Origin of the sequence: Streptomyces sp. NPDC087787, assembly GCF_044743035.1 — a bacterium.
Classification (GTDB): Bacteria; Actinomycetota; Actinomycetes; order Streptomycetales; family Streptomycetaceae; genus Streptomyces.
In genome coordinates, this window is record NZ_JBIUVQ010000006.1 from 57406 (window position 1) to 109070 (window position 51665).

Sequence of the window (51665 nt, forward strand, 5' to 3'; positions counted from 1 at the left end):
GGTGGTGTCGCTGCGGGCGGTGAACACGCGCTGCCAGATGTCCTGGCCGATCAGCATGCCGAAGGTGTAGATCAGGACGTACGTGAAGATCGTCTCGCCGCCGATGCCCAGCGGGTCGAAGTAGGAGGTCGGCAGCTTGGCCTTCATCTCGCTGAAGCCGCCCGCCTTGACGACGGCGATGGGCAGCAGCAGGAGCAGCACGCCGATCGTCTTCACCACGAACTGCACCATGTCGGTCAGCGTGATGGACCACATGCCGCCGAGGGTGGAGTAGGCCACGACGATCGTGCCGCCGAGGATGATCGCGACGGTGCGGTTCAGGTCGAACAGCACGTCGAAGATCGTGGCGTACGCGATGGTGGAGGTCACCGCCAGCATCAGGGTGTACGCCCACATCACGACGCCCGAGATGATGCCGGCCCGGCCGCCGTAGCGCAGGTCGAGCATCTCGGAGACGGTGTAGACCTTCAGCCGGGCGATGCGGGCGGAGAAGAAGACCGAGAGGGCGAGGATTCCGAGGCCGATGGTGAAGACCATCCAGGCACCGGAAAGGCCGTACTTGTAGCCGAGGCCCACGCCGCCGATGGTGGACGCGCCGCCGAGGACGATCGCCGCCATGGTGCCGGAGTACATCGCGGGGCCCAGGCGGCGGCCCGCGACCAGGAACTCGCTCTTGGACTTGGCGCGGCGCATGCCCCACCAGCCCATGGCCAGCATGCCGGCGAGATAGACGACGATCACTGTGTAGTCGACGGCCATGTGGGGCCCTCCTTCGCGCACATCCGGGCGGCGGTGTCGTGCAGATGTATGGGTTCGTGCAGATATGTGGGGTGAGACTCGGCAAGGGCTCGCGGGGACATCGCCCGTACCCGTGGCTGCCGGCCCCCTAGACACTAGGTGGCCGAAAAGCGACTGCGAAGTGTACTTTTCATCCATTCGAGTCGCGACGGTATGGAGGGAATGCACATCGTGCCGGATGCACCTGTCCCCCTGGCCCCAGCCGTCCCACCGACCCCGCCGATCCCGCTGTCCGCCCTGCTGGCCCGGGAGGACCTCGCGCTGCGCCGGATCGCCGGCCCGGCCGGCCCGGACATCGCGATCCACTGGGCGCACACCTCGGAGATGGCCGACCCCTACCCGTACCTGCTGGGCGGCGAGCTGCTGCTGACGGCCGGTGTCCATGTCACCCCGGCGGACGCCACCGGGGCGTACTTCGACACCTACGTCTCCCGGGTGGCGGCGGCGGGCGGCGCGGCCATCGGCTTCGGCCTGGCGCCGGTGCACGACACGGTGCCGCCCACCCTGGTGGCGGCCTGCGAGGCCCACGGCCTGCCGCTGCTCGAGGTCCCGCCGCAGACCACCTTCTCCGGCGTCGCGCGCGCGGTCTGGCAGCTGATGGCGCAGGCCCGGCTGGCCGAACTGCGCCGCGTCACAGAGGCGCAGCAGCGGCTCGCGGCCGCCGCGTCCCGCCCCGACCCCGTCCCCTCCGTGCTGCGCCAGCTGGCCCAGCGCCTGACCGGCTGGGGGGTCCTGTACGGCCCGGACGGCACGGAGATCGCCTCGGCTGGCCGGGCCCCGCACGAGACGGCCCGCCAGGCGCTCGCCCACCTGACGGACGTGGTCCGCCCGGCCCCGACGACCATGGCATCACCGGGGACGACCGTCCGCACGCCTCCGCCGTGTCCTACGACCCCAGCGGGGGCGGCCGTCCGGACGCCCCCTCCGTCTGCCACGACCTCGCCCGGCACGACCGGCCGGACAGCCTCGCCGACTCCTACGACCCCGCCGGGCACGACCGGCCGGACACCCCCGCCGTCTGCCACGACCCCGCCCGGCACGACCGGCCGGACAGCCTCGCCGTCTCCTACGACCCCACCGGGCACAGCCGTCCGTACGCCCCCGCCGTCTCCCCCGGCCCCGGTCGGCCGGCCCGTCGCGGCAGCCGTTCCGGTTGCCGCCCGGCCCGTTCCCTCCTCCGCCACCGACACCGTCGCCGGCAGCCATCTCGCCGCCTACGCCCTCGCCGGGCAGGGCTTCGTGCTCGGAGTCGCCTCACCCCACCGCGAACCCGGGGACCACACCATCGCGTCCGTGGCCGCCGTGCTGCTCTCGCTGCTCACCGGCGAGCACCGCAGCGGTACGGGGGCGGCCCGGTCCTCGGCGCTGGTGCGGGTGCTGCTGGGCGCGCCGCCCGAGGAGGTGGCGCCGCTGCTCGGGACCGGACGGTGGGTCGTCGTGCACGCGCGGCCGGACACCCAGGCGGCCGACGCCGTGGCCGCCTCCGCGCTCGGCGCCGCCCTGGGCTCGGCCCTGGTCGACCTCGCCGACGGGGTCGTACGGGTCCTGCTGCCCGCCGAGCGGGAGCCGGGACCACAGCCCGGCTGGACCCTCGGGGTGAGCACCGCCGTCGGCCCCGGCGACTGGACGACGGCCGACGCCCAGGCGGCCCGCGCCCTGGCCCGCGCCCGCGCCACCCGCACCGCGCTGGTCGGCCACGGCACCCGCCCCGGCCTGGCCGACCTGCTCCCGCGGGACGAGGCCGACGCCCACGCCCAGGCGCTGCTCGCCCCGCTCGACGCGGCCCCCGCGCTCACCGAGACACTGCGCACCTGGCTCTCCCTGCACGGCAGTTGGGACCGCACCGCCGTCGCCCTGTCCGTGCACCGCAACACCGTCCGCCAGCGCATCGCCCGCTGCGCCGCCCTCCTCGGCACCGACCTGGACGACCCCGACGTGCGCATGGAGCTGTGGTTCGCCCTGCGGCGGGCGTGACCCGCGTCCCAGCGGCCGGGACATCGGCGACGCGGACAGAGAGCTGCATCACAATGGGAGCCATGCCGATATCCGGGACACCCAGCCGCGCCGAGCTCGTCGACCACCTCGTGAGGACCCGTATCGCCGGGGACGTCGCCACCCCTCGCGAGAACAACCTCTCCCACTACCGCAAGCTCGCGAACGGGGACCGCCACTTCTGGCTCGGTCTGGAGCTGGGTGACCGCTGGAGCGACGAGCAGGACGTGCTGGCGGTGATGGCGGAGCGCGTCGGCGTCAACGACGACCCGGAGCACCGCTACGGCCAGGACACGATCGACCCCGAACTGACCGTCGACGCTCTGGAGCGGATGGCCGGCCGGCTGCGCAAGGCCGCCGACAGCAGTCAGCGGGTGCTGTTCGCGACCGGTCACCCCGGCGGCCTGCTCGACGTGCACCGCGCCACCGCCGCCGCCCTGCGCGCCGCCGGCTGCGAGATCGTGGTGATCCCGGACGGGCTCCAGACGGACGAGGGATACGTCATGCAGTTCGCGGACGTGGCCGTCCTGGAGCACGGCGCCACCCTGTGGCACACGCACTCCGGCGAGCCGATGCGGGCCATCCTCACCGGCCTGGAGCGCGAGGGCCGGCGGCTGCCCGACCTGGTCGTCGCCGACCACGGCTGGGCGGGATACGCCGGTCAGCACGGCGTGGACTCGGTCGGCTACGCCGACTGCAACGACCCGGCCCTCTTCGTCGCCGAGGCCGAGGGCACCGTCCAGGTGACCGTGCCGCTCGACGACCATGTGGTCAGCCCCCGGTACTACGACCCGATGACGGCGTACCTGCTGGACCAGGCGGGTCTGGGCTAGTCGTTCCGGATCAGGCCGGCGGGGCGTTCTCGGACCGGGGCACGCGGACCACGCCCTCCTGGATCACCGAGATCGCCAGCCGGCCGTCCTGGGTGTAGATGCGGGCCTGGCCGAGGCCGCGCCCGCCGTGCGCGGACGGGGACTCCTGGTCGTAGAGCAGCCACTCGTCGGCCCGGAACGGCCGGTGGAACCACATCGCGTGGTCCAGCGAGGCCCCGACCACGTCGCCGACCGCCCAGCCGCCGCGGCCGTGCGCGAGCAGCACCGAGTCCAGCAGCGTCATGTCGGAGACGTAGGTGGCGAGGACGACGTGCAGGAGGGGCCGGTCGATGTCGCCGTCGAGCTTGCCGTCGGCGCGGAACCACACCTGGGAGTGCGGCTCGCGCGGCTCGCCGAACCTGCCGTACGGCGGCTCGTCGGCATAGCGCAGGTCGACGGCCTCGCGGGCCTCCAGGAAACGCTCCACGACCTCGCGCGGAAGGTGGCCGTAGCCGCGCATCCGCTCCCGCGAGGTGGGCAGGGTCTCCGGGTCCGGGGCGGGCGGCATGGGCGCCTGGTGGTCCAGGCCCTCCTCGTACGTCTGGAAGGACGCCGAGAGGTGGAAGACCGGCTGCCCGTGCTGGACCGCGACGACCCGGCGGGTGGTGAAGGAGCGGCCGTCGCGGATGCGGTCCACGGTGTAGACGATGGGCGCGCCCGGGTCGCCGGGGCGCAGGAAATAGGCGTGCAGCGAGTGCGCGTGCCGGTCCGCGGGGACCGTGCGCCCCGCGGCGACCAGTGCCTGTGCCGCGACCTGCCCGCCGAAGACGCGCGGGACGACCGCGTGGCGGGACCGGCCGCGGAAGATGTCCCGCTCGATCCGCTCCAGGTCGAGCAGATCGAGCAGGGACCGAAGTGCCGGGTTCATGCGTCGGCCGTCCCCTACAGGCCCATGTCCTTGGCGATGATCGACTTCATGATCTCGCTGGTGCCGCCGTAGATGCGGTTGACGCGGTTGTCCGCGTACAGGCGGGCGATGGGGTACTCGTTCATGTAGCCGTAGCCGCCGTGCAGTTGGAGGCAGCGGTCGATGACGCGGTGGGCGACCTCGGTGCAGAACAGCTTGGCGGAGGCGGCCTCGGCGGGGGTCAGCTCACCGGCGTCGAGGGCCTCGAGCGCGCGGTCGGCGACGGCCTGCGCCGCGTCCACCTCGGCCTGGCAGGCGGCCAGCTCGAACTTGGTGTTCTGGAAGTGGGCGACCGGCTTGCCGAAGACCGTGCGCTCCAGCACGTACTGCCTGGCGAACCGGACGGCGGCCCTGGCCTGCGCGTACGCGCCGAAGGCGATGCCCCACCGCTCGGAGGGCAGGTTGGCGCCGAGGTAGGAGAAGCCCTTGTTCTCCTCGCCGAGCAGGTCCTCGACCGGGACCTCGACATCGGTGAACGCCAGCTCGGCGGTGTCGGATGCCTTCAGGCCCAGCTTGTCGAGCTTGCGGCCCACCGAGTAGCCCTCGGACCGGGCGTCCACGGCGAACAGGGAGATGCCGTGGCGGCGGTCCTCGGCCGTCGGGGCGGCGGTGCGGGCACAGACGATGACCCGGTCGGCGTGGACGCCGCCGGTGATGAAGGTCTTGGCGCCGTTGAGGACGTAGTGCGTGCCGTCCTCGCTGAGCCGGGCGGTGGTCTTCATGCCGGCGAGGTCGGAGCCGGTGCCGGGCTCCGTCATCGCGATGGCCCACATCTCCTCGCCGGAGACGAAGCTGGGCAGGTAGCGCTTCTTCTGCTCGTCGGTGGCGAGCATCTTGAGGTAGGGCAGCGCGAGCAGGACGTGCACGCCGGACCCGCCGAAGGTCACGCCCGCGCGGGCGGTCTCCTCGTACTGGACGGCCTCGAACCGGTGGGTCTGGAGTCCGGCGCCGCCGTACTCCTCGGGAACGTTGATCCCGAACAGACCGAGCTCGGCGAGCCGGTGGTAGAACTCGCGCGGGACCTGCCCTGCGGCGCACCACTCGTCGTAGACCGGCACGACCTCCGCCTCGATGAAGGCACGAAGGGTCTCCCGGAACGCCTCGTGATCCTCTCCGAACACCACACGCCGCACGCCGCCACCTCCACAGAGCAACTGTCCAAGCGCTTGCTCAGCCAAGATACCGACGAGTACACAACCTCGTAAAGAGGCCGGACGCACCCGCGAACCGTTCAGCCCCCCGCGGGCGACCCCGCGGAGGCGAAGGCCCCCCGAGCCATCCGGTGCAGCAGCTCCGCCGTGTCCCCGCGCCCCGGCAGGACACCCGCCCGCCCCAGGTGCGGCGTGGAGTTCAGCAGCCCGAACACCGAGTGCACGGCCGACCGCGCGGCCGGCTCACCGAGGTCCGGATGGACCCGCCGGACCACGTCCACCCACAGCTCGACGTACTGCCGCTGAAGCTGGCGCACCAGCTTGCGGTCACTGTCCCGCAGGCGGTCAAGCTCCCGGTCGTGCAAGGTGATGAGCGGACGGTCGTCGAGCGCGAAGTCGATGTGCCCCTCGATGAGGGAGTCGAGCACCGCCTCGGGGCCGGCCACCCCGTCGGCCTCGGCCAGACGCCGCTTCGCCCCCGTCAGGAGCTGGCCGCTGATGCCGACCAGCAGCTCCGCGAGCATCGCGTCCTTGCCGGCGAAGTGCCGGTACAGACCCGGCCCGCTGATACCCACGGCGGCGCCTATCTCGTCGACGCCGACACCGTGGAACCCGCGTTCGGCGAAGAGCCGCGCCGCTTCCTTGAGGATCTGCTCGCGACGGGTGGGGGCATCGGTTCGAGTGGCCATGAAAGCAATTCTAGACAGGACGGTTAGCGCTCGTTAACCTGGAGGGGAATCGCGTTAACGCTCATTAACAGTCGGGGGCACCGGCCACCGGGTGAGGGGACCGCAAGGATGCACGAGGCACCGGAGCTGACGAGCGCGGCCGATCCCGCGTCGGAGGCCTGGCGAGCCAACGAACAGGCACACCGCGCGCTCGCCGAGGAGCTGCGCGGCAAGCTCGCCGCCGCACGGCTCGGCGGCGGCGAGAAGGCGCGCGCCCGGCACACCGCGCGCGGGAAGCTGCTGCCGCGCGACCGCGTGGACACCCTCCTCGACGCCGGGTCGCCGTTCCTCGAGCTGGCCCCGCTGGCCGCCGACGGGATGTACGACGGCCAGGCACCGGCCGCCGGGGTGGTCGCCGGCGTCGGACGGGTCGGCGGACGCGAGTGCGTGATCGTCGCCAACGACGCCACCGTCAAGGGCGGCACCTACTACCCGATGACGGTGAAGAAGCACCTGCGGGCCCAGGAGGTGGCGCTGGAGAACCGCCTGCCCTGCCTGTACCTGGTCGACTCCGGCGGCGCCTTCCTGCCCATGCAGGACGAGGTCTTCCCCGACCGGGAGCACTTCGGGCGGATCTTCTACAACCAGGCCCGGATGTCGGGCGCCGGGATCCCGCAGATCGCCGCGGTCCTCGGCTCCTGCACGGCCGGCGGCGCCTACGTCCCGGCGATGAGCGACGAGGCCGTGATCGTCCGCAACCAGGGCACGATCTTCCTGGGCGGGCCGCCGCTGGTGAAGGCGGCCACCGGCGAGGTCGTGACCGCCGAGGAGCTCGGCGGCGGCGAGGTGCACTCCCGGATCTCCGGCGTCACCGACCACCTCGCCGAGGACGACGCCCACGCCCTGCGCATCGTGCGGAACATCGTCTCCACCCTGCCCGCGCGCGGCGCCCTGCCGTGGACGGTCACCGAGGCGGTCGAGCCCAAGGTCGACCCCATGGGGCTGTACGGAGCGGTGCCCGCCGACCCCCGCACCCCCTACGACGTCCGCGAGATCATCGCGCGCGTGGTCGACGGCTCCCGCTTCGCCGAGTTCAAGTCCGAGTTCGGGCAGACCCTCGTCACCGGCTTCGCCCGGATCCACGGCCACCCGGTCGGGATCGTCGCCAACAACGGCATCCTGTTCGCCGAGTCCGCCCAGAAGGGCGCCCACTTCATCGAGCTGTGCGACCAGCGCGGGATCCCGCTGCTGTTCCTGCAGAACATCTCGGGCTTCATGGTGGGCAAGGACTACGAGGCGGGCGGCATCGCCAAGCACGGCGCCAAGATGGTCACCGCGGTCGCCTGCACCCGCGTGCCCAAGCTGACCGTCGTGGTCGGCGGCTCGTACGGCGCGGGCAACTACTCCATGTGCGGCCGGGCGTACTCCCCCCGCTTCCTGTGGATGTGGCCGAACGCCAAGATCTCCGTCATGGGCGGCGAGCAGGCCGCCTCCGTGCTCGCCACCGTCAAGCGGGACCAGCTCGAAGGCCGGGGCGAGGAGTGGCCGGCGCAGGCCGAGGAGTCCTTCAAGGCCCCCATCCGCGCCCAGTACGAGCACCAGGGCAACGCCTACTACGCCACCGCCCGCCTGTGGGACGACGGCGTGATCGACCCGCTGGAGACCCGCCAGGTGCTGGGCCTGGCCCTGACCGCGTGCGCCAACGCGCCACTGGGCGACCCCCAGTTCGGCGTCTTCCGGATGTGAGGGGGGACCTCGTGACGATGTTCGAAACGGTTCTGGTGGCCAATCGGGGCGAGATCGCCGTCCGGGTCATCCGTACGCTGCGGGCGCTCGGCGTGCGCTCGGTGGCCGTGTTCTCCGACGCCGACGCCGACGCCCGGCACGTCCGGGAGGCCGACACGGCGGTCCGGATCGGACCGGCGCCCGCGGCGGAGAGCTATCTGTCCGTCGAGCGGATCCTGGAGGCCGCCGCCCGCACCGGCGCGCAGGCCGTCCACCCCGGGTACGGCTTCCTGGCGGAGAACGCCGGGTTCGCGCGGGCCTGCGAGGAGGCCGGGCTGGTCTTCATCGGCCCTCCGGCGGACGCGATCTCCCTCATGGGCGACAAGATCCGCGCCAAGGAGACGGTGAAGGCGGCCGGGGTGCCGGTGGTACCCGGCTCCAGTGGCTCCGGGCTCACCGACGCTCAACTCGCCGACGCGGCCCGCGAGATCGGCATGCCGGTGCTGCTGAAGCCGTCCGCCGGCGGCGGCGGCAAGGGCATGCGGCTGGTGCGGGACGCCGGCCTGCTCGACGAGGAGATCGCCGCCGCCCGTCGTGAGGCCCGCGCCTCCTTCGGCGACGACACGCTGCTGGTCGAGCGCTGGGTCGACCGCCCCCGGCACATCGAGATCCAGGTCCTGGCCGACGGGCACGGCAACGTGGTGCACCTCGGCGAGCGCGAGTGCTCCCTCCAGCGGCGCCACCAGAAGATCGTCGAGGAGGCGCCGAGCGTGCTCCTCGACGAGGAGACCCGGGCCGCGATGGGCGAGGCCGCGGTCCAGGCGGCCCGCTCCTGCGGGTACCGGGGCGCGGGCACGGTGGAGTTCATCGTCCCCGGCGGCGACCCGGCGGCGTACTTCTTCATGGAGATGAACACGCGCCTCCAGGTGGAGCACCCGGTCACCGAGCTGATCACGGGGCTCGACCTGGTGGAGTGGCAGCTGCGGGTGGCGGCGGGCGAGCCGCTGGCGTTCGCCCAGGAGGACGTCCGGCTGACCGGTCACGCGATCGAGGCCCGTCTGTGCGCGGAGGACCCGGCACGCGGGTTCCTACCCTCGGGCGGCACGGTGCTCGCACTGCGCGAGCCGCAGGGCGAGGGCGTACGCACCGACTCCGGGCTGAGCGAGGGCACGGAGGTCGGCAGCCTGTACGACCCGATGCTGTCCAAGGTGATCGCCCACGGCCCGGACCGTGCCACCGCGCTCAGGAAGCTGCGGGCGGCCCTCGCCGGGACGGTCACGCTGGGCGTGCAGACCAACGCCGGATTCCTGCGCCGGCTGCTGGCCCACCCGGCCGTCGTGGCGGGCGAACTGGACACGGGCCTGGTCGAGCGGGTGGTCGACGAGCTGGTCCCCACGGAGGTGCCGACGGAGGTGTACGAGGCCGCGGCGCTGCTGCGTCAGGCGGCGCTCGGCCCGGCCCGCGCGACCGGTTGGGTGGACCCGTTCTCCGCCGCGGACGGCTGGCGTCTGGGCGGCGAGCCGGCCTGGACGGTCCATCATCTGCGCGTGCCGGGACACGAGCCGGTCGCCGTGCGCGTGCGCCGCACGCCCGACGGCGGAGCCGACGTGCTGACGGACGGGTCCGGTACACCTCGCCGGGCGTCCGGGTGCCTGCCCCCGCGAGCCGGCACCGACGACCGGGTCACCTTCCAACTGGACGGCGTCGTGCACACCTTCGCCGCCACGCCGGACGGCACCTGGCTCGGCCGCGACGGCGACGTGTGGCACGTGCGCGACCACGACCCGGTGGCCGCATCGCTCAGCCGCGCGGCCCACTCCGGCGCCGACTCGCTCACCGCCCCCATGCCGGGCACGGTCACGGTGGTGAAGGTCGCGGTCGGCGACGAGGTGGTGGCGGGCCAGAGCCTGCTGGTGGTCGAGGCGATGAAGATGGAGCACGTCATCTCCGCGCCGCACGCCGGCACCGTCACCGAACTGGACGTCGCACCGGGCGCGACGGTCGCCATGGACCAGGTCCTGGCGGTCATCGCCCCTGCGGAGGAGGAGACGGCATGACCGCCCCGGACGGCATGAGCACCTCGGACACCGGCCTCCCGATGGTGGTCACGGCGCCCGACCTGCCGGCGCGGGTCAGGATCCACGAGGTCGGGCCGCGCGACGGACTGCAGAACGAGAAGGCGACCGTACCGACCGAGGTCAAGGCGGAGTTCATCCGCCGCCTCGCCGACGCGGGCCTGACGACCGTGGAGGCCACCAGCTTCGTCCACCCGAAGTGGGTTCCCCAACTGGCGGACGCGGAGGCGCTGTTCCCGCAGGTCAAGGATCTGAAGGGGGTGCGTCTTCCGGTCCTCGTGCCCAATGCGCGCGGACTGGATCGCGCGCTCGCGCTGGGGGCGGACCGCATCGCCGTCTTCGCCAGCGCCACCGAGTCCTTCGCCAAGGCCAACCTCAACCGCACGGTGGAGGAGTCGCTCGCGGTCTTCGAACCCGTGGTGGCCCGCGCGAAGGAGGAGGGTGCCCACGTCCGCGGCTATGTCTCCATGTGCTTCGGCGATCCCTGGGAGGGCGCCGTCCCGATCCACCAGGTCGTCCATGTGTGCAGGGCACTCCTGGACATGGGCTGCGACGAGCTGAGCCTCGGGGACACGATCGGTGTCGCCACGCCGGGGCACGTCCTGGAGCTGCTGGCCGCGCTCAACGAGCGGCACGTGCCGACCTCCGCGCTCGGTGTGCACTTCCACGACACCTACGGCCAGGCACTCGCCAACACCCTGGCCGCCCTGCAGCACGGCGTCAGTACCGTCGACGCCTCCGCGGGCGGTCTCGGCGGGTGTCCGTACGCCAAGTCCGCCACCGGCAACCTCGCCACCGAGGACCTCGTGTGGATGCTCCGGGGTCTCGGCATCGAGACCGGAGTCGACCTCGGCCGCCTCACCGCCACCAGCGCGTGGATGGCCGAACGGCTGGGCCGCCCCAGCCCCTCCCGCACCCTCCGTGCCCTCTCCCACAAGGAGCAGTGATCGACCATGAACCACCGTCTCTCCCCCGAGCTGGAGGAACTCCGCCGTACGGTGGAGCAGTTCGCCCACGACGTCGTCGCCCCGAAGATCGGCGACTTCTACGAGCGGCACGAGTTCCCGTACGAGATCGTGCGGGAGATGGGCCGGATGGGCCTGTTCGGGCTGCCGTTCCCGGAGGAGTACGGCGGCATGGGCGGTGACTACCTGGCGCTGGGCATCGCCCTCGAGGAACTGGCCCGGGTGGACTCCTCGGTCGCCATCACGCTGGAGGCCGGCGTCTCGCTCGGCGCCATGCCGATCCACCTCTTCGGCACCGAGGAGCAGAAGCGCGAGTGGCTGCCGCGGCTGTGCTCCGGCGAGATACTCGGCGCCTTCGGCCTCACCGAGCCCGACGGCGGCTCGGACGCGGGCGCGACCCGCACGACGGCCCGGCTCGACCCGGAGACCGACGAGTGGGTGATCAACGGCACCAAGTGCTTCATCACCAACTCGGGCACGGACATCACCGGGCTGGTGACGGTGACGGCGGTGACCGGCCGCAAGCCCGACGGGCGCCCGCAGATCTCCGCCATCATCGTGCCCTCCGGCACGCCCGGCTTCACGGTGGCGCCCGCCTACTCGAAGGTCGGCTGGAACGCCTCCGACACCCGTGAGCTGTCCTTCGCCGACGTCCGGGTGCCGGCGGCGAACCTGCTGGGCGAGGAGGGCCGCGGCTACGCGCAGTTCCTGCGCATCCTCGACGAGGGCCGGATCGCCATCGCGGCGCTTGGGACCGGGCTGGCGCAGGGCTGTGTGGACGAGTCGGTGAAGTACGCCAAGGAGCGCCACGCCTTCGGCAAGCCGATCGGCTCCAACCAGGCGATCCAGTTCAAGATCGCCGACATGGAGATGAAGGCGCACACCTCGCGTCTCGCCTGGCGCGACGCGGCCTACCGGCTGGTGGCCGGTGAGCCCTTCAAGAAGGAGGCCGCCCTGGCCAAGCTGTACTCCTCGACGATCGCCGTCGACAACGCCCGCGACGCCACCCAGGTCCACGGCGGCTACGGCTTCATGAACGAGTACCCGGTGGCCCGCATGTGGCGCGACTCCAAGATCCTCGAGATCGGCGAGGGCACGAGCGAGGTGCAGCGGATGCTGATCGCACGGGAGTTGGGGCTGACCGGCTGATCTCCGCGGCTGCCGGACGGATGGGGGCCCCGCCGGCCCCGGTCCGCCCGGCAGCCGGCAGACGGCAGCCGGACGCACGGCACCAGCCTCAGAACGGCTGGTACAACCTCCTGGAGAACTACAGCAAGCTCAGCCGCGCCGGCTGAGACCGGAGGGCCCGTGAAGAACGCGCAGCCGTGGAAGTCCTTCGTTCCCGTGGCGGTCAATCTGCTGCTCGGGATTCCGGCGATCGTGCCGGTCTTCCTGGTCTGGTACCTCTTGTCCAACGGCCCGCTGGCCGAGCTGGGCCTGACCAGCGGGAACCCGAACGAGGACGACGGGATGCTGCTCTGGCTGGTCATCGTCGTACCCGTGGTGGCCGGCTTCGCGGGGATCTGGGCACTGGTCAACATCTGGCTGCGGCGCAGGCTGTTCACCGTCCCGCTGCCGTACCCGTACTGGTCGGCGTGCGTGACGGCGACCCTCGCCCCCTGCTTCGTGGGACTCGGACTCGGCTGAACGGACACCGCGGCGCCCTCGCTCGGGGCCGACGACCGTTGGACAATCACTAAGGTTAGGCTAACCTAGCTTCGATTTTGTCCGGCGGGCGCTCCGCCCCGTTCGAAAGCAGTCACACCCATGCCCAACGCCCGTGCCACCCTTCTCTCCCGCCGCGGCATCCTCGCCGCGGGCGGCGCCATCGGCCTCGGTGCCGTGCTCGCGGCCTGTGGTGACGGCGACGCGAAAAGCGGCGGTTCGGGTGGCAAGGCGGCCAAGGGCGCCTCCGGTCCGTGGTCGTTCAAGGACGACCGGGGGCAGACCGTGAAGGCCGACAAGGTCCCCTCGCGCATCGTCGCCTTCGTCGGAGTCGCCGCCGCGCTGCACGACTACGGCGTCCGGGTCGAGGGCGTCTTCGGCCCGACGACGACCAAGGACGGCAAGGCCGATGTGCAGGCCGGCGACATGGACGTCAGCAAGGTGACGGTGCTCGGCAACGAGTGGGGCCAGTTCAACATCGAGAAGTACGCGTCCCTCGCCCCCGACCTGCTCGTCTCCACCATGTTCGACGACGCGGGCACCCTCTGGTACGTCCCGGAGGAGTCGACGAAGAAGATCCTCGCCGTCGGCGCCCCCACCGCCGGGATCTCCGTCTACGACCGGCAGCTCACGGAGCCGCTGGAGCGCATGCTCGCGCTGGCCAAGTCGCTCGGTGCCGATGTCACCGGCGACAAGGTGAAGCAGGCCAGGAAGCGGTTCGAGGACGCGGCCGCCCGGCTGCGCGCCGCCGCCCGGGCGAAGCCGGACATCAAGGTACTGGCGGGCTCCGCGAGCCAGGACCTGTTCTACGTCTCCGGCACCAACCTCTCCATCGACCTGGAGTACTTCAAGGCACTCGGCGTGCACTTCGTCGAGCCCCCGGAGAGCGCCAAGAAGGAGGGCGGCGGCTGGTACGAGTCCCTGAGCTGGGAAAACGCCGACAAGTACGCGGCGGACATCATCATGATGGACAACCGCACCTCGGCCATCCAGCCCCCCGACATCACCCAGGGCACCTGGAAGAAGCTCCCCGCGGTCAAGGCGCGGCAGGTCATCGCGCGCAACCCCGAGCCGATCCTGTCCTACGACAAGTGCGCCCCGCTGCTCGAGAACCTCGCGAGGGCCATCGAGACGGCGAAGAAGGTCGCCTGACCCGCCCCGTCATCGGTCCACCACCCCCCACACACAAGCCCCCTGACGCCGACTCGGGAGCACTCATGACGACGGCCGTGGCCGCCCCGTTCCGTTTCTTCTCCCTCCGGGTCGTACGGACGAGGCAGCTCGGCCCGTCTCTCGTCCGGGTCACCTTCGCGGGGCCCGACCTGCACGCCTTCCACTCCGACGGACGCGACCAGTCCCTCTCCCTGTTCCTGCCGCAGCCGGGCCAGACCGAGCCGGTGGTGCCGATCGAACTCGGCGAGGGATGGTGGCATGGCTGGCGCGAACTCCCTGACGACGTACGGGCGGTGATGCGTTCGTACACCCTGCGGTCGCTGCGCCGCGGGCCCGGCGAGATCGACATCGACTTCGCCCTGCACGGCCTGGAGCCGGGCGCCGCGGCGCCCGCCGGGCCCGCCTCCCGCTGGGCCGCCCGCGCCACGCCCGGCGACCGCGTCCTGCTGCTCGGCCCGGCGGTCGCGGACAACCGGGCGATCCGCTTCCGCCCGCCCGAGGACAACGATCTGGTGGTGATGTGGGGCGACGAGACCGCCGTGCCCGCCGCGACCGCGATCCTGGAGTCCCTGCCGGCCGGCACGCGGGTGCGCGCCTGGCTGGAGGTGGGGCACGCGGGCGACATCCAGGACGCGGCGACCGACGCCGACGCCGAGGTCACCTGGCTGGTGCGCGAACCGGCCCGCCCGGCGGGGTCCCCGATGGCGCTCGCCGCGCTGCGCGGCACCCGACTCCCCATCGGAGAACGGCCGTACGTCTGGCTCGCGGGAGAGTCCGGGTGCGTCCGGGCGCTGCGCCGGCACTTCGTCGGCGAGCGGGGGACCGACCGCCGCCGCGTCACCTTCGTGGGCTACTGGCGGCACGGTCTGAGCGAGGAGCAGTTGCGCACGCAGGAGTGACACCGGTCACGGCGGGGCAACGCCCGACGTAGATCAACTTAGGTTAGGCTAACCTAAGTAAACGCGCCGCTTTCCGTCCCACATGGACCGTCCCCACCCCAGCGGAGGACCCCCACATGCGCTCACACCTGCTCAACGACCTGACCGCGGAGCACTACCGCCGGTCCGTGAAAGAAGGAGTGGAGCGGGTGGCCGCCCGACTGGCCGCCACCGAACGGCCGTTCACGGGCGTGACCCCCGACGTCCTCGCCCGCCGCATCGAGCGGATCGACCTGGACCGGCCGCTGAACGACACCACCGCGGCCCTCGACGAGCTGGAGGAGGTCTACCTCCAGGACGCCGTCTACTTCCACCACCCCCGCTACCTCGCCCACCTCAACTGCCCGGTCGTCATCCCGGCGGTGCTGGGCGAGGCCGTGCTGTCGGCCGTCAACTCCTCCCTCGACACCTGGGACCAGTCGGCGGGCGGCACCCTGATCGAGCGCAAGCTCATCGACTGGACGGCCGCCCGGATCGGCCTCGGCCCCGGCGCCGACGGCGTGTTCACCTCCGGCGGAACGCAGTCCAACCTCCAGGCGCTGCTGCTGGCCCGCGAGGAGACCGGCGGCACGCCGCTCTCCGAGCTGCGGATCCTCACCTCCGAGGCGAGCCACTTCAGTGTGCGCAAGTCCGCGCGACTGCTCGGTCTCGGAGCCGAGTCGGTGGTCGTCGTCCCGGTCGACCACGACAAGCGCATGCAGACCCTCGCGCTCGCCCATGAGCTGGAGCGCTGCCGCCGCGACGGACTGGTCCCGATGGCCGTGGTCGCCACCGCCGGCACCACCGACTTCGGCTCCATCGACCCGCTGCCCGAGATCGCCGAGCTGTGCGAACGGTTCGGCACCTGGCTGCACGTCGACGCGGCCTACGGCTGCGGCCTGCTGGTCTCCCCCACCCGCCGCGAGCTGCTCGACGGCATCGAACGCGCCGACTCGGTCACCGTCGACTACCACAAGTCCTTCTTCCAGCCGGTGAGTTCCTCCGCCGTACTGGTCCGGGACGCCTCGGTCCTGCGGCACGCCACCTATCACGCGGACTATCTCAACCCGCGCCGCGCGGTGTCCGAGCGCATCCCCAACCAGGTCGACAAGTCCCTGCAGACCACCCGCCGTTTCGACGCCCTCAAGCTGTGGATGACCCTGCGCGTGATGGGCGCCGACGGCATCGGGCAGCTCTTCGACGAGGTGTGCGACCTGGCCGCCGCGGGCTGGAAACTGCTCGCCTCCGACCCGCGGTTCGACGTCGTCGTCGAACCGTCGCTGTCCACGCTGGTCTTCCGCTACGTCCCGGCTGCCGTCACCGACCCGGCCGAGATCGACCGCGCCAACCTCCACGCCCGCAAGGCCCTGTTCGCCTCCGGCGACGCGGCGGTCGCGGGCACCAAGGTCGCCGGCCGCCACTACCTGAAGTTCACCCTGCTCAACCCCGAGACCACGACCGACGACCTCACCGCCGTCCTCGATCTGATCGCCGGCCACGCCGAGCAGTACCTGGGAGAGTCCCTTGACCGCGCGTCCTGAAGCCCCCTACGAGACCCATGACTTCGTGGGCATCGGCCTGGGCCCCTTCAACCTCGGCCTGGCCTGCCTCACCGAGCCGATCGCCGAACTGAACGGCGTCTTCCTGGAGTCCAAGCCCGACTTCGAGTGGCACTCGGGCATGTTCCTCGACGGCGCCCACCTCCAGACCCCGTTCATGTCGGACCTGGTCACCCTGGCCGACCCGACCTCCCCGTTCTCCTTCCTCAACTACCTGAAGCAGAAGGGCCGCCTGTACTCGTTCTACATCCGGGAGAACTTCTACCCGCTGCGCGTCGAGTACGACGACTACTGCCGGTGGGCGGCGTCCCGGCTGAGCAGCGTCCGCTTCGGCTCGACGGTCACCGAGGTGACGTACGACGAGGGCGACGAGCTGTACACCGTGCGCACGCACACCGGAGCCGCGTACCGCGCCCGCCGCCTGGTGCTCGGCACGGGCACACCCGCGTACCTCCCCGAGGCCTGCCGCGGCCTGACCGGCGACTTCCTGCACAACTCCCGCTATCTGGAGCACAAGGCGGAGCTCCAGCGCAAGGAGTCGATCACGCTGGTGGGCAGCGGCCAGTCCGCCGCGGAGATCTACTACGACCTGCTCGGCGAGATCGACGTCCACGGCTACCGGCTGAACTGGGTCACCCGCTCCCCGCGGTTCTTCCCGCTGGAGTACACCAAGCTCACCCTGGAGATGACCTCCCCGGAGTACATCGACTACTACCACGCGCTGCCGGAGCAGACCCGCTACCGCCTCACCGAGCAGCAGAAGGGCCTGTTCAAGGGCATCGACGGCACCCTGCTCGACGAGATCTTCGACCTGCTCTACCAGAAGAACCTCTCCGGCCCCGTCCCCACCCGTCTGCTCACCAACTCCGCGCTCACCGGGGCGACTCACCACGACGGCGCGTACACCCTCACCTTCCGCCAGGAGGAGCAGGGGAAGGACTTCGAGCTGCGCACCGAGGGCCTGGTCCTGGCCACCGGCTACCGGTACGCCGAACCGGAGTTCCTGAAGCCGATCCGGGACCGGCTGCGCTACGACTCCCACGGCAACCACGACATCGGCCGCAACTACGCCATCGACGTCACCGGCCGGGGCGTCTTCCTCCAGAACGGCGGCGTGCACGCCCACAGCGTCACCAGCCCCGACCTGGGCATGGGCGCGTACCGCAACAGCTGCATCATCCGCGAGCTGCTGGGCGCCGAGCACTACCCGGTCGAGAAGTCCATCGCCTTCCAGGAGTTCGCCGTATGACCCTCACGTTCCGTCCGCTCGACCCGCTGAAGGACGCCGAGTCGCTGCACGGCTGGGTCACCCATCCCAAGGCGACGTTCTGGATGATGCAGGACGCGACGCTCACGGACGTCGAACGCGCCTACACGGAGATCGCCGCCGACCCCCACCACGACGCCTTCGTCGGCCTGCACGACGGCGAGCCCGCCTTCCTGATGGAGCGGTACGACCCGGCCCACCGCGAGCTGGTGGGGCTGTACGAGCCGGAGCCCGGTGACGTCGGCATGCACTTCCTGGTCGCGCCGACCGACACGCCCGTGCACGGGTTCACCCGGGCCGTGCTCACCGCCGTGATGCGGCACCTGTTCGAGGATCCGGCGACCCGACGGGTCGTGGTGGAGCCCGACGTGCGCAACACGGCCGTGCAGGCGCTGAACGAAGCGGTCGGTTTCGTGCCGGAGCGGGAGGTCCGGAAGCCCGAGAAGACGGCGCTGCTGAGCTTCTGCACCCGGGAGCGGTTCACCGCGGCGACGGGGGTGGCCGCATGACCCTCGCCGACGCCGTGTCCCACCTCTCCCCGGAGCACTGGGAGACCGCCAACCGCCTGCTCATACGCAAGGCGCTCGCCGAGTTCACGCACGAGCGGCTGCTCGCCCCCCGGCCGGACGGCGGCCACTTCGCCGTCGACAGCGACGACGGTCTCACCCGCTACCGCTTCACCGCCGTCCGCCGCGCCCTCGACCACTGGCAGGTGGACCCGGACTCGATCTCCCGCCGGCGCGGCGGCGCCGAACTCCCCCTCGCCGCACTGGACTTCTTCATCGAGTTCAAGACGTCGCTGGGACTGAGCGACGAGATCCTGCCGGTCTACCTGGAGGAGATCTCCTCCACCCTGGCGAGCACCTGCTACAAGCTGTCCAAGCCGCGGGTCACCGCCGCCGAGCTGGCGAAGGGCTCGTTCCAGGACATCGAGAGCGGCATGACCGAGGGCCACCCCTGCTTCGTCGCCAACAACGGGCGGCTCGGCTTCGGGGGTCACGAGTACCTGTCGTACGCCCCCGAGACCGCGAGCCCCGTCCGGCTGGTGTGGCTGGCCGCGCACCGCTCACGGGCGGCGTTCACGGCGGGCGTCGGCATCGAGTACGAGGCGTTCCTGCGCGAGGAGCTGGGCGCCAAGACCGTCGAGCGCTTCCACGCCCGGCTCACCGGCAAGGGCCTCGACCCCGCCGACTACCTGCTCATGCCCGTCCACCCCTGGCAATGGTGGAACAAGCTCACCGTCACCTTCGCCGCCGAGATCGCCCGCAGGCACCTGGTCTGCCTGGGCGAGGGCGACGACGAGTACCTGGCCCAGCAGTCCGTCCGGACCCTCTTCAACCGCACGAACCCGCACCGGCACTACGTCAAGACCGCGCTGTCCGTGCTCAACATGGGCTTCATGCGCGGCCTTTCGGCCGCCTACATGGAGGCCACCCCGGCCATCAACGACTGGCTGGCCCAGCTCATCGCCGACGATCCGGTGCTGAAGTCGACCGGTCTGACGATCATCCGCGAGCGGGCGGCCGTCGGCTACCGGCACCTGGAGTACGAGGAGGCGACGGACCGCTACTCGCCGTACCGGAAGATGCTGGCCGCGCTGTGGCGCGAGAGCCCGCTGCCCTCGCTGCGGGACGGCGAGTCCCTGGCCACCATGGCCTCGCTGCTGCACGTCGATCACGAGGGCGCGTCCTTCGCGGGCGCCCTGATCGAGCGCTCCGGGCTGTCCCCTCGGCAGTGGCTGCGCGGCTACCTGCGCGCCTACCTCACCCCTCTCCTGCAGAGCTTCTACGCCTACGACCTGGTGTTCATGCCGCACGGCGAGAACGTGATCCTGGTGCTTGAGGACGGCGAGGTGCGGCGGGCGGTCTTCAAGGACATCGCCGAGGAGATCGCGGTGCTCGACCCGGACGCCGCGCTGCCGCCCGAGGTGCGGCGGATCCGGGTGGAGGTCCCGGACGAGCAGAAGCTGCTGTCCCTGTTCACGGACGTCTTCGACTGCTTCTTCCGCTTCCTGGCCGCGACTCTCGCCGCCGAGGGGGTCCTGGCGGAGGACGACTTCTGGCAGTCGGTGGCCGAGGCGGTCCGCGAGTACCAGGAGTCGGTGCCCGGACTCGCCTGGAAGTTCGCTCGGTACGACCTGTTCGCCCCCGAGTTCGCCCTGTCCTGCCTCAACCGGCTCCAACTGCGCGACAACCGCCAGATGGTGGACCTCGCGGACCCCTCCGGGGCGCTCCAGCTCGCCGGAACCCTGCGCAATCCCCTCGCGGGGCGCTGAGTTCCGGCCCGGACGGACGGGCACCCCGGAGTACGGTCCTCCGGGGTGCCCGTCGCGCGTGTTCCCGGCGCTGTTCCCGCCGCTGTCCTTACCGCGCCGGCCAGGGCACCTGCGGGGAGCGGTGGTAGCCGATCCCGAGCGCGTCCCAGCGCGGCGCCTGGGCCGCCAGACGCGTCCGGTAGGTGTCCCAGTCGTGCGTGGCCGCGGGCGACCAGCCGAGTTCGGCGACGCCTGGCAGCCGGGGGAAGGCCATGGCGTCGATGTCGGCGGAGGTGGACAGGGTCTCCGACCACAGCGGCGCCTCGACACCGCGGATCGCGGAGGCGGGGGCGCCCGGCACGTAGCCGCCCGGATCCCAGTCGTAGGACCGCCGCACCTCGACATAGCCGGCCCAGGCCAGTCCGAGCGGGGTGTCCTTGGTGTACTTCATGTCCAGGTACACCCGGTCGGCCGGGGACAGGATCAGCCCGGTGCCGTTCTGCGCGGCCCGGGCGACCTGGGCCTTCTCCGCCGCGCTGGTGGAGTCCAGGCCCCAGTACTGAGCGAGCGCGCCCTTGGCCGGGGTGGCGCCGGTCAGCTGGTGCCAGCCGATCACCGTCTTGCCGTACTTGGCGACGACGGGCTGCACCCGGTCCATGAACTTCACGTAGTCGTCGTGGCTGGTGGAGTGCGCCTCGTCACCGCCGATGTGCAGGTAACGGCCGGGGGTGAGGGCGGCGAGCTCGCGGACGACGTCGTCCACGAAGTCGTAGGTGATCTCCTTGGACACGCACAGCGAGCTGAACCCGACCTGGGTGCCCGTGTACAGCGGGGGCGCCGCGCCGTCGCAGTTCAGCTCCGCGTAGGAGGAGAGGGCCGCGTTGGTGTGGCCGGGCATGTCGATCTCGGGGACGACCTCCAGATGGCGGGAGGCGGCGTAGCGGACGATCTCCCGGTAGTCGGCCTTGGTGTAGTGGCCTCCCGTGCCGCCGCCGACCTGCGTCGAGCCGCCGTGGGCCGCAAGGCGCGGCCAGGAGTCGACGGCGATGCGCCAGCCCTGGTCGTCGCTCAGGTGCAGATGCAGCTCGTTGATCTTGTACAGGGCGAGTTCGTCGATGTAGCGCTTGACCTGCGCGACGGTGAAGAAGTGCCGGGAGACGTCGAGCATGGCGCCCCGGTAGGCGTAGCGCGGGCTGTCCTCGATGGTGCCGCCGGCGACCAGCCACGGGCCCGGCTGCACGGACTTCCTCTCGACGGCGGCGGGCAGCAGCTGCCGCAGGGTCTGCACTCCGTGGAAGAGGCCGGCCGGCTCCCCCGCGGTGATCGTCACCCCGCTCGCCGCGCTGTCCAGCCGGTAGCCCTCGGCGCCGTACGACCCCTTGGCCAGCCGCAGGCGGATGCCGCCCTTGCCCTGGGTGGTCAGCGGCAGGCGGTAGCCGGTGGAGGGCCGCAGGACGTCCGCGAGATACTCGCCCACCCGGCGCGCCTCCGGGGAGCCGTCGACGCGGATGCGGGTGCCCGCCGTGACGCGGTACGGGTTTCCGCCCGCCTGGACGGAGGCCGGGGCCGGGACCACCTGGCCCAGCGGTGTCGCGGCCGGCGCGGGCGCCGCCCCACCGGCGGGCGCCGCCCCACCGGCGGGCGTCGCGCCCACGGCGAAGGCCCCGGCCGCGGCCACGAGCAGCAGCGAGCCCAGGGCCCGACTGGTCCTGGGCATCCGGATTCCGCGGGGAGTCGTGCTGTGGTGCCGTCTCACATGCGCTCCCTTCGTTCGGCTCGGGGACTCCACGGAGCCCCGACGGTATGGACCACTCTCCCGCAGATGCGGCGAAACAATCTCCCGATGACGGAAATCATCCAGAGCGAGGGCGGGTGAGTCCTGGACGGCGGCGCCCCGGGACCCGCACACTCGCGCTCACCGACATCACCGCGGGCCGCCCCGAACGGCCCCACCGACACTCCCCTGCCCGAAATCGGGCAGGTTTCTTGCGAAAGCCCGCCCCTTACTCCAGAATCCACCGGGTGCACGACGAACTTGTTGATCATCTGACGCGGTCCACGCCCCTGAACCGGGGCGAGGCACTCCGGGTGGTCCAGGACGTGCTCGCCTACTTCGACGAGACGACCGAGGAGTTCGTCCGTCGCCGCCACCGCGAGCTCCAGGCCCAGGGCCTGGTGAACGCGGAGATCTTCGAACGGATCGGGGCGGACCTGCAGTACCGCGCGGTGGCACCGCCGGAACTCTCCCTCCGGCAGCTGCGCCGGATCGTCTATGGCTGAGGGGTACCTGTACATGTGCGGAATCGTCGGATACATCGGCAAGCGTGACGTCGCCCCCTTGCTCCTGGAAGGCCTTCAGCGTCTGGAGTACCGCGGCTACGACTCCGCGGGCATCGCCGTCACCTCGCCGAAGACGGCGGGTCTGAAGATGGTCAAGGCCAAGGGCCGGGTCCGCGACCTCGAGGCCAAGGTGCCGGCGCGCTTCAAGGGCACCACGGGCATCGCCCACACCCGCTGGGCCACCCACGGCGCCCCCTCCGACGTGAACGCCCACCCGCACATGTCGGCCGACAACAAGGTCGCCCTCGTGCACAACGGCATCATCGACAACGCCTCCGACCTGCGCCGCAAGCTTCAGGCGGACGGCGTGGAGTTCCTCTCCGAGACCGACACCGAGGTGCTCACCCACCTCATCGCCCGCTCCGAGGCGGACACGCTGGAGGAGAAGGTCCGCGCCGCCGTCCGCATGGTCGAGGGCACCTACGGCATCGCCGTCCTGCACGCGGACTTCCCCGACCGGATTGTGGTGGCCCGCAACGGCTCGCCGGTCGTGCTCGGCATCGGCGAGAAGGAGATGTTCGTCGCCTCCGACATCGCCGCCCTGGTCACCCACACGCGGCAGATCGTCACCCTCGACGACGGCGAGATGGCCACCCTCAAGGCCGACGACTTCCGTACGTACACCACCGAGGGCACCCGCACCACCGCCGAGCCGACCACCGTGGAGTGGGAGGCGGCCTCCTACGACATGGGCGGCCACGACACCTACATGCACAAGGAGATCCACGAGCAGGCCGAGGCCGTGGACCGGGTGCTGCGCGGCCGGATCGACGACCGGTTCGCCACGGTGCACCTCGGCGGCATCAACCTCGACGCCCGTGAGGCGCGCGCGGTGCGCCGGGTGAAGATCCTCGGCTGCGGCACCTCCTACCACGCGGGCATGATCGGCGCCCAGATGATCGAGGAGCTGGCCCGCATCCCCGCCGACGCCGAGCCGGCCTCCGAATTCCGCTACCGCAACGCGGTGGTCGACCCCGACACGCTGTACATCGCGGTCTCCCAGTCCGGTGAGACGTACGACGTGCTGGCGGCCGTGCAGGAGCTCAAGCGCAAGGGCGCGCGGGTGCTCGGCGTCGTCAACGTGGTGGGCTCCGCCATCGCCCGCGAGGCGGACGGCGGCATCTACGTCCACGCCGGGCCCGAGGTCTGCGTGGTGTCCACCAAGTGCTTCACCAACACCTGCGTCGCCTTCGCGCTGCTCGCCCTGCACCTGGGCCGCATCCGCGACCTGTCGGTGCGCGACGGCAAGCGGATCATCGAGGGACTGCGCAAGCTGCCGGAGCAGATCTCCGAGATCATGAAGCAGGAGGAGGAGATCGAGCGGCTGGCCCGGGACTACGCCGACGCCCGCTCGATGCTCTTCATCGGCCGGGTCCGGGGCTACCCGGTGGCCCGCGAGGCCTCCCTGAAGCTGAAGGAGGTCTCCTACATCCACGCCGAGGCCTACCCGGCCTCCGAGCTCAAGCACGGCCCGCTGGCCCTGATCGAGCCCGCCCTGCCGACGGTGGCGATCGTGCCGGACGACGACCTGCTGGAGAAGAACCGCGCGGCCATGGAGGAGATCAAGGCCCGCAGCGGCAGGATCCTCGCCGTCGCCCACCAGGAGCAGGAGAAGGCCGACCAGACGATCGTCGTGCCCAAGAACGAGGACGAGCTCGACCCCATCCTCATGGGCATCCCCCTCCAACTCCTCGCCTACCACACGGCCCTGGCCCTGGGCCGTGACATCGACAAGCCCAGGAACCTCGCCAAGTCGGTGACGGTGGAGTAGCAGCCCCCTGTAGGTCGCCTCGCAGGGGCGCACCGAAGGGGCGCGGGGCTGCATCGACATGCGGCTCCGCCGCGTGGGCGCGACCAGCCCCCACGCACCCGCACGGGCAGAACAAACAGACCGGACCCCCACGTGTGCCACCCACACGCGGGGGTCCGTTCTCACCTGCCGGGGAGCAACCCACCCCACTCCCCAGCCCGCGCGGCTAACCGGTGGCCGTCACCCCCCGGCCCGCAGCGCGCCGCGGAAGTTCCGTGGGCCAGTGGGCGAGCGCCGCCGTCGCCGCGTACCAGGCGACCGCTCCCGCCGCCACGGCGAACCAGCCGCCCACCTTCGCCAGACCGCCGGTGTCGGCGAACCGTGCGATGGCGAGCAGCACCAGAGAGACGAAGAACAGACCGTAGGTGCCCTGGCCGAGGACATCGCCGCCGGCGAGCGTCAACGTCAGGGCCACGAGGGCGAACAGGAGCAGGAAGAGTCCCGCGCCGTTGGCGGACACCTGGCTTCCCGCCGAGACGGCCCAGGTGAACCAGAGGGCGCCAAGTGCGCCGTAGGCCGTACCGGTCGCGGTGTCGCGATCGCGGAAGGCCAGCAGTCCGGCGACGAACAGCGCGACGCCGCCCACATAGTGAGCGAGTGTCACCGCGTCGTTCGCCGTCACTCCGTTGATGACTTCGGTGTACCCGAGGCCGAAGGCCAGCAGGGTCACACCGAGGGCGAGTCGGCCGAGGATGGTGGTCGTGGTGCTTCCCGCAGAGACGTCGTTGGCCACGGCAAGCTCCCTTCATGCCTGCGCAGTTGTGCGGTGACCGGTATATGCCCTTCACAAGGGCACAAACACCTCTGCGTGCCGGTATTTTCGCGGAAACGTACGCGCCGTGAAGAGAAGGGGAGTCAGCGGAGGGAGCCGGCTAGGGGATGACGACGACCGGCCGCTGCGCGCGCTTGGCGAGCCGGCCCGCCACCGAGCCGAACAGGCGCCCCACGAGCCCGTGCGTGGAGCCCACGACGATCGCGTCCGCCTCGTACTCCTTGCCGACCTCTTCGAGTTCGTGGCAGATGTCGCCGCCGCGCTCGACGAGGATCCACGGCACCTCCGCCAGGTACTCCGCGCAGGCGAGTTCGAGGCCGAGGACCTCGGTGCGGTGGTCCGGCACGTCCACGAAGACGGGGGGCTCGCACCCCGCCCACACCGTGGTGGGCAGCCGGTTGGCGACGTGGACGATGATCAGGCCCGAGTGGGTGCGATGCGCCATGCCGATCGCATAGGCGAGGGCACGTTCGCTGGAGGTGGACCCGTCGAAGCCGACGACGACGCCGTGCTTGAACGCCGGATCGCAGGGATGGCGTGACTCTTCCGCCGCCAGGGGATCGGCCGCCGTGGGGTCGGCGAGCGGTCGCTTGCGGTCCGCGGGTTCGAAGAATTCGTGACCGGCCATGGCTGTCTCGGCGAGGTGATCCTTTGTCGGGGACGACAGTCTGCGGCGAAGCTGTGTCCGGGAATGGTCTTCCCGTCCCCATACCCCCAAGGGTACGGCGGCACGCCTCCTTAGCCCAGATCCCGCGCACTCTCCGTGGCGGTTCCCCGGAGCATGCACGAGCCACGCCCGTAACGCAATGGTTGCTGCCCCGTACAGGCGGTATGTGCGGGATTCACTTTCCGCGACGGGTGGGAACACGGTAGCGGAGGGCGCCGGCGGGAGGCCGCGGCGAGCCCGCCCCTGTGCCGCACAGTGACCGACCCCTGGAACACGCGTTGATCCCGGGGAGCCGCCGCCGTAGGGAGCACGCCGTGTCCGGACCTCGTACCGTTCCCGACCGAGGCCTGCCTCCCCCGCGGGACAGCGCGTCGGACACCGGGCAGGACACCGCGACGCCCGGGGCCGCCACGGGCGACACCGCGGGCGAGGTGGTGCGCTGGGCCGCCTTCGCCTCCGCCCTCGTCCCCCTGGTCCTGCTCTGGTACGGCACGTCGTTCGCCGGCGCCGCCGGCACCGGCCTGGGTCTCGCGGCCGTCACCGGCGCCTGTGGCGTACTGCTGCGCCGCTGCGAGCGCGCGGCGGCCCGGCTCCGCGCCGAGGAACGCGCTGCGCACCACGGCCGCCACCACAGGACGGAACCCGGGGCACACCGGGGCGGTCGGGACCCGGGCGGAACGGCACCGGTCGGCTGACCGGTTTTTGCGCACGCAGGCGCATCTTTTCAGCCAACTTCTCGAATCTGTGCATTCTCCGGCCGAAGCACCCCCCACCCCCCGTTCCACCTGCAAGGAAAGGGTCTTTGCGACCTCGTGCACCCTACGGGGATTGGCCACCACGACGAGGCGCACTTCCCTGCACGCTCCCCGAGTGCAACGCTTCGTGATCGAATGCTTCACGCCAAGTTGCCATGTCGACAATGTGCCGGGTGACGAACTGGTCAACACGGCACGGCGGGACGCAGTAGATTCGATCTTGACTGTCTTACGGCGGGGGACTCGTGCAGGACCGAGGGGAAACGTGCAGGAGCGACACAACCGAGGAGCCGCGACCACCGAGGGGGGCTTAGCAGTATGAGCCACGACTCCACTGCCGCGCCGGAAACGGCGGCCCGGAAGCTTTCCGGGCGACGCCGCAAGGAGATCGTCGCGGTGCTGCTGTTCAGCGGCGGCCCCATTTTCGAGAGTTCCATACCGTTGTCGGTGTTCGGGGTTGACCGCCAGGACGCCGGCGTACCGCGCTACCGACTGCTGGTGTGCGGGGGCGAGGACGGCCCGCTGCGGACCACCGGGGGCCTGGAACTCACCACGCCGAACGGCCTGGAGGCGATCTCGCGGGCGGGCACGGTCGTCGTGCCGGCCTGGCGCTCGATCACCTCGCCGCCGCCGGCGGAGGCGCTCGACGCGCTGCGCCGTGCGCACGAGGAGGGGGCCCGCATCGTGGGCCTGTGCACCGGGGCGTTCGTACTCGCCGCGGCCGGCCTGCTGGACGGCCGGCCGGCGACCACGCACTGGATGTACGCGCCGACGCTGGCCAAGCGCTATCCGTCGGTGCACGTGGATCCCAGAGAGCTGTTCGTCGACGACGGCGACGTGCTGACGTCGGCGGGCACGGCGGCCGGAATCGACCTGTGCCTGCACATCGTGCGCTCGGACCACGGCAACGAGGCGGCGGGCGCGCTGGCCCGGCGGCTGGTGGTCCCGCCTCGCCGGAGCGGAGGCCAGGAACGCTACCTGGACCGCTCTTTACCGGAGGAGATCGGCGCCGACCCGCTCGCCGAGGTCGTCGCCTGGGCGCTGGAGCACCTCCACGAGCAGTTCGACGTGGAGACGCTGGCCGCGCGGGCGTACATGAGCCGGCGTACGTTCGACCGCCGCTTCCGTTCCCTGACCGGGAGCGCGCCGCTGCAGTGGCTGATCACCCAGCGGGTGCTCCAGGCGCAGCGGCTGCTGGAGACGTCCGACTACTCGGTCGACGAGGTGGCGGGCCGCTGCGGCTTCCGCTCCCCCGTGGCGCTGCGCGGCCACTTCCGGCGGCAGCTGGGTTCGTCCCCGGCGGCGTACCGGGCGGCCTACCGGGCACGGCGTCCGCAGAACGAGCGGCAGGGCGACGGCGACCTCGCCTCGGGAACGGCCGGCATGCCGGGCGGCCCGGGACCGCACTCCGCGGCGCCCCCGGCCGGCCCCGTGTCGCCGCTGCCCTCCTTCCACCCGGAGAGCCAGGTTCCTCACCAGTCCCGCCGCACCGCGGCGGCGCTGTCGGTGAGCGTTCCGGGCCAGCGCGGCGGCTCCTGACCCGCGACGGGCGGGCGGACGGACCTCCGGGTCCCGTCCACCCGCCCGTGCTGGCAGCGGCCGCTGTCGGACTAGGTCGCCGCACGGTCGGTCCGGGTCGCGGCGGGGCGCCGTAAGGTGAGACACATGAACGATCGCATGGTGTGGATCGACTGCGAGATGACCGGCCTCTCGCTGTCCGACGACGCGCTCATCGAGGTGGCCGCCCTCGTCACCGACTCCGAGCTGAACGTACTCGGCGAGGGAGTCGACATCGTCGTCCGGCCGCCGGACTCGGCGCTGGAGACGATGCCGGAGGTGGTGCGTGAGATGCACACCGCGTCCGGCCTGCTCGCCGAGCTGGCCGGCGGCACGACGCTCAAGGACGCCGAGGAGCAGGTCCTGGCCTACGTGCGGGAGCACGTGAAGGAGCCCGGCAAGGCCCCGCTGTGCGGAAACTCGGTCGGCACCGACCGCGGCTTCCTGCTGCGCGACATGCCGGCGCTGGAGGGCTACCTGCACTACCGGATCGTGGACGTGTCCTCGATCAAGGAGCTGGCCCGGCGCTGGTACCCGCGGGCGTACTTCAACAGCCCGGAGAAGAACGGCAACCACCGCGCCCTGGCCGACATCCGCGAGTCCATCGCGGAGTTGCGCTACTACCGCGAGGCCGTCTTCGTCCCGCAGCCCGGCCCCGACTCCGACACCGCCAAGGCGATCGCGGCGAAGCACGTCCTGCCTGCTCAGAAGGTCTAGCGGGGTCCCTCGAAGGGGCGCCGCGAAACCTGTGCGCGAGCACCCCTTCGGACCCTGTAGACTTCTTCTCGGCCGGTCGGGGAAACCGCAGAATCCCTGTGACCGGTCATGGTGGGTGTAGCTCAGCTGGTAGAGCACCTGGTTGTGGTCCAGGATGCCGCGGGTTCGAGTCCCGTCACTCACCCTCCTCGAAGAGGCCGATGACCTGCAACAACAAGGTCATCGGCCTCTTTCGTTCTCCTCATGCACAGCCGTGACGCCCGATGGCGGTAATATCAGCCGACTTTCCGGGGGGACGCGACGGCTGGGAGCCGGGTCGTCATGGACGACATCGCCCACCCCTCGGGCTTCTCGGAGGGGCATCCTTGTTCCGCAATGCCGTTGTGCACCACCGTGGTGCGAGACCCGCCGGTATCGTCGTCACCGCATTCGCTGCCCTACTGGCCGGTACCGGTCCGCTGGCACCCGGCGTCGCCTCCGCGGCGCCTGCCGTACCTCAGGAGACCGTCGTCCCGGCGGCCCTGCGCAACACCTACACCTCGGCCTCGCTCTATGCCGCCAACACCCTGACCGGCGCGGACGGCGCCGGCAGCCAGGGTTTCTTCCACCAGCTCGAGGGCTACTCCGGTCTCGTCTGGTCGCGTTACGGCGGCGGCGCGCCGGTCCCTGTACCGAAACCGGAAGGCTCGTACTTCAAGGAAGCGACGGGCAGCGACGTACTCGCGTACCGCTACCCCGACCGGGTGGAGTTGTGGGACGCCTCCGACGGGACGACCCGTACGGTGCACGTCCCCGAGGGGCAGAGCGTGCTCTCCGTCTACGGCACCACCGTCGTCACCTTTCGCAACTCCGCCACCGGGGACGGGACATCCACCCGGGTCATGCATCTGCTGACCAGCGGCCCTGACGGAACCACCCGCGACGTGCCGGTCGTCGGCGCGCCGGAGGACATGGTGCTCGGCCAGCCGCACGGGGCCGACGCGACCAGCGTGCTGTTCCAGAGCCGGCAGAGGGACGGCACGGACCGGATGGTCCTCGTCGACCGGGAGACGGGCCGGGTCCAGGGCTGGACGCAGCGGCTGCCCAGCGGCTACTACCGGGCGAGGATCTCCCCCGACCACATCGTGGTCTACAGCTCCACCGCGTCCACCGTGCTGGTGCTGCCCCGCTCCGACGTGTCGGCGACGCCGGTCGAGGTCGCGCTGGACAGTGGCTTCTCCAAACCGGGCCACGAACTGGCCCTCGTCGGCGACTGGTTGGTCTACCGCCCCGGTGCCATCACCACCCTCAAGGCGACGCCGGTCGCGGGCGGGCAGTCCATCGCCGTGGTCACGGGGTCGGGCACCGGCCTGGTGGCCGCCCCCGACGGCACGGCCCTCGCCATCGGCCGCACGTCGGCCACCCTCGACGACCGCGGCATCCAGCACATCCGCCCCGGCGACGACAGCGCGCCCGTCGTCACCACGGTCAGGCCACTGCCCCGGCCGGTCGTCCCGGTCGAGGGGCTCGTCCTGAGTCAGGGCAGACTCGTCGACGCCGAGATGGCGAACGGCCGCCGCACCCCCTACGTCCGGAACGTGGCCGCGACCGGCACCCCCGAGTACGGCGAGCACACCCGCCTGACCCCGACATCCGATGTGGTCATGGACGACTGCCCGGTCGCAGACCCCGGCTGCGCGTCGGTCTTCGACGTCGGCGACGGGCGCATCGCCTGGATCGAGCGCCGGAGCGGCGGATCGGACCTGCTCCGGGTCCACGGCCCCGGCAAGTACGACTACTACCAGCGCAGCGTGCCGGCCGGCGGACGGATCACCGACGTCTCGGGCAGGTACCTGATCCACACCACCCCCGAAAAGCAGTCCGTCTACCGCCTGGACGACGACGTCCTTCTGACGCGCAGCCCCAGCGCCGCCGCCGTCTGGGAGAACCGGCTCTGGACGCCCGCTGCCACGCCGGGCGGCGTCTCGGCGCTCGACCTCGTCTCGAAGAAGGCGGTCGAGACCGTCGACACCGGCGCGAGCTGTGTTCCGCAGGAGTTGCAGGCCGTGGGCCGCTGGCTGTACTGGAGCTGCGGCGCCGACGGGCCCGCCGGGGTGTACGACCGTACGAACAAGACCGCGGTGGCCGTCCCTTCCGGGGAGGCGCTGCTCGGCGACGGCTACGTCGTCACCCACGACCGGCAGGCCGGGAAGCTGAACCTCACCACGGTGAGCTCCGGTTCTCCCAGCACCCGGGTCATCGGCGAACTGCCCGACACCGGGACCTCGCAGCGCCACGTCCGCTGGACCGTGGACAGGTACAGCGGCAACGTCGCGTACGTGGACGCGCAGGAACGCATCCACCTCGTGCCGTCCGGGGGCACCACCACCCAGTCCCTGATCACCCTGCGGGAGGCGGAGGCCACATCCGTCAACGCCGAATGGCCCGCGGATCGCGCGGGCATGCGCGGGACGGCGGTCTTCGACGGCGTGTTCTCCAAGCCGGTCGCGTCCTGGACGCTCGTGGTCCGGGACAAGAACACCAACCGGGTGGTCGACCGGCGCCAGGGCGGCGACACCCGCGGGCGGCTCGACGTGCAGTGGACGGGCATGGACCCGGCCAAGAAGTACAAGACCCCGCTGCCGAACGGCCGGTACACCTGGGAGCTCACCGCGAACCCGGCGGACGGCCAGGGGGCGGCGCTGCGCCGCCAGGGGACGGTCCGGCTCCTCCGCGGTCAGCCCGTCCCGCGCGACTACGCGGGGTCCGGGGCGTCGCCCGACGCGATCGCGGACCTGCTGACGCTCGACTCGCACGGGACCCTCACGTTTCACCACGGGAACGGCGCCGGGAAGTTCTCCGGCAAGACGTCGGGGCGCGGCTGGCCCACCTCAGTGGTCGCCGTGCCCTTCGGGGACCTGAACAAGGACAAGTGCAACGACGTCCTCGTACGGATGGCGAACGGATCGCTGCGGGCGTACCGGCCCGCATGCGGAAAACCGCTCACGCCTTCGACCCCGTACCGGACGCTGAGCGGCGGCACCGGCTGGAAGGCCTACGACATACTCACCGCGCCCGGGGACCTCACCGGCGACGGGCTGACCGACCTGCTGGCGCGGAAGGCGTCGACGGGCGCGATGTACCTCTTCGCGGCGAAGCCCGACGGCACGCTGGCGGCCGGGAAGAAGATCGCCTCGGGCTGGGGCTCGTACACGAAGATCGTCGGAGTCGGCGACCTGAACGGCGACGGCCTCGGGGACGTGCTGGCACGGCACAAGAACGGCACTCTGTACCGGTACTACGGGACGAAGGGCGGGCTGTCGACGAAACGGGTCAAGCTGTTCTCGAAGTGGGGTGCCTCGTACAACGCGGTCGTCGGCGTCGGCGACATCACCTCGGACGGGAGGCCCGACCTGGTGGCGCGCGACACCTCGGGGAACCTGTGGCTCCAGAAGGGCGACGGCCGGGGCTCGTTCGGGGCCCGCACAAAGATCGCGACGGGCTGGAAGGGCTACAAGGGACTGTTCTGAACCGGGCTCGGGACGGGGGCACACGACGACCGTGGTGTGCCCCCCACGGACGGGCCGCAGTCGTGCCCGCCCGGCCGTTCAGGGCCGGGCGGGTGGGTTTCGCAGAGCCTTCGCGATCACGTCGTGGATGAGGTGTTCGCCGGGGGCTCGGTTCTCCCTGAGCCGGGGAAGGTCGTCCGGGCCGAACCAGTCGTAGGCGGTGTGCTTGGACCATTCCAGGGCGGGGTGATTCAGGTCGCCGTCGACTTCGACGAGGTAGTCGGCCTCCCGTCTCATGCCGCTGCCGTCGTCCCCGGTCCATGCGGTGATCCCGAGCAGGCGCCGCACCCGGCGCAGGCGCCAGCCGGTCTCTTCCTCGACTTCGCGGGCGAGGGCGTCCAGCAAGGACTCGCCGGGCTCGACGTGGCCGCCGACGATGTCCCAGCAGTCGGGGAAGAGCCGCCGGTCCGGGCCGCGCCTCTGGGCGAAGGCCCGGCCGTCGCGGTCGAGGATGACCGCTCCGGCCGCCCAGACCTCCCCGTCGGCGGGGACCGGGATCTCGACTCCGCTGTCCACGGCCACCTTGTGCTGCTCTTCCGGCATGGCCTCACTGTAGGGCGGGCACGCTGCCGTCTCCTCACTCCCGGCTCCGTCGGGTGCGACGGGTACGACGTGTTGGAGGCAGAGAGCTGATATCCATCGGCTCTCCGGACCGGAAGCCGCTACTCTCCGGCCATGAACCGACGCCGGCGCAAGAAGCTCTCCCGGCATCTCGTCGACGCGGCCATGCTGGGTCACACCGCCCGCGCGGAGGCGCTGTTGCGGCTCGGGGCCGATCCGGAGCGAGCGGACAGGGAGGGCACCACTCCGCTCTATGCGGCGTCCGTGCAAGGGGATGCCGAGACGGTCCGGCTGATTCTCGCGGCCGGGGCCTGTCCGGACACCGAGAGCGGGCGCGGGTCGGAGGGCACGCCCCTGTGCGCGGCCGCCTGCTGGGGGCACACCGAGACCGTGCGCGAACTGCTGGCGCACGGCGCCGATCCGAATCTCCGTGAGGATCACGGCACGGGCCGTACGCCCCTGGAGTGGGCGGTGGCCGATTCCCATGCCGAGACCGTCGCCCTTCTCGTCGCGGCGGGAGCCACCCACCGCGGCGAACCAGGGCCGGGGGCCGTTACGACGACGCCCGCACCACCAGTTCCGTAGGCAGCACGAGTTGCCTGCGTTCCAGCCCGCGGGACACCGCCGGGCGGCGGTCGGCGATCTCGTTCAGCAGGAGGTCGATCATCGCGCGGCCCATCTCCTCGATGGGCTGGCGGACGCTGCTCAGGGGCGGGTCCATGTGGCGGGCTATGGCGGAGTCGTCGTAGCCGACAAGGGCCACGTCGTCGGGGATGCGGCGGCCCTCCTCGCGCAGCACCTGGCGGGCGCCGGCGGCCGTGACGTCGGAGGCGGCGAAGACGGCGTCCAGGTCGGGGCGGTGGGCCAGCAGGCGCGTCATCGCGCGGCGGCCGCCGCCCTCGGTGAAGTCACCCTGCGCCACGAGGAGTTCGTCCACCTCGTGGCCCGCGTCGCGCAGGGCGGCGCGGTAGCCGTCGACGCGGCGCTGGGCACCGTAGACGTCCATGTGGCCGGTGATGTGGGCGACGGTGCGGCAGCCGTGGGCCAGCAGGTGCTCCACGGCGGAGCGGGCGCCTCCGTAGTTGTCGGAGTCCACCGAGGTCAGGGTCTCGCCCGCCGACCGCGGACCGCTGATCACGGCCGGGATCTCCAACTGGGACAGCATGTCCGGCAGCGGGTCGTCGGCGTGCACCGAGACCAGCAGGACGCCGTCCACCCGGTGCGCGGCCAGGTACTGGGCCAGCCGCTGCCGCTTCTGGTCACTGCCGGCGAAGATCAGCAGCAGCTGCATCTCCGTGTCCGACAGTCCGGCTCCGACACCCCGCAGCATGTCCGAGAAGTAGGGCTCGGCGAAGAAGCGGGTCTCCGGCTCGGGCACGACGAGGGCGATCGCGTCGGTGCGGTTGGCGGCGAGGGCGCGGGCGGCCGTGTTGGGGACGTAGCCGAGTTCGGCGACCGCGGCCTCGACCGCGGCCCGGGTGGCGTCGCTGACCCGGGGCGAGCCGTTGATCACCCGTGAGACGGTGCCCCGGCCGACGCCGGCCCGCGCGGCGACCTCTTCGAGGGTCGGCCGGCCGCCGCTCCGGCCCCGCGCTCCGTGGCCTGTCATTGGCTCCGCCTTTCCGCCGTCGAAACCGCCTTGGCCTGGAATGTAACAGTCTCCCGAGAACGCACGCCGTGCCCGGGGCCGCCGCGGCGGCCTCCGGGGAAGGAGCGGCTCCGCATGTCCGGGACGCGAACCTCACCCTTCCGCGTTAGCTAACAGGCCGATAACTGAACGCATTTGTCCTCGCTCACACCCTTGACACCCCCGCTCGAACCCGCGACTCTTCAACACATCACTGGTGGGAGCGCTCCCACAGTACCTGACACATACACAACCCGCACGTTCCCCGCCCGAGCCGCAGCGAGTAAAACGGGCCCAACATGCAGTTGGCCGGGGGGTCGGCACGTCAGGGCAACAGGAGGACGCAATGCGAGCACGTTTCCTCGCCCCTTCTCGGCTTCGTCCGAGTGGGGGCACACCCATCGCCCGCAAGGCGGTGGTCCTGGCGGCAGCCGCGTCGCTGGGGGCCGGGCTGCTGGCCGGCTGCTCCAGCGACAGCGGAGACAAGGCCGGCTCGTCCGGCGGCGGTGGCAACGGCGGTGACAAGGTCACGATCACCTTGGGGCTCTTCGGCACCATGGGCTTCAAGGAGGCCGGCCTCTACACCGAGTACGAGAACCTGCACTCCAACATCAGGATCCAGGAGAACGTCACCGAGCGCAATGAGAACTACTACCCGGCGCTCGTCAACCATCTGACCACCAACAGCGGCCTGATGGACGTCCAGGCCATCGAAGTCGGCAACATCGCCGAGGTCGTCGCCACCCAGGCGGCCAAGTTCGAGGACCTCTCCAAGGCCTCGGGCGTGGACAAGAGCAACTGGCTGGACTGGAAGTGGCAGCAGGCCACCACCAAGGACAACCAGACCATCGGCCTCGGCACCGACATCGGCCCGATGGCGATCTGCTACCGCAAGGACCTCTTCGAGCAGGCCGGTCTGCCCACCGACCGCGACGAGGTCGGCAAGCTCTGGGCGGGCGACTGGAACAAGTTCGTCGCGGCGGGCGAGAGGTTCAAGAAGAAGGCGCCCAACGGCACCTACTTCATGGACTCCCCCGGCGGTCTGATCAACGCGATCCTCAGCAGTGAGAAGGAGAAGTTCTACGACGCCTCCGGCGACGTCATCTACAAGAAGAACCCCGCCGTCAAGAACGCCTTCAACCTGACGGCCAAGGCCGCCCAGGAGGGCCTGCTCCAGTCGCAGACGCAGTTCCAGCCGGCCTGGGACCAGACGATCGCGAACAGCAAGTTCGCCACCGTCGCCTGCCCGCCGTGGATGCTCGGCACCATCAAGGGCAAGTCGAAGCCGGACGCGGCCGGCAAGTGGGACGTGGCCGTGCCGCCGAAGGGCGGCAACTGGGGCGGTTCCTTCCTGGCCGTGCCCAAGAGCGGCAAGCACGTGAAGGAGGCGACGGACTTCATCACCTGGCTGACGGCTCCCGAGCAGCAGGCGAAGCTGTTCGCCGTCCAGGGCAGCTTCCCGAGCGCGCCGGGCGCGTACACCATGCCGTCGGTGACCGACGCGAAGAACGAGATGACCGGTGACGCGCCCATCGGCAAGATCTTCGCGGAGGCCGCCAAGTCCATCCCGGTCCAGGTGATCGGCCCGAAGGACCAGATCGTCCAGCAGGGTCTGACGGACAACGGTGTCTTCCTCGTGACGAAGGGCAAGTCGCCCGCCGACGCGTGGACGACGGCCACCAAGACCATCGACAACAACCTGGAGAAGTGACCGGTATGGCCACCCGGCACGACACCGCCGCGCCCCCCGAGGAGGGGGGCGCGGCCCCGGGCCGCCCGGCGGAGACCGACGCCGCCGACGCGGAGCACCGGCGCCGGGCGCGGCTGTCCCGCCGCTGGCAGCGGGACATGCGGTGGAGCCCGTACGCGTTCGTCTCGCCGTTCTTCCTCCTGTTCGTCGCCTTCGGGCTGTTCCCGCTGATCTACACCGCGTGGGCCTCGCTGCACACGGTGGAGCTGACGGCGCCGACCGACATGGAATGGGCCGGGCTGCGCAACTACACCCGGATCTTCGACGACGAGTTCTTCTGGAACGCGGCGCGGAACACCCTGACCATCGGCATCATCTCCACGGTCCCGCAGCTGCTGATGGCGATGGGACTGGCGCACATCCTGAACTACCGGCTGCGCGCCACGACCTTCTACCGGGTCGCGATGCTCGCGCCGTACGCGACCTCGATCGCCGCCGCCTCGCTGGTCTTCGTGCTGCTCTTCGGCCGCGACTACGGGATGATCAACTGGGTGCTGCACTCGGCCGGCTTCGACAACGTCGACTGGCAGAACGACAAGTGGCCCTCCCAGATAGCCGTCTCCACGATCATCATCTGGCGCTGGACGGGCTACAACGCGCTGATCTACCTCGCGGCGATGCAGGCCATCCCGAACGACCTGTACGAGTCGGCGGCCCTGGACGGCGCCAACCGGTTCCGGCAGTTCTTCCACGTCACCCTTCCGCAGCTGCGCCCGACCATCCTGTTCACCGCCGTGGTGTCGACCATCGGCGCCAGCCAGGTCTTCGGCGAGCCGCTGCTGTTCGACGCCAACAAGGGCGCCTCCGGCGGTGCCGAGCACCAGTTCCAGACGCTGGGTCTGTACCTGTACGAGCAGGGCTGGGTGAACCAGCACCTGGGCCGGGCCTCCGCGATCGCCTGGACGATGTTCCTGATCCTGATCGTGATCGGCGTGGTCAACTACGTCATCTCGCGCCGGCTGCGCGCCAGTAGTTAAGGAGTACCGGCCGTGACGACGACGACCCTGACCGAACCCGAACCCGAGACGCCGACCGAGGCGCCCCGCCGGACGCGCCGGCCCAAGGCCGCCCGCGCGGGCGGACAGCTGCACGCCGGCCCGATCGCCTACGTGATCCTGGCCCTGTTCACCATCGGCTCGCTGTTCCCGCTGGTGTGGACGGCGATCGCCGCCTCCCGGAACAACAACCGGCTGGCGCAGACCCCGCCGCCCTTCTGGTTCGGCTCGAACCTGACGCACAACCTCCAGGTCGCCTGGACGGACGCCAATCTGGGCAAGGCCTTCGTCAACACCACGATCGTGGCGGGGACCTCCGCGGCGACGGTCGTGTTCCTGTCGACGATCGCCGGCTTCGCCTTCGCCAAGCTGCGCTTCAAGGGCCGGGGCGCGCTGATGCTGATCGTGATCGGCACGATGATGGTGCCGCCGCAGCTCAGCATCATCCCGCTGTACATGATGGTGGCCAAGCTGGACTGGACCGACCAGTTGCAGGCAGTGATCCTGCCGTCGCTGGTCAGCGCGTTCGGTGTGTTCTTCATGCGGCAGTACCTGCTTCAGGCGCTGCCGGACGAGATCATCGAGGCCGCCCGGGTGGACGGCGCGAGCAGTTGGCGCGTGGTGTGGCACGTGGTGTTCCCGGCGGCACGTCCCGCGATGGCCGTGCTGGGGATGCTGATGTTCGTGCAGACCTGGAACGACTTCCTGTGGCCCTTCCTGGTCCTGACCCAGACCGGCAACCCGACCGTGCAGGTCGCCCTCGCCGGCCTGGGCCGCGGCTACACCCCCGACCAGTCCCTGATCATGGCGGGCGCGCTGCTCGGCACACTGCCGCTGCTGCTGGTCTTCGCGATCTTCGGCAAGCAGATCGTGGGCGGCATCATGCAGGGCGCGGTCAAGGGCTGACGCCCGCGACCGGTCCGCACCCGCCCGCGACCGTCCTCGCGGCGCCCGCGACCGTCCTCGCGGCGCCCGCGGCCCGTCCGCGTCCGCGTCCGCGCGGCGGCCCGGCCGCCGCGCACGCCCCGCCTGTCCCGGGGCCGGGTCACCGTGGTCCCGGCCCCTCGCCCCTTCCGTTCCCCCTGCCCCCTACATCCCCTTTCCCGCTGTTTCCTCCGCCCACATCGATCCCTGTCCACCTCCCCTTTCGAATCGTCGGTCTTTCACGACCACCTATGGGAGCGCTTCCATGTCTGAGTCCGCACAGCCGGTGACCCCGGTGACCTTTCCGCCCGCATTCCTCTGGGGCGCCGCGACCTCCGCGTACCAGATCGAGGGGGCGGTGCGGGAGGACGGCCGCACGCCCTCGATCTGGGACACCTTCAGCCATACCCCGGGCAAGACCGCCGGAGGTGAGACCGGTGACATCGCTGTCGACCACTACCACCGCTACCGCGACGACGTGGCCCTGATGGCGGACCTGGGCCTGAAGGCCTACCGCTTCTCCATCTCCTGGCCACGGGTGCAGCCCACCGGCCGGGGCCCCGCCGTCCAGGTTGGCCTGGACTTCTACCGCCGTCTCGTGGACGAGCTGCTGGACCACGGGATCAAGCCGGCGGTCACCCTCTACCACTGGGACCTGCCGCAGGAACTGGAGGACGCGGGCGGCTGGCCCGAGCGCGAGACCGCGCTGCGCTTCGCGGAGTACGCGCAGATCGTCGGTGAGGCGCTCGGCGACCGGGTGGAGCAGTGGATCACCCTCAACGAGCCGTGGTGCAGCGCCTTCCTGGGCTACGGCTCCGGGGTGCACGCGCCGGGCCGCACCGAGCCCGCGGCCACGCTGCGCGCGGCCCACCACCTCAACCTGGCCCACGGCCTGGGCACGCAGGCGCTGCGGTCGGCGATGCCCGCCCGCAACTCGGTCGCGGTCAGCCTCAACTCCTCGGTGGTCCGCACGGTCTCGAAGGACCCCGCGGACCTGGCGGCGGCCCAGAAGATCGACGACCTGGCCAACGGGATCTTCCACGGCCCGATGCTGCACGGTGCCTACCCGGCCACGCTGCTGGAGGCGACCTCCTCCCTCACGGACTGGTCCTTCGTCCAGGACGGCGATGTGCGCACCGCCCACCAGCCGCTGGACGCGCTCGGTCTCAACTACTACACGCCGGCCCTGGTGTCGGCGGCGGACACGGCGCTGGAGGGCCCGCGGGCCGACGGCCACGGGGCGAGCGAGCACTCGCCGTGGCCCGGCGCGGACGACGTGGCGTTCCACCAGACGCCGGGCGACCGCACCGAGATGGGCTGGACCATCGACCCGAGCGGCCTGCACGAGCTGATCATGCGCTACTCCCGCGAGGCACCGGGGCTGGCCCTGTACGTCACCGAGAACGGCGCCGCCTACGACGACAAGGTGGACGCCGACGGCCGCGTGCACGACCCGGAGCGCGTCGCCTACCTGCACTCGCACCTGGCGGCGGTGCGCAGGGCCATCACGGACGGCGCGGACGTCCGCGGGTACTACCTGTGGTCCCTGATGGACAACTTCGAGTGGGCCTACGGGTACAGCAAGCGGTTCGGCGCGGTCTACGTCGACTACAGCACCCTCGCCCGGATCCCGAAGTCCAGCGCCCACTGGTACGGCAGGGCCGCCCGCACCGGGGAGCTGCCGTCGCCGGACGCCGTCTGACGGCCCGTCCGGCCCACAGCGCGTCCCGGCCGGCTCGGGGGTGAACCGGCCGGGACGCTTTCCCCCCTGAGCGGCCGCACGGTGGGAGCGGCCGCTCAGGGAAGGGACCGGGTACGGCCGAGGCGTGCGGCCGATCTGCCCGGCCGGCGGCGGCGCACCGCTCCCCGGTGTCCTGAGCGGACCGGGGAGCGTGCGTCGAGCTGGATCCAGATCCGCACCTCCGTGCCGCCGAGCACGGAGGAGCCGATCCGCACGTCCCCGCCGGTGGACTCCGCGAGCCTGCGCACGATGTCCAGGCCGAGCCCCGTGGAGCCGTCGTTCCCCGATCCGCGCCCGCGCAGTATCGCCGCGTCCGGGTCGGGTATGCCCGGTCCGGCGTCGGAGACCAGCACGATCACCGCGTCGTCGCCGTTGTGCACGTCGACGGCGAACGCGGTGCCCTCGGCGGTGTGCCGGAAGACGTTGCCGAGCAGGGCGTCCAACGCGGCCGCGAGGTCGGCGCGGGCCACGGGTATGCGCACCGGCCGCTCGACGCCGGCCAGCCGCCACTTGCGGCCCTCGTCCTCGGCGAGCGCCGACCAGAACTCCATCCGCTCGCGGACGACTTCGGCCGCGTCGCACCCTGCGCCCGGGCCGGCCGCCGCCGTCTGCGGCTTGGCCTCCCGGGCGGTGCGGATGATCGTGTCGACCTCCCGCTCCAGCTGGGCGACCGCCGTCCGGGTCTGCTCGGCGGCGGGCCCGTCTCCGAGCGAGGCCGCGTTCAGGCGCAGCACGGTCAGCGGCGTACGCAGCCGGTGGGACAGATCTGCCGCCAGTTCCCTTTCGTTCGCGAGCAGTTGGACGACCTGGTCGGCCATGGAGTTGAACGCGACCGCCGCGAGCCGCAGTTCGGTCGGTCCGTCTTCGGGCACCCGGGCGCCCAGCCTGCCCTCGCCCAGTTCGTGCGCGCCCTCGGCCAGCCGCTGCGCGGGCCGCACCATCCGTACGCCGAGCCGGTCGGCGACGGCGACCGAGCCGACGACGAGCGCCGCGCCCACCCCCGCGAGCACCGCCCAGGCCGTGCCCACGCCCTTGCCGACCTCGGCCTCGGGGACGTAGACCTCGACGACGGCGATGGCGCCGGAGCTCAGCGCGACCGGCTGGAGCAGCGTGGATCCGCCGGGTACGTCGGCGGTGGAGGCGCGGCCCGTCCGCCGCACGGTCGCGATGTCCTCGCCGGTGGCCCGGGCACGGCCGATCTCGACGGCGGCGCCGTCGCCGGCCGGTACGTGCACCGCCATCCGGGCGTCGGAGCCCGCCGAGGCGACGACCCGCTCCAGCGGCTCGCGCTCGGTGGTGATGGACAGGGCGGGCGCGACCGCCGCGGCCTGGCGCTCGGCGTTGGAGAAGGCGCGGTCCCGGGCCATCTCCTGGATGACCAGGGCGAGCGGGACGGCGAAGGCGATCACGACCATCGTGGTGACCGCGAGGCAGACCTTGACCAGTGCCCATCTCATCGCGGCGGCTCCCCTCCGGGCGGCTCCAGCTTCACGCCCACACCCCGCAGGGTGTGCAGATAGCGGGGCCGGGCGGCGGTCTCGCCCAACTTCCGCCTGAGCCAGGACAGATGGACGTCTATCGTCTGGTCGTCGCCGTAGGACTGCCGCCACACCTCGGCGAGCAGCTCCTTGCGCGCCACGACCACTCCCGGCCGTCCGGCGAGGAAGGCGAGCAGGTCGAACTCACGGCGGGTCAGGTCCAGCCGTACGCCGTCCAGCTCGGCCTGGCGGCGCAGCGGGTCGACGGTCAGGCCGCCGACCCGGAGCACGGTGGATGGCGGCTGCCCGCCGGTGGCGGAGCGGGCCCGGCGCAGTACGGCGGCCATGCGCGCGGACAGGTGCTCGACGGAGAACGGCTTGGTCAGGTAGTCGTCCGCCCCGGCGTTGAGCAGCCGGACGATCTCCGCCTCGTCGTCCCGGGCGGTGGCGATGATGACAGGCACGTCGGTGATGCCGCGCAGCATCTTCAGCGCCTCGGAGCCGTCCAGATCGGGCAGTCCGAGATCCAGTACGACCAGGTCGAAGCGGAGGTGGGCGACCTCGCGCAGCGCTTCGAGCGCCGTGCCGACGCTGCGCACGGTGTGCGAGGCGTCGGTCAGGTGCCGGATGAGCGCGGAGCGCACGAACGGGTCGTCCTCGACCACGAGAACACTTGCCATGCGCCGCACCGTACGCCATGCGGGCGGGCCCGGCTGGGGCCTGTGGACAACTCCGCCCGGGCTCCGGCCGCCTGTGGACAACCTCACCCCGGCCGGCGTTCCCGCGACACCATGGGGACGGGTGGGGCAGGATGGCGGCGATGCTGAGAGGACTCGTACACCTGCTGGCGTGGTCGCTCGCCACGGGCGCGGCGGCCACCCTGTCGTGGTGGGGCGTCCACACGGTGATGGCGGGCACGGCCTACGATCCGCCGCGCGCCCTGCCCATCACCGCGGCCGAGGTGGCGCCCCGTCAGGAGTCGGCGGCGGCCGCCTCCCCCACCCCCACCCCCACCCCCACCGCTCCGCCGACCGCGTCCAGGACGCCCTCCGCCAGTCCGAGCGTGCCGTCCGGCGGGCCGGCGGTGTCTCATGTCCCCTCCCGGCCGGCGCGCCCCGCGAGCGGTCCCGCCCCCTCCCCCACCGCGTCCGGCCAGGTGCGGAGTTACGACACCGAGGGGGGCCGGGTGGTCTTCGACCTCGGCGAGGTCTCGGCGAACCTGGTCTCCGCGACTCCGGGCACGAACTGGTCGATGCAGGTGTGGAAGACGGAGACCTGGATCCGCGTCGAGTTCACCTCCGGCACGGACCGGGTGTCGGTCATCTGCGCCTGGCACGACGGGCCGCCGCATGTTGAGGTCGGCAACTACTAGAGCGGTGGTCCGGGTTGGGTGGGCCCGTTCCGGCCGGATCAGCGGAAGGCGTTCGGCGGCGGGGCCGGTGAGGCGACCGCCGCGGTGTCGGTGACCGGTGCGGCCCCTCCGGTGAAGTCGGTGAGGGCGCGTCCGTGTTCGACGCGGCCCGGGTGCGAGTCGGTGGCGGCCCGGCGGGTCAGTTCGGCGACCGGCAGCGGGAGGTCGCAGGCCACGAGTACCGCGTTGCCGAAGCGCCTGCCGCGCAGCACGGTCGGGTCGGCGACCAGCGCGAGTTCGGTGAACCGGGCGGCCGCGGTGGCGATCTGGCCGCGCAGATGGGCCAGCGGCGGGCCGTCGGCGAGGTTGGCGGCGTAGACACCGCCCGGCTTGAGGACCCTGCGCACCCCGTCGAGGAACTCCGTCGAGGTGAGGTGGGCGGGCGTACGGGCGCCGCTGAACACGTCCGCGATGACCAGGTCGGCCCAGCCGTCCGGCACTTTGGCGAGACCCTCGCGGGCGTCCGCAGACCGCACCCGAAGACGGGCTCCGGAATCCAACGGCAGCTCGCGACGCACCAGTTGGACGAGGGCCGCGTCCCGCTCGACGACCTGCTGGGTGGAACGGGGCCTGGTGGCGGCGACGTAGCGGGCCAGGGTGAACGCCCCTCCGCCCAGGTGCACCGCGTGGACGGGCCGGCCGGCCGGTGCGGCGAGGTCGATCACGTGCCCGAGCCGGCGCTGGTACTCGAAGGAGAGGTACGCCGGATCGTCGAGGTCGACGTAGGACTGCGGGGCGCCGTCGATCAGCAGGGTCCAGGCCCGCGCCCGCTCCCGGTCGGGTATGAGCTGTGCGAGCCCGCCGTCGACCTGTTCGGCGACGGCTTCGACGGCTCCTCGCCCGCGGCGGGGGCTCCTGGTCCTTCCCATGGGGCCATTGTCGCAAGGCGGCGCGGTGTGCCACCCACAGGCGGCGGGATCCGTTGACGGGCGTCGGGCGTCCGGGCGGGTGGGGCGCCGGGGTCAGCAGCAGCTGTCCGCCGCCTCGATCATCCGGGCCGCCTCCCCCAGCGCCCGCCGCAGCACCGCGGGGTCCGTCGCGAGGTCGGCCTCGCCGGGCGGGACCAGCCAGTCCGAGCCCTCCACAGGCGACTGGGGGGCCGGCCGCAGTCCCCGTCCGTCGGTCCCGGTGCAGGTGCTTCCGGGCACGTCCCAGGCCGCGGCCGTGCCCGCAGGCACCACGAAGCCGAGCGTGTCGCCCCCGTCGTCGTGCAGTACGGGGCCCACCGCGTCGCCCGGCCCGCGACGCAGGATGTCGACCGCCTCGAGCCCCTGCCGGGCCGGCACCGTGACGACGTCGCACGGGGGCGGGGTACAGGGGTCGGCACTGCGCGGGGTTTCCATCCCGGCCTCCATCACGAAAATCCCTCCTCGTGAACGAGCGGGCCCGTGAACCCGGCGGCTCCCGGCCCACGGGGTTCAACGCGGCAGGGCGTCAACGGCTACGGGCGAAGTCCGCCGTGAAGAGTGGCACTTCATGGCAGATCACGGTTGAGATATCCGGTTTGTAGCCAAACACAGCGTGTCCGGGCGGACACAACAGGTACTTTCTTGCTCGCCGGAAACAGGGCGTCACCCGGACGACCAGGACGACTCGGGCGGCGGGTGACGCGGACGACCGGATGACTCGGGCGACTTCCCCTGGGTCCGGCATGGTTCGACGGTTCGCACGGAGAGGGCCCGGCCATGACGTCGTCGACGGTGACCTCGTCTCACTCCCCCCGCCCGCCACGGCCGAATCTCGCCTTCCGGCGGCTGCGCGGACAGCGCTCGCCGGCCGAGTTCGCCGCGGCGGTACGGCGGGCCGCCCACGAGATCGGTGAGCGGGTCAGCTGTGACGCCCGCTACATCGGCCGGGTGGAGGCGGGTGAGATCCGTTGCCCCAACTACGCCTATGAACGTGTGTTCTTGCACATGTTCCCGGACCGCACCCTGACCGACCTGGGGTTCGCCCCCCGGTCGGCCGTTCGGGGACGCGCCTCGCGCGCCGTGCCCGAGGCACGGGCGGGGGACGGCCCGTACCACTCCGCCGATCCGCCGGACCCGTACGACCCGCACGATCCGTACCACCCGCACGAAGTCCACGAGAACCACGAGGAGAGCGACGTGCTGCGTCGCGCATTCATGACCCGCGGGGGCGCCACGGTGGCCGCCGCCTCGCTGGGCCCCCTGGGACCCGCCTTCGACGCCTGGGCCGCGGACCGCCCCTGGCGCCGCGCCGGCGCGAGCGACGCCGGTGCCGTCGAAGAGGCCGTCCGCAGGATCCGGTTGCTCGACGACCGGCACGGAGCGGACGGTCTCTACCGCCGCGCGGCCGCTCCGCTGCGCGCCGCCTACGCGCTGCTCGACGCCGGCACGACCCGGCAGACCACCGCCGACCGGCTGCACTCGGGCGCGGGTGAACTGGCCATCTCGGTGGGCTGGCTGGCCCACGACTCGGGGCGTTTCGACGACGCGCGCTCGCACTACGCCGAGGCGCTGGCCACCGCGCGCATGACCGGTGACCCGGCCCTGGAGGCGCACGCCTTCTGCAACACCGCGTTCCTCGCACGGGACGCCGGGCGGCCCCGCGAGGCGGTACGGGCGGCGCAGGCCGCACAGCGCGTCGGGCGCGGGCTGGGCTCGGCGCGGCTGATGTCGCTGCTCTCGCTGCGGGAGGCGGGCGGCTGGGCCGGGCTCGCCGACCGCACCGGCTGCGAGCGGGCGCTCGCGCGGGCGCGGGCCCTGTACGACCGGGGCGCGTCGGACGCCGATCCCGAGTGGATGAGCTTCTACGGCGAGGCCGAGCTGGCGGGGCTCGAGGCGCAGTGCTGGTCCACACTGGGCGACTGGCCGCGGGCGGCCCGGTACGCACGGCGTGCCACGCAGCTTCAGGATCCCCACTTCACGCGGAACATCGCGCTCTACACGGCCGAGCTGGCCGACGACCTCGCGCGCGGGGGCCGGCCGGACGAGGCGGCCGCCGCCGGAATGCGGGTGCTGGACCTGCTGGACCAGGTCCAGTCGTCCCGCATCCAGACGATACTGGCGGGAACGGCACGGGTACTGCTCCCGCACCGCCGGGCGACCGGCGTCTCCGTCTTCCTGGAAAGGCACGCGAGCGCCCCTCGGCCGGTGTGACGACCCCGGATCACCCGGCGGCCGGCTGGGCGAGGTGACCCACGTCGTTCCAGTGTTCGAAGGCCGGTTCTCCGTAGGCCCAGCCCAGTACCGACAGCGATGTGGGGTTGAGACGGATGCGGGCCGCGAAGTCGAGCGGCAGGCCGAGCCACCGCGCGCCGATCGACCGCAGGATGTGGCCGTGGGCGAAGACCAGGACGTCGCGGTCCTCGGCGCGGGCCCAGGCCACCACCTCGTCGGCGCGGGAGGTCACCTCGGCGAGCGTCTCCCCGCGCGGGACCCCGTCGCGCCAGATCAGCCAGCCGGGCCGTTCGGCCTGGATCTCCCCTGGCGTCAGGCCCTCGTACGCGCCGTAGTCCCATTCCATCAGCGTGTCCCAGCACATCGCGCGGTCGCCGAAGCCGGCGAGCTCGCACGTCTCACGCGCGCGTACCAGCGGGCTGGTGCGGACCTCGACCCCGGGCAGGCCGTCGAAGGGCGCCCGATGGAGCCGTTCCCCGAGCAGCTTGGCGCCGTGCCGGCCCTCCTCCAGGAGGGGAACGTCGGTCCTGCCGGTGTGCCTGCCGGACAGCGACCACTCGGTCTGTCCGTGGCGGGCCAACAGGATGCGCGGTGCCATGGGGAACCTTCCGGAAAAAAGTCGGATCTTCGGACGGAATTCGTCCATCATCGCGCACGCCGTCCGGCGGCAACCCGGGGGGCGGTCCCTGCGTCTATCAGCTCCGGGGGCACCCCGAGGTGGCCACGTCGGACACCGTAAAGTGGCACGACCGTCCGGGCACCGCCGGACAGCGCAGTGACAAAGCAGCGACAAAAGCAGCGACAAAGGGGGAGGGGCATCGGATGCCGCAGACCGAGGCACCGGCACGGCGCACCGAGACGGCCCCGCACAACCGGCCACGCTGGTGGACCGAGCTGCCGCTGATCCTGCTGGTCTACGGCTGCTACTCGGCGGGCCGGCTGCTGGCCCGCGGCGACGTCACCACGGCCGTCGACCACGGCCTGGCGATCCTGCGGGTCGAGAAGCTGCTGCGCCTCAACGCGGAGCACCCCCTCAACCGCCTGTTCACCCGTGAGCCGTGGCTGGGCGTGCCCGCCGACTTCTGGTACGCGTCGCTGCACTACCTGGTCACCCCGGTGATCCTGGTGTGGCTGTTCAGAGCGCGCACCACGCACTACCGGGCGGCCCGCACCTGGCTGATGACGTCCACGTTCATAGGACTGATCGGCTTCACCCTGCTGCCCACCTGCCCGCCCCGCCTGCTCTCCCCGGAGCACGGGTTCGTGGACACGATGGCCCAGTACAGCTCGTACGGCTGGTGGGGCGGTGAGGCCAGCGCGCCGCGGGGCATGGGTGGCATGACCAACCAGTACGCGGCCATGCCGAGCCTGCACGTGGGCTGGGCCCTGTGGTGCGGGGTGATGCTGTGGCGCCACGGCGGCACGCGCACGGCGAAGGCGGCGGGCGTCGCCTACCCGTTGCTGACCGCGCTGGTCGTGATGGGCACCGCCAACCACTATCTCCTGGACGCGGCCGCGGGCGTGGCCGTCATGGGGGTCGGCCTGCTGCTCGCGCCGTTCGTGATGCGGGGCGCGGACCGTGCCAAGGCACTGCTGACACCCGGCGCCACGACCGTCCCAGAGGGCTCCGGTGCCGCGGGGTCCCCGATTGTCAGTGGTGGATGCCAGACTTCGGCGGGTGAGCGAATTCCACGGCAGCGCGAAGCACGGTTCGGTCCCGGAGCCGAACCGGGTGCCGTCCCCGAGGACGCGGGAGACGGCGCTCAAGCCTGGGGCCTTGCCGGCCCGAGCGACGTCGAGAGCTTGGGCAAGGCTCGCTGAGCTGCGCGGTCCCGGCGTACCGCCCCGGGCGCTCGACGCCCGTGCCCTGGCCGCGCTCGCCGCGAACCCCGGCTGCGGACGGCGTGCGGTCCTGGACGGCGCGGGCGTGGACAAGGCGGCGCTCGCGGAGGCGCTGGGCGCGCCCGCCGTCTTCGGGCAGTCGCAGTTCGCCTTCATGCGGGGCAACGCGTTCGAGGCGCGGGTCAAGGCGGACGGCGGCGCCGAGCTGCTGAGGCTGGCGCACACCAGGCTGGACCCGGGCGCCGAACCGCCGCGGGAGGGCCGGGTGCCCGACCTGAGCGCCGTCGGCCCCGAGGGGCGTACGGCGCGTACGGCGCTGGCGCTGCGCGAGGCCACGCAGGCGGGCACCTGGACGCTCCTCGACCACCCGATGCTCGCCCTGGAGGTGGCCGGCTCGCCCGTCCATCTGGAGCCGGACGCGGTGGTGGTGCACCCGGACGGGAGCTGGACGGTGGTGGAGATCAAGTCCTTCCCGATGCTGGACGGCTCCGCCGACCCGGCCAAGGTGGGGGCGGCCGCCCGGCAGTCGGCGGTGTACGTGCTGGCGCTGGAGGACGTCGCCGCGCGCCTCGATCCCGCCCCGCGCGTGCGGCACCGGGTGCTCCTGGTGTGCCCCAAGGACTTCTCCAACCTGCCGACCGCGTCCGCCGTCGACGTCCGCAAGCAGCGCGCGGTGACCGCCCGCCAGCTGACCCGGCTGACCCGTGTCGAGGACATCGCCGACGCCCTGCCCGAGGGCGTGTGCTTCTCCCCCGAGCTGTCCACAAAAGAGCTGACGGCCGCGGTGGAGGCGGTCCCGGCGACGTACGCGCCCGAGTGCCTGGCCGCGTGCGAGCTGGCCTTCCACTGCCGTACGAGGTCCCGCGAGCGGGGGGCGGTGACGGCGCTGGGCCGCTCGGTCCGCACCGACCTGGGCGGCCTCTCGACGGTCGAGGACGTGCTGGCGGCCGCGCACGGCGAGGCGGGCGACCCGGACGACCCGGCGGTGGCGGCGCTGCGCCGGGCCGCCGCGCTGCGGGCCGAGGCCCTGGATGCGGCCGGGCGGGAGGCGGTGTGTCGCTGATCGCCACCCTGGGCCGGCTGGAGGCCGTGCGGTCCGGGCGGGCCCAGCCCGCCGCGACCGTCCGGCACCGGCACCTGTCGGAGCGGCCGCTGGTGTTCGTGCCGCTCATCACCGCCGGTGAGGCGGGCGCCCCGCTCGGCGCGCTGGTCGGCACGGACCGTGCCGCGCCGCGGCTGCTGGCCGTGCCGCAGCCGCGCGACCGCGACCTGCGGTTCGCGTTCCTGGCCGAACTGGCCGACATCGTCCTGCCGTACATCGACTCCTTCGCCGGCGTGGTCGAGGCCGCGGAGCGGAGCGAGACCGACCCGGAGAGCGGCAGGCGGGTCAAGGTCGAGGTGGAGCTGTGCGCGGACGCGCCCCAGCTGATCGTGCCGAGCCGCGCGGGCATCGACTTCGTACGGCTGCTCGGACGCTCGATGCGCTTCCGCCGCACCGCCGAGCAGGACCCGGAGACCCCGCATCCGGCGCCGCCGCGGGTGCCGTTGCTCGGGCGGTGGCTGACCCACTTCGGGGAGCGGGCGCGGGTGCCCGGTTCCTCGCTGCTGCCGGCGATGACCGACCTGCTGGCCCAGCACTGGACGACCGGCCAGTCCAGCCTGGAGGACCAGCATCTGGGGGCGCTGCTGGCGTGGATCGCCCCGCCGGACGGCGCGTCGGGTGCCGAGGCCGCGCTGCGTGCCGAGCTCGCCCGCGCCTCCGACGGCCAGTTGGAGTGCCCGCCCGCGGGCCCCGCCACCGATCCGGCCTTCGACAACAAGCTGCTGGCGCCCGCGATCGAGCGCTACGACCGTGCGCGCACCGCGCTCGCCGCCGCCGAGGACGGCATGGAGGCCGACGCGCGGCTCGGCGCCCTCGCCGAGGCCGAGCGGCACATCCGCGACCTGGTCGAGAAGTGCGCCCGTCCCACCTGGGACAACGTCTGGCGCGGCCTCGACCTGCTGCGGACACTGCCCGAGGGCGCGCACGTCGATGAGCGCTGGACGCGCGACCGCTGGTCGTTCACCGGCCACCGCGACCGGGTGCTGGCCGGGGAGCCGCCGCAGCCGCGCCGCGACGACGCGGTGACCGCGGCGAACAAGCTGGCCACGCGCGAGCGTGAGCAGGCCCGTCTGGAGGCGCAGGAGGCACTGGACGACCCGCTGGTCATGGCGGGGCGGCGGCTGGCCGGGGAGGCGTTCGCGGGCGAGGTCACGGACGTCGTCATGGCCTACAGCGAGGGCAAGCGGCCCAGTCCGCGCCCGCTGGTCACCGTGCGCACCGACGACGGGCCGCATCTGGGCGAGCGGGCCAGGGTGTACCGCTCGTTGGACGGCAAGCCGCAGTCGGCGGAGTTCGTCGCCTGCGAGGAGGACACCGCCGGGGGGACGGTCGTCGTCCTGCGGATCCTGGACAGGATGGGCCGCGGCAAGGAGCCCGCGGCCGGTTCCGTGCCGGACAAGGGCGACCGTCTGTGCTTCACGCTGTTCGAGCACGAGCAGCGCGGCGGCGCGAAGCTGCCCGACCCGGAGCAGACCCCATGGACGCACGGCGGCCCGCCGGGCGAGGAGAGCACGCCGGAGGCCCCGGACCCGGTGACCGAGGAGGATCTTCTGTGACCGCCCCCGCACAGGATCCCGCGGTCGGCTCCGCCGGCCTCCGGATGCCCTTCGACCCCGGGGCGGCGGCCGCCCGCGCGACCGACGCGATCCTCCGCGACACGCTGCACGGCACGCACCGCGGGGTCGTCGTCGACTCCCCGCCCGGCGCGGGGAAGTCGACGCTGGTCGTGCGCGCCGCGCTGGAGCTGGCCGCCGCCGGACGGCCGCTGATGGTGGTCGCGCAGACCAACGCCCAGGTCGACGACCTGGTGCTGCGGCTGGCGGAGAAGAACCCCGAACTGCCCGTGGGCCGGCTGCACAGCAGCGACGCCGACGCGTACGACAAGGCGCTCGACGGCCTGCCGAACGTACGGAAGTCGGCGAAGGCCGCCGACCTCGCGGGACTCGACGTGGTCCTGTCGACCGCCGCGAAGTGGGCGCATGTAAAGGTCGACGAGCCGTGGCGGCACGCGATCGTCGACGAGGCGTACCAGATGCGCTCGGACGCCCTGCTCGCGGTGGCCGGGCTGTTCGAGCGGGCGTTGTTCGTGGGCGATCCGGGTCAGCTCGACCCGTTCGCGATCGTCGGCAGCGAGCAGTGGGCGGGTCTGTCCTACGACCCGTCGGCGTCCGCGGTGACGACGCTGCTGGCCCACAACCCGCGGCTGCCCCAGCACCGGCTGCCGGTGTCCTGGCGGCTTCCGGCGTCGGCGGCGCCGCTGGTCTCCGACGCGTTCTACCCGTACACGCCGTTCCGCAGCGGCACGTCGGCCGGGGACCGGCGGCTGACGTTCGCGGTCCGCTCGGACGGCTCCGGTCCCGACCGGGTGCTCGACGAGGCCGCCGAGTTCGGCTGGGGCCTGCTGGAGCTGCCCGCGCGGCACACTCCGCGCACCGATCCGGAGGCGGTACGGGCGGTGGCGACGGTCGTACGGCGGCTGCTGGAGCGGGGCGGGGCGGCCGTCTCGGAGCTCCCCCAAGCTCTCGGCTCCGCTCGAGCAGGGGGGACCCCCATGCCGGAACCGGCGCCGCTGACCGCGGACCGGATCGCCGTCGGCACGGCGCACCGCGACCAGGCGGCCGCCGTGCGCGCGGCGCTGGCGGAGCTGGGCGTGACGGATGTCACCGTGGACACGGCGAACCGGCTCCAGGGCCGTGAGTTCGACGTGACGGTCGTCCTGCACCCGCTGTCCGGGCGCCCGGACGCCACCGCCTTCCACCTGGAGACCGGCCGCCTGTGCGTCCTCGCCTCCCGCCACCGGCACGCCTGCGTCGTGGTCTGCCGCGCGGGCGTGACCGACCTCCTGGACGACCACCCGTCCACGGAACCGGTCCAACTGGGAGTGACGGTGAAGTTCCCGGACGGTTGGGAGGCGAACCATGCCGTGATGGCCCACTTGCG

General features: G+C 71.9%; 44 protein-coding genes and 1 tRNA gene (1 of these 45 running past the window's edge). 31 read left to right on the top strand and 14 right to left on the bottom strand.

What is annotated here, in order from left to right:
* Positions 1-759, bottom strand: the 5' portion of a protein-coding gene (locus ACIOWN_RS11725; protein WP_362347936.1) for a sodium:solute symporter. It extends 702 nt beyond the left edge of the window; 759 of the gene's 1461 nt are visible here — the first part of the coding sequence; it begins with the start codon at positions 757-759; its stop codon lies off the left edge, out of view.
* 192 nt (positions 760-951) lie between these two features.
* Here ACIOWN_RS11725 and ACIOWN_RS11730 point away from each other — a divergent pair, with 192 nt between their 5' ends.
* Together ACIOWN_RS11730 and ACIOWN_RS11735 are read left to right on the top strand one after the other, a co-directional pair.
* Entirely contained in the window at positions 952-2772 is a 1821-nt protein-coding gene (locus tag ACIOWN_RS11730; protein WP_401981802.1) for a PucR family transcriptional regulator ligand-binding domain-containing protein, read from the top strand.
* Positions 2773-2834: 62 nt separating this feature from the next.
* On the top strand, positions 2835-3623 hold the full coding sequence (locus ACIOWN_RS11735) for a phosphatase (protein WP_362347940.1): 789 nt from the start codon (positions 2835-2837) through the stop codon (positions 3621-3623).
* A gap of 10 nt (positions 3624-3633) precedes the next feature.
* On the opposite strand, the gene ACIOWN_RS11740 is transcribed toward ACIOWN_RS11735, so the two are convergent.
* The 3 genes from ACIOWN_RS11740 to ACIOWN_RS11750 all read right to left on the bottom strand — a co-directional run bounded on the left by ACIOWN_RS11740 (position 3634) and on the right by ACIOWN_RS11750 (position 6409).
* Positions 3634-4530 (bottom strand): acyl-CoA thioesterase II, encoded by an 897-nt coding sequence (locus ACIOWN_RS11740; protein ID WP_362347942.1) that lies wholly within the window; start codon positions 4528-4530, stop codon positions 3634-3636.
* A gap of 14 nt (positions 4531-4544) precedes the next feature.
* A complete protein-coding gene (locus tag ACIOWN_RS11745) occupies positions 4545-5702 on the bottom strand; it encodes an acyl-CoA dehydrogenase family protein (RefSeq protein ID WP_362347944.1) in 1158 nt (385 codons plus the stop codon).
* Positions 5703-5800: 98 nt separating this feature from the next.
* A complete protein-coding gene (locus tag ACIOWN_RS11750; RefSeq protein WP_401981805.1) occupies positions 5801-6409 on the bottom strand; it encodes a TetR/AcrR family transcriptional regulator in 609 nt (202 codons plus the stop codon).
* A 108-nt stretch (positions 6410-6517) separates the two neighbouring features.
* Between ACIOWN_RS11750 and ACIOWN_RS11755 the strand changes: the two genes are divergently transcribed.
* The 11 genes from ACIOWN_RS11755 to ACIOWN_RS11805 all read left to right on the top strand — a co-directional run bounded on the left by ACIOWN_RS11755 (position 6518) and on the right by ACIOWN_RS11805 (position 20009).
* A complete protein-coding gene (locus tag ACIOWN_RS11755) occupies positions 6518-8134 on the top strand; it encodes a carboxyl transferase domain-containing protein (protein WP_362347948.1) in 1617 nt (538 codons plus the stop codon).
* Between the two features lie 17 nt (positions 8135-8151).
* Positions 8152-10170 (top strand): acetyl/propionyl/methylcrotonyl-CoA carboxylase subunit alpha, encoded by a 2019-nt coding sequence (locus tag ACIOWN_RS11760; protein WP_401982129.1) that lies wholly within the window; start codon positions 8152-8154, stop codon positions 10168-10170.
* Complete coding sequence (locus tag ACIOWN_RS11765; RefSeq protein WP_401981808.1) at positions 10167-11135, top strand: hydroxymethylglutaryl-CoA lyase; 969 nt, start codon at positions 10167-10169, stop codon at positions 11133-11135. Before ACIOWN_RS11760 ends, ACIOWN_RS11765 begins: the two co-directional genes overlap by 4 nt.
* A gap of 6 nt (positions 11136-11141) precedes the next feature.
* A complete protein-coding gene (locus ACIOWN_RS11770; RefSeq protein ID WP_401981811.1) occupies positions 11142-12302 on the top strand; it encodes an acyl-CoA dehydrogenase family protein in 1161 nt (386 codons plus the stop codon).
* Between the two features lie 159 nt (positions 12303-12461).
* Entirely contained in the window at positions 12462-12800 is a 339-nt protein-coding gene (locus ACIOWN_RS11775) for a hypothetical protein (protein WP_362347951.1), read from the top strand.
* Between the two features lie 120 nt (positions 12801-12920).
* Entirely contained in the window at positions 12921-13970 is a 1050-nt protein-coding gene (locus tag ACIOWN_RS11780) for an ABC transporter substrate-binding protein (protein ID WP_401981813.1), read from the top strand.
* 65 nt (positions 13971-14035) lie between these two features.
* A complete protein-coding gene (locus tag ACIOWN_RS11785; protein WP_401981815.1) occupies positions 14036-14890 on the top strand; it encodes a siderophore-interacting protein in 855 nt (284 codons plus the stop codon).
* Between the two features lie 116 nt (positions 14891-15006).
* A complete protein-coding gene (gene desA / locus ACIOWN_RS11790; protein WP_362347957.1) occupies positions 15007-16449 on the top strand; it encodes a lysine decarboxylase DesA in 1443 nt (480 codons plus the stop codon).
* Entirely contained in the window at positions 16433-17716 is a 1284-nt protein-coding gene (locus tag ACIOWN_RS11795) for a lysine N(6)-hydroxylase/L-ornithine N(5)-oxygenase family protein (RefSeq protein ID WP_401981818.1), read from the top strand. The genes desA and ACIOWN_RS11795 overlap by 17 nt, the downstream gene beginning before the upstream one ends.
* Positions 17713-18243: a GNAT family N-acetyltransferase gene (locus ACIOWN_RS11800; RefSeq protein ID WP_362347961.1), complete on the top strand. Its 531-nt coding sequence runs from the start codon at positions 17713-17715 to the stop codon at positions 18241-18243. Before ACIOWN_RS11795 ends, ACIOWN_RS11800 begins: the two co-directional genes overlap by 4 nt.
* Positions 18240-20009: an IucA/IucC family siderophore biosynthesis protein gene (locus ACIOWN_RS11805; RefSeq protein ID WP_362347963.1), complete on the top strand. Its 1770-nt coding sequence runs from the start codon at positions 18240-18242 to the stop codon at positions 20007-20009. The genes ACIOWN_RS11800 and ACIOWN_RS11805 overlap by 4 nt, the downstream gene beginning before the upstream one ends.
* A gap of 88 nt (positions 20010-20097) precedes the next feature.
* Here ACIOWN_RS11805 and ACIOWN_RS11810 read toward each other — a convergent pair whose 3' ends face one another.
* Positions 20098-21705 (bottom strand): beta-N-acetylhexosaminidase, encoded by a 1608-nt coding sequence (locus tag ACIOWN_RS11810; RefSeq protein ID WP_401981821.1) that lies wholly within the window; start codon positions 21703-21705, stop codon positions 20098-20100.
* 305 nt (positions 21706-22010) lie between these two features.
* Between ACIOWN_RS11810 and ACIOWN_RS11815 the strand changes: the two genes are divergently transcribed.
* Both ACIOWN_RS11815 and glmS read left to right on the top strand, forming a co-directional pair.
* Positions 22011-22268 (top strand): hypothetical protein, encoded by a 258-nt coding sequence (locus ACIOWN_RS11815; RefSeq protein ID WP_362347967.1) that lies wholly within the window; start codon positions 22011-22013, stop codon positions 22266-22268.
* A 13-nt stretch (positions 22269-22281) separates the two neighbouring features.
* The gene (glmS, locus tag ACIOWN_RS11820) at positions 22282-24099 is read left to right on the top strand and encodes a glutamine--fructose-6-phosphate transaminase (isomerizing) (protein WP_401982132.1); all 1818 of its coding nucleotides are present in this window, start codon (positions 22282-22284) and stop codon (positions 24097-24099) included.
* 205 nt (positions 24100-24304) lie between these two features.
* On the opposite strand, the gene ACIOWN_RS11825 is transcribed toward glmS, so the two are convergent.
* Positions 24305-24871, bottom strand: a complete 567-nt coding sequence (locus ACIOWN_RS11825) for a GPR1/FUN34/YaaH family transporter (RefSeq protein WP_326802549.1) — start codon at positions 24869-24871, stop codon at positions 24305-24307.
* Between the two features lie 139 nt (positions 24872-25010).
* Positions 25011-25538, bottom strand: coding sequence for a universal stress protein (locus ACIOWN_RS11830; RefSeq protein ID WP_326802550.1), 528 nt, complete (start codon positions 25536-25538; stop codon positions 25011-25013).
* Between the two features lie 353 nt (positions 25539-25891).
* On the opposite strand from ACIOWN_RS11830, the gene ACIOWN_RS11835 reads away from it, so the two are divergent.
* From ACIOWN_RS11835 to ACIOWN_RS11855, 5 genes are all read left to right on the top strand, one after another.
* Positions 25892-26272, top strand: coding sequence for a hypothetical protein (locus tag ACIOWN_RS11835; protein WP_326802551.1), 381 nt, complete (start codon positions 25892-25894; stop codon positions 26270-26272).
* A 378-nt stretch (positions 26273-26650) separates the two neighbouring features.
* A complete protein-coding gene (locus ACIOWN_RS11840) occupies positions 26651-27871 on the top strand; it encodes a helix-turn-helix domain-containing protein (protein ID WP_326802552.1) in 1221 nt (406 codons plus the stop codon).
* A 126-nt stretch (positions 27872-27997) separates the two neighbouring features.
* Positions 27998-28606, top strand: a complete 609-nt coding sequence (gene orn / locus ACIOWN_RS11845; protein ID WP_326802553.1) for an oligoribonuclease — start codon at positions 27998-28000, stop codon at positions 28604-28606.
* Positions 28607-28717: 111 nt separating this feature from the next.
* Positions 28718-28790 (top strand) — tRNA-His (locus ACIOWN_RS11850).
* A 199-nt stretch (positions 28791-28989) separates the two neighbouring features.
* Positions 28990-32115, top strand: a complete 3126-nt coding sequence (locus tag ACIOWN_RS11855) for an FG-GAP repeat domain-containing protein (protein ID WP_401784766.1) — start codon at positions 28990-28992, stop codon at positions 32113-32115.
* A 78-nt stretch (positions 32116-32193) separates the two neighbouring features.
* Here the strand turns inward: ACIOWN_RS11855 and ACIOWN_RS11860 are convergent, their stop codons facing one another.
* Positions 32194-32697 carry an NUDIX hydrolase gene (locus ACIOWN_RS11860; protein ID WP_401737793.1) on the bottom strand — a complete coding sequence of 168 codons (504 nt, stop codon included), beginning with the start codon at positions 32695-32697 and terminating at the stop codon, positions 32194-32196.
* A gap of 132 nt (positions 32698-32829) precedes the next feature.
* Here ACIOWN_RS11860 and ACIOWN_RS11865 point away from each other — a divergent pair, with 132 nt between their 5' ends.
* Complete coding sequence (locus ACIOWN_RS11865) at positions 32830-33300, top strand: ankyrin repeat domain-containing protein (RefSeq protein ID WP_401784768.1); 471 nt, start codon at positions 32830-32832, stop codon at positions 33298-33300.
* Here ACIOWN_RS11865 and ACIOWN_RS11870 read toward each other — a convergent pair.
* A complete protein-coding gene (locus tag ACIOWN_RS11870; protein WP_401981824.1) occupies positions 33269-34324 on the bottom strand; it encodes a LacI family DNA-binding transcriptional regulator in 1056 nt (351 codons plus the stop codon). The genes ACIOWN_RS11865 and ACIOWN_RS11870 overlap by 32 nt on opposite strands.
* 364 nt (positions 34325-34688) lie before the next feature.
* Here ACIOWN_RS11870 and ACIOWN_RS11875 point away from each other — a divergent pair, with 364 nt between their 5' ends.
* The 4 genes from ACIOWN_RS11875 to ACIOWN_RS11890 all read left to right on the top strand — a co-directional run bounded on the left by ACIOWN_RS11875 (position 34689) and on the right by ACIOWN_RS11890 (position 39713).
* A complete protein-coding gene (locus ACIOWN_RS11875) occupies positions 34689-36053 on the top strand; it encodes an extracellular solute-binding protein (protein WP_362347986.1) in 1365 nt (454 codons plus the stop codon).
* A 5-nt stretch (positions 36054-36058) separates the two neighbouring features.
* A complete protein-coding gene (locus tag ACIOWN_RS11880; protein ID WP_362347988.1) occupies positions 36059-37069 on the top strand; it encodes a sugar ABC transporter permease in 1011 nt (336 codons plus the stop codon).
* Positions 37070-37081: 12 nt separating this feature from the next.
* Complete coding sequence (locus ACIOWN_RS11885; RefSeq protein ID WP_362347990.1) at positions 37082-37993, top strand: carbohydrate ABC transporter permease; 912 nt, start codon at positions 37082-37084, stop codon at positions 37991-37993.
* Between the two features lie 283 nt (positions 37994-38276).
* Positions 38277-39713, top strand: a complete 1437-nt coding sequence (locus ACIOWN_RS11890; protein WP_362347992.1) for a GH1 family beta-glucosidase — start codon at positions 38277-38279, stop codon at positions 39711-39713.
* A 95-nt stretch (positions 39714-39808) separates the two neighbouring features.
* Here ACIOWN_RS11890 and ACIOWN_RS11895 read toward each other — a convergent pair whose 3' ends face one another.
* Together ACIOWN_RS11895 and ACIOWN_RS11900 are read right to left on the bottom strand one after the other, a co-directional pair.
* On the bottom strand, positions 39809-41209 hold the full coding sequence (locus tag ACIOWN_RS11895; RefSeq protein ID WP_401981828.1) for a sensor histidine kinase: 1401 nt from the start codon (positions 41207-41209) through the stop codon (positions 39809-39811).
* Positions 41206-41910, bottom strand: a complete 705-nt coding sequence (locus tag ACIOWN_RS11900; RefSeq protein ID WP_100569217.1) for a response regulator transcription factor — start codon at positions 41908-41910, stop codon at positions 41206-41208. Before ACIOWN_RS11900 ends, ACIOWN_RS11895 begins: the two co-directional genes overlap by 4 nt.
* Positions 41911-42050: 140 nt before the next feature.
* On the opposite strand from ACIOWN_RS11900, the gene ACIOWN_RS11905 reads away from it, so the two are divergent.
* Entirely contained in the window at positions 42051-42602 is a 552-nt protein-coding gene (locus ACIOWN_RS11905) for a hypothetical protein (protein ID WP_401981831.1), read from the top strand.
* A gap of 38 nt (positions 42603-42640) precedes the next feature.
* On the opposite strand, the gene ACIOWN_RS11910 is transcribed toward ACIOWN_RS11905, so the two are convergent.
* Positions 42641-43510, bottom strand: a complete 870-nt coding sequence (locus ACIOWN_RS11910; protein ID WP_401981834.1) for a spermidine synthase — start codon at positions 43508-43510, stop codon at positions 42641-42643.
* Positions 43511-43603: 93 nt separating this feature from the next.
* A complete protein-coding gene (locus ACIOWN_RS11915; protein WP_362347999.1) occupies positions 43604-43984 on the bottom strand; it encodes a hypothetical protein in 381 nt (126 codons plus the stop codon).
* 342 nt (positions 43985-44326) lie between these two features.
* Here ACIOWN_RS11915 and ACIOWN_RS11920 point away from each other — a divergent pair, with 342 nt between their 5' ends.
* Entirely contained in the window at positions 44327-45760 is a 1434-nt protein-coding gene (locus ACIOWN_RS11920) for a hypothetical protein (protein WP_362348001.1), read from the top strand.
* Positions 45761-45770: 10 nt separating this feature from the next.
* On the opposite strand, the gene ACIOWN_RS11925 is transcribed toward ACIOWN_RS11920, so the two are convergent.
* Positions 45771-46379 (bottom strand): histidine phosphatase family protein, encoded by a 609-nt coding sequence (locus ACIOWN_RS11925; protein ID WP_362348003.1) that lies wholly within the window; start codon positions 46377-46379, stop codon positions 45771-45773.
* Positions 46380-46603: 224 nt separating this feature from the next.
* On the opposite strand from ACIOWN_RS11925, the gene ACIOWN_RS11930 reads away from it, so the two are divergent.
* The 4 genes from ACIOWN_RS11930 to ACIOWN_RS11945 form a co-directional block, all read left to right on the top strand.
* Positions 46604-47602, top strand: a complete 999-nt coding sequence (locus ACIOWN_RS11930; protein ID WP_362348005.1) for a phosphatase PAP2 family protein — start codon at positions 46604-46606, stop codon at positions 47600-47602.
* Positions 47514-48686, top strand: coding sequence for a hypothetical protein (locus ACIOWN_RS11935; RefSeq protein ID WP_401982134.1), 1173 nt, complete (start codon positions 47514-47516; stop codon positions 48684-48686). Before ACIOWN_RS11930 ends, ACIOWN_RS11935 begins: the two co-directional genes overlap by 89 nt.
* Positions 48677-50281 (top strand): hypothetical protein, encoded by a 1605-nt coding sequence (locus ACIOWN_RS11940; RefSeq protein ID WP_401981839.1) that lies wholly within the window; start codon positions 48677-48679, stop codon positions 50279-50281. Before ACIOWN_RS11935 ends, ACIOWN_RS11940 begins: the two co-directional genes overlap by 10 nt.
* A gap of 44 nt (positions 50282-50325) precedes the next feature.
* A partial coding sequence (locus ACIOWN_RS11945) for an AAA domain-containing protein (protein ID WP_401982136.1) occupies positions 50326-51665 on the top strand: 1340 nt, incomplete at its 3' end.

Bases quoted from the DNA above. Each gene is read 5' to 3' on its own strand.
- ACIOWN_RS11915 (WP_362347999.1), bottom strand. From the start codon at position 43,984: ATGGAAACCCCGCGCAGTGCCGACCCCTGTACCCCGCCCCCGTGCGAC.
- ACIOWN_RS11860 (WP_401737793.1), bottom strand. From the start codon at position 32,697: ATGCCGGAAGAGCAGCACAAGGTGGCCGTGGACAGCGGAGTCGAGATC.
- ACIOWN_RS11770 (WP_401981811.1), top strand. From the start codon at position 11,142: ATGAACCACCGTCTCTCCCCCGAGCTGGAGGAACTCCGCCGTACGGTG.
- orn (WP_326802553.1), top strand. From the start codon at position 27,998: ATGAACGATCGCATGGTGTGGATCGACTGCGAGATGACCGGCCTCTCG.
- ACIOWN_RS11875 (WP_362347986.1), top strand. From the start codon at position 34,689: ATGCGAGCACGTTTCCTCGCCCCTTCTCGGCTTCGTCCGAGTGGGGGC.
- ACIOWN_RS11840 (WP_326802552.1), top strand. From the start codon at position 26,651: ATGAGCCACGACTCCACTGCCGCGCCGGAAACGGCGGCCCGGAAGCTT.
- ACIOWN_RS11810 (WP_401981821.1), bottom strand. From the start codon at position 21,705: ATGCCCAGGACCAGTCGGGCCCTGGGCTCGCTGCTGCTCGTGGCCGCG.
- ACIOWN_RS11740 (WP_362347942.1), bottom strand. From the start codon at position 4,530: ATGAACCCGGCACTTCGGTCCCTGCTCGATCTGCTCGACCTGGAGCGG.
- ACIOWN_RS11900 (WP_100569217.1), bottom strand. From the start codon at position 41,910: ATGGCAAGTGTTCTCGTGGTCGAGGACGACCCGTTCGTGCGCTCCGCG.
- ACIOWN_RS11780 (WP_401981813.1), top strand. From the start codon at position 12,921: ATGCCCAACGCCCGTGCCACCCTTCTCTCCCGCCGCGGCATCCTCGCC.
- glmS (WP_401982132.1), top strand. From the start codon at position 22,282: ATGTGCGGAATCGTCGGATACATCGGCAAGCGTGACGTCGCCCCCTTG.
- ACIOWN_RS11880 (WP_362347988.1), top strand. From the start codon at position 36,059: ATGGCCACCCGGCACGACACCGCCGCGCCCCCCGAGGAGGGGGGCGCG.
- ACIOWN_RS11910 (WP_401981834.1), bottom strand. From the start codon at position 43,510: ATGGGAAGGACCAGGAGCCCCCGCCGCGGGCGAGGAGCCGTCGAAGCC.
- ACIOWN_RS11830 (WP_326802550.1), bottom strand. From the start codon at position 25,538: ATGGCCGGTCACGAATTCTTCGAACCCGCGGACCGCAAGCGACCGCTC.
- ACIOWN_RS11930 (WP_362348005.1), top strand. From the start codon at position 46,604: ATGCCGCAGACCGAGGCACCGGCACGGCGCACCGAGACGGCCCCGCAC.
- ACIOWN_RS11925 (WP_362348003.1), bottom strand. From the start codon at position 46,379: ATGGCACCGCGCATCCTGTTGGCCCGCCACGGACAGACCGAGTGGTCG.
- ACIOWN_RS11785 (WP_401981815.1), top strand. From the start codon at position 14,036: ATGACGACGGCCGTGGCCGCCCCGTTCCGTTTCTTCTCCCTCCGGGTC.
- desA (WP_362347957.1), top strand. From the start codon at position 15,007: ATGCGCTCACACCTGCTCAACGACCTGACCGCGGAGCACTACCGCCGG.
- ACIOWN_RS11755 (WP_362347948.1), top strand. From the start codon at position 6,518: ATGCACGAGGCACCGGAGCTGACGAGCGCGGCCGATCCCGCGTCGGAG.
- ACIOWN_RS11890 (WP_362347992.1), top strand. From the start codon at position 38,277: ATGTCTGAGTCCGCACAGCCGGTGACCCCGGTGACCTTTCCGCCCGCA.
- ACIOWN_RS11870 (WP_401981824.1), bottom strand. From the start codon at position 34,324: ATGACAGGCCACGGAGCGCGGGGCCGGAGCGGCGGCCGGCCGACCCTC.
- ACIOWN_RS11800 (WP_362347961.1), top strand. From the start codon at position 17,713: ATGACCCTCACGTTCCGTCCGCTCGACCCGCTGAAGGACGCCGAGTCG.
- ACIOWN_RS11735 (WP_362347940.1), top strand. From the start codon at position 2,835: ATGCCGATATCCGGGACACCCAGCCGCGCCGAGCTCGTCGACCACCTC.
- ACIOWN_RS11865 (WP_401784768.1), top strand. From the start codon at position 32,830: ATGAACCGACGCCGGCGCAAGAAGCTCTCCCGGCATCTCGTCGACGCG.
- ACIOWN_RS11905 (WP_401981831.1), top strand. From the start codon at position 42,051: ATGCTGAGAGGACTCGTACACCTGCTGGCGTGGTCGCTCGCCACGGGC.
- ACIOWN_RS11920 (WP_362348001.1), top strand. From the start codon at position 44,327: ATGACGTCGTCGACGGTGACCTCGTCTCACTCCCCCCGCCCGCCACGG.
- ACIOWN_RS11760 (WP_401982129.1), top strand. From the start codon at position 8,152: ATGTTCGAAACGGTTCTGGTGGCCAATCGGGGCGAGATCGCCGTCCGG.
- ACIOWN_RS11895 (WP_401981828.1), bottom strand. From the start codon at position 41,209: ATGAGATGGGCACTGGTCAAGGTCTGCCTCGCGGTCACCACGATGGTC.
- ACIOWN_RS11765 (WP_401981808.1), top strand. From the start codon at position 10,167: ATGACCGCCCCGGACGGCATGAGCACCTCGGACACCGGCCTCCCGATG.
- ACIOWN_RS11750 (WP_401981805.1), bottom strand. From the start codon at position 6,409: ATGGCCACTCGAACCGATGCCCCCACCCGTCGCGAGCAGATCCTCAAG.
- ACIOWN_RS11805 (WP_362347963.1), top strand. From the start codon at position 18,240: ATGACCCTCGCCGACGCCGTGTCCCACCTCTCCCCGGAGCACTGGGAG.
- ACIOWN_RS11730 (WP_401981802.1), top strand. From the start codon at position 952: ATGGAGGGAATGCACATCGTGCCGGATGCACCTGTCCCCCTGGCCCCA.